The 49,452-nt window shown below is 70.9% G+C and carries 36 protein-coding genes; 7 read left to right on the plus strand and 29 right to left on the minus strand.

Annotated features, from left to right (window positions below):
* The first annotated feature begins 50 nt into the window (after positions 1 to 50).
* Both VP06_RS23375 and VP06_RS37340 read left to right on the plus strand, forming a co-directional pair.
* A complete protein-coding gene (locus tag VP06_RS23375; protein WP_048466200.1) occupies positions 51 to 2,312 on the plus strand; it encodes an ATP-binding cassette domain-containing protein in 2,262 nt (753 codons plus the stop codon).
* Positions 2,313 to 2,670: 358 nt separating this feature from the next.
* Positions 2,671 to 3,894 carry a hypothetical protein gene (locus VP06_RS37340; RefSeq protein ID WP_048466201.1) on the plus strand — a complete coding sequence of 408 codons (1,224 nt, stop codon included), beginning with the start codon at positions 2,671 to 2,673 and terminating at the stop codon, positions 3,892 to 3,894.
* 35 nt (positions 3,895 to 3,929) lie between these two features.
* Here VP06_RS37340 and VP06_RS23385 read toward each other — a convergent pair whose 3' ends face one another.
* The 4 genes from VP06_RS23385 to VP06_RS23405 form a co-directional block, all read right to left on the minus strand.
* Positions 3,930 to 5,468, minus strand: a complete 1,539-nt coding sequence (locus tag VP06_RS23385; protein ID WP_048466202.1) for an FAD-binding oxidoreductase — start codon at positions 5,466 to 5,468, stop codon at positions 3,930 to 3,932.
* Positions 5,469 to 6,053: 585 nt separating this feature from the next.
* Positions 6,054 to 9,068, minus strand: a complete 3,015-nt coding sequence (locus VP06_RS33870) for a DNA/RNA non-specific endonuclease (protein ID WP_053082003.1) — start codon at positions 9,066 to 9,068, stop codon at positions 6,054 to 6,056.
* A 24-nt stretch (positions 9,069 to 9,092) separates the two neighbouring features.
* Complete coding sequence (locus VP06_RS36580; protein ID WP_156295734.1) at positions 9,093 to 10,310, minus strand: hypothetical protein; 1,218 nt, start codon at positions 10,308 to 10,310, stop codon at positions 9,093 to 9,095.
* Positions 10,307 to 11,374, minus strand: coding sequence for a trypsin-like serine peptidase (locus tag VP06_RS23405; protein WP_048466205.1), 1,068 nt, complete (start codon positions 11,372 to 11,374; stop codon positions 10,307 to 10,309). The genes VP06_RS36580 and VP06_RS23405 overlap by 4 nt, the downstream gene beginning before the upstream one ends.
* A 371-nt stretch (positions 11,375 to 11,745) precedes the next feature.
* On the opposite strand from VP06_RS23405, the gene VP06_RS23410 reads away from it, so the two are divergent.
* Both VP06_RS23410 and VP06_RS23415 read left to right on the plus strand, forming a co-directional pair.
* Positions 11,746 to 13,662 carry a caspase family protein gene (locus tag VP06_RS23410; RefSeq protein WP_048466206.1) on the plus strand — a complete coding sequence of 639 codons (1,917 nt, stop codon included), beginning with the start codon at positions 11,746 to 11,748 and terminating at the stop codon, positions 13,660 to 13,662.
* A gap of 1 nt (position 13,663) precedes the next feature.
* Complete coding sequence (locus VP06_RS23415; protein WP_048466207.1) at positions 13,664 to 14,530, plus strand: hypothetical protein; 867 nt, start codon at positions 13,664 to 13,666, stop codon at positions 14,528 to 14,530.
* 63 nt (positions 14,531 to 14,593) lie between these two features.
* On the opposite strand, the gene VP06_RS23420 is transcribed toward VP06_RS23415, so the two are convergent.
* The 11 genes from VP06_RS23420 to VP06_RS23465 form a co-directional block, all read right to left on the minus strand.
* A complete protein-coding gene (locus tag VP06_RS23420; RefSeq protein ID WP_048466208.1) occupies positions 14,594 to 17,179 on the minus strand; it encodes a DNA/RNA non-specific endonuclease in 2,586 nt (861 codons plus the stop codon).
* Between the two features lie 53 nt (positions 17,180 to 17,232).
* A complete protein-coding gene (locus tag VP06_RS33875) occupies positions 17,233 to 19,758 on the minus strand; it encodes a trypsin-like serine peptidase (protein WP_053082004.1) in 2,526 nt (841 codons plus the stop codon).
* Between the two features lie 24 nt (positions 19,759 to 19,782).
* Complete coding sequence (locus tag VP06_RS23430) at positions 19,783 to 20,868, minus strand: hypothetical protein (RefSeq protein WP_197093270.1); 1,086 nt, start codon at positions 20,866 to 20,868, stop codon at positions 19,783 to 19,785.
* 293 nt (positions 20,869 to 21,161) lie between these two features.
* Complete coding sequence (locus VP06_RS36585) at positions 21,162 to 21,338, minus strand: hypothetical protein (protein ID WP_156295737.1); 177 nt, start codon at positions 21,336 to 21,338, stop codon at positions 21,162 to 21,164.
* Positions 21,339 to 21,865: 527 nt separating this feature from the next.
* Entirely contained in the window at positions 21,866 to 22,678 is an 813-nt protein-coding gene (locus tag VP06_RS23435; protein WP_048466210.1) for a universal stress protein, read from the minus strand.
* 120 nt (positions 22,679 to 22,798) lie between these two features.
* A complete protein-coding gene (locus tag VP06_RS23440) occupies positions 22,799 to 23,461 on the minus strand; it encodes a glutathione S-transferase family protein (RefSeq protein ID WP_048466211.1) in 663 nt (220 codons plus the stop codon).
* 241 nt (positions 23,462 to 23,702) lie between these two features.
* Positions 23,703 to 24,149: a hypothetical protein gene (locus tag VP06_RS38230; RefSeq protein ID WP_048466212.1), complete on the minus strand. Its 447-nt coding sequence runs from the start codon at positions 24,147 to 24,149 to the stop codon at positions 23,703 to 23,705.
* Positions 24,150 to 24,305: 156 nt separating this feature from the next.
* Positions 24,306 to 24,659: a hypothetical protein gene (locus tag VP06_RS23450; protein ID WP_245291285.1), complete on the minus strand. Its 354-nt coding sequence runs from the start codon at positions 24,657 to 24,659 to the stop codon at positions 24,306 to 24,308.
* 92 nt (positions 24,660 to 24,751) lie between these two features.
* A complete protein-coding gene (locus VP06_RS23455) occupies positions 24,752 to 24,967 on the minus strand; it encodes a hypothetical protein (protein ID WP_048466214.1) in 216 nt (71 codons plus the stop codon).
* Positions 24,968 to 25,103: 136 nt separating this feature from the next.
* The gene (locus tag VP06_RS23460; protein WP_048466215.1) at positions 25,104 to 26,324 is read right to left on the minus strand and encodes an LL-diaminopimelate aminotransferase; all 1,221 of its coding nucleotides are present in this window, start codon (positions 26,322 to 26,324) and stop codon (positions 25,104 to 25,106) included.
* 112 nt (positions 26,325 to 26,436) lie between these two features.
* Positions 26,437 to 26,808, minus strand: a complete 372-nt coding sequence (locus VP06_RS23465) for a hypothetical protein (protein ID WP_048466216.1) — start codon at positions 26,806 to 26,808, stop codon at positions 26,437 to 26,439.
* 146 nt (positions 26,809 to 26,954) lie between these two features.
* Here VP06_RS23465 and phaC point away from each other — a divergent pair, with 146 nt between their 5' ends.
* A complete protein-coding gene (phaC, locus tag VP06_RS23470) occupies positions 26,955 to 28,763 on the plus strand; it encodes a class I poly(R)-hydroxyalkanoic acid synthase (protein ID WP_048466217.1) in 1,809 nt (602 codons plus the stop codon).
* A 358-nt stretch (positions 28,764 to 29,121) separates the two neighbouring features.
* On the opposite strand, the gene addB is transcribed toward phaC, so the two are convergent.
* From addB to ahcY, 6 genes are all read right to left on the minus strand, one after another.
* Complete coding sequence (gene addB / locus VP06_RS23475) at positions 29,122 to 32,253, minus strand: double-strand break repair protein AddB (protein WP_048466218.1); 3,132 nt, start codon at positions 32,251 to 32,253, stop codon at positions 29,122 to 29,124.
* Entirely contained in the window at positions 32,250 to 32,747 is a 498-nt protein-coding gene (locus VP06_RS38235; protein ID WP_048466219.1) for a GNAT family N-acetyltransferase, read from the minus strand. Before VP06_RS38235 ends, addB begins: the two co-directional genes overlap by 4 nt.
* Before the next feature lie 505 nt (positions 32,748 to 33,252).
* Positions 33,253 to 33,996, minus strand: a complete 744-nt coding sequence (locus VP06_RS23485; RefSeq protein ID WP_048466220.1) for a nucleotidyltransferase family protein — start codon at positions 33,994 to 33,996, stop codon at positions 33,253 to 33,255.
* Positions 33,997 to 34,025: 29 nt separating this feature from the next.
* A complete protein-coding gene (tsaE, locus tag VP06_RS23490) occupies positions 34,026 to 35,555 on the minus strand; it encodes a tRNA (adenosine(37)-N6)-threonylcarbamoyltransferase complex ATPase subunit type 1 TsaE (RefSeq protein WP_197093272.1) in 1,530 nt (509 codons plus the stop codon).
* A 205-nt stretch (positions 35,556 to 35,760) separates the two neighbouring features.
* Positions 35,761 to 38,232, minus strand: a complete 2,472-nt coding sequence (locus VP06_RS23495; protein WP_048466222.1) for a sensor histidine kinase — start codon at positions 38,230 to 38,232, stop codon at positions 35,761 to 35,763.
* A gap of 382 nt (positions 38,233 to 38,614) precedes the next feature.
* Positions 38,615 to 40,021 carry an adenosylhomocysteinase gene (gene ahcY / locus VP06_RS23500; RefSeq protein WP_048466223.1) on the minus strand — a complete coding sequence of 469 codons (1,407 nt, stop codon included), beginning with the start codon at positions 40,019 to 40,021 and terminating at the stop codon, positions 38,615 to 38,617.
* 228 nt (positions 40,022 to 40,249) lie between these two features.
* Here ahcY and VP06_RS23505 point away from each other — a divergent pair, with 228 nt between their 5' ends.
* On the plus strand, positions 40,250 to 41,893 hold the full coding sequence (locus VP06_RS23505; RefSeq protein ID WP_048466224.1) for an ABC transporter substrate-binding protein: 1,644 nt from the start codon (positions 40,250 to 40,252) through the stop codon (positions 41,891 to 41,893).
* 131 nt (positions 41,894 to 42,024) lie between these two features.
* Here VP06_RS23505 and VP06_RS23510 read toward each other — a convergent pair whose 3' ends face one another.
* The 8 genes from VP06_RS23510 to VP06_RS23545 form a co-directional block, all read right to left on the minus strand.
* Positions 42,025 to 43,155, minus strand: coding sequence for an adenylate/guanylate cyclase domain-containing protein (locus tag VP06_RS23510; protein ID WP_048466225.1), 1,131 nt, complete (start codon positions 43,153 to 43,155; stop codon positions 42,025 to 42,027).
* Between the two features lie 226 nt (positions 43,156 to 43,381).
* The gene (locus VP06_RS23515; RefSeq protein ID WP_048466233.1) at positions 43,382 to 44,113 is read right to left on the minus strand and encodes a pseudouridine synthase; all 732 of its coding nucleotides are present in this window, start codon (positions 44,111 to 44,113) and stop codon (positions 43,382 to 43,384) included.
* A gap of 26 nt (positions 44,114 to 44,139) precedes the next feature.
* Positions 44,140 to 45,069: a class I SAM-dependent methyltransferase gene (locus VP06_RS23520; RefSeq protein WP_048466234.1), complete on the minus strand. Its 930-nt coding sequence runs from the start codon at positions 45,067 to 45,069 to the stop codon at positions 44,140 to 44,142.
* Complete coding sequence (gene era, locus VP06_RS23525; RefSeq protein ID WP_048466226.1) at positions 45,069 to 46,010, minus strand: GTPase Era; 942 nt, start codon at positions 46,008 to 46,010, stop codon at positions 45,069 to 45,071. Before era ends, VP06_RS23520 begins: the two co-directional genes overlap by 1 nt.
* The gene (gene rnc / locus VP06_RS23530; RefSeq protein WP_048466235.1) at positions 46,007 to 46,717 is read right to left on the minus strand and encodes a ribonuclease III; all 711 of its coding nucleotides are present in this window, start codon (positions 46,715 to 46,717) and stop codon (positions 46,007 to 46,009) included. The genes era and rnc overlap by 4 nt, the downstream gene beginning before the upstream one ends.
* A 98-nt stretch (positions 46,718 to 46,815) precedes the next feature.
* Entirely contained in the window at positions 46,816 to 47,607 is a 792-nt protein-coding gene (gene lepB, locus VP06_RS23535; protein WP_048466227.1) for a signal peptidase I, read from the minus strand.
* A 171-nt stretch (positions 47,608 to 47,778) separates the two neighbouring features.
* Positions 47,779 to 48,180, minus strand: coding sequence for a holo-ACP synthase (acpS, locus tag VP06_RS23540; RefSeq protein ID WP_048466228.1), 402 nt, complete (start codon positions 48,178 to 48,180; stop codon positions 47,779 to 47,781).
* Complete coding sequence (locus VP06_RS23545) at positions 48,177 to 48,935, minus strand: pyridoxine 5'-phosphate synthase (protein ID WP_048466229.1); 759 nt, start codon at positions 48,933 to 48,935, stop codon at positions 48,177 to 48,179. The genes acpS and VP06_RS23545 overlap by 4 nt, the downstream gene beginning before the upstream one ends.
* A gap of 266 nt (positions 48,936 to 49,201) precedes the next feature.
* Here VP06_RS23545 and VP06_RS23550 point away from each other — a divergent pair.
* Positions 49,202 to 49,452: pyridoxine 5'-phosphate synthase (locus VP06_RS23550; RefSeq protein ID WP_197093273.1), on the plus strand; the 251-nt coding region annotated here is incomplete at its 3' end.

Raw genomic sequence — 49,452 nt, forward strand, 5'->3', positions numbered from 1 at the left:
GGAGCGGGCGCCGGGAGCCCGGCGCCCGCTCCCCTGCTGGATGTCGCCTGATGTCGCGCGCTGCCACCGCCGCCGAACGCGAACCCGCCTCCCCGCAGGCCGATCCCGACAATGCCGCGATCGAGGCGGTGCTGGGCCGGGTCGAGACGATGCTCGATCCCGCCATCGGCGGCGGGTTCGCGGCCTCCGAGGCGCCGCTCAACGCCGCGATCCGCGCCGTGGCGGCGGTGTTCGGCATCAAGCCCGATGCCGGCGCGGCCCGCGGCCCCGACGAGAGCCTGGAGGAGGCGGTGCCCCGCGTCGCCCGCGCCACGGGCCTCATCGCCCGCGCGGTGGTGCTCGAACCCGGCTGGCCGCGCCGGCACGCCCTGCCGCTGATCGCCGAGCGCCCGGAGGACGGGGCGCCGCTCGCCCTGATCCCGTCCGGCTCGGCCTGGCGGATCGTCGACGGGCTGAGCCCCGGCCGGCCCCGGCGCGCGCCCGCCGGGGACATGGGCTTGCGCCGCGGCTGGGTGCTGAGCCCGGCCCTGCCCGATCGGCGGATCACCGCCCGCGACCTCCTCGCCTACGGGCTGCGCACCAAGACCCGCGACCTCGCCGCCTTCGCGGCGATGACGTTCCTGTCCGGGCTGATCCTGTCGCTGCTGCCGCTCGCCAATTTCGCCGTCACCGACATCGTGATCCCGGGCCGCGATTTCGGCCTGCTCAACCATGTCGCCATGATGCTGCTCGGGCTGGTCCTCGCCACGATGGTGACGCGGCTCGCTGCCGGGGTGAGCCAGCTGCGCCTCGACGGCCGCACCGGCCTGATGCTGCGCACCGCGGCGATCGACCGGATCATCCGCTACGCCCGCATCCAGCCTCCCGGCAAGGTGCCGCCCCCCGCTGCCGCGACGCTGATCACCCATTGCGTCGAGACCTGGCACCGCAGCACCTGGAAGATCGGCCTGACCGTGGCGGGGGGCTTCCTGGTCGCCCTGCCGAGCCTCGGCCTGCTGATGCGGACGGCGCCACTGGCCGGCGCCCTCTGCCTGACCTGCATGGTCGCGGCGGTGGCCCTCGCGAGCTGGATCGCGCGCCGGCAGGTCGCCACGCTGTTCTCCGGTCCGTGCTCGCCGACGAGCTGGATCTCGCTCTCCCACGAGGCCCTGTCCCAGGTCGAGACCGTGCGGGCAATGGGCGCGGAATTGCGCTTCCTGCGCCTCTTCGCCGAGAGCTTCCTCGGCCTCAAGGAGCGCTTCCTCGCCTCCGACCGCCTCGGCAGCACCCTGCACGCCCTCGAATCGGGCCTCGAAGCCCTGCTGATCACCATTGGCGTCGCCGCGACCCTGCTGCTGCACAAGGACCTGCCGGCCCAGGACGGGGTGGTCTTCGCCACCGCCCTGATGACCGTGACCGGCGTCGCCGTCAGCCTGGTCCACGCCCTGTTGCAGGCGAGCATGCTCGGCCTCCAGAAGCGGATGATCCAGGCGCTCCTCGACGGCGTGCCGGCGCCCGAGCGGACCGGCGCCCGGCCCGAGCGCATCACCGGCACCGTCGAGATCGCCGATGCGGTGGTGCGCCGCGCCCCCGGGGCCCGGCCGATCCTGAACGGCGTGTCGCTGCGGATCGCGCCGGGGGAGCATGTCGGCATCGTCGGCGCCTCGGGCTCGGGCAAGACCACCCTGCTCAAGGTGCTGCTCGGCCTCGAAACCCTCGAATCCGGGACCGTGAAGTATGACGGTGTCGACCTGTCGCTCCTCGATGCGGCGGCGATCCGGCGCCAGATCGGCATCGTCGGCCAGTCGGGCCGGCTCCTGCCCGGCACCCTGTTCGAGAATGTCAGCGCCGGCCTGCCCCTGACCGAGGACGAGGCGTGGGACGCCCTGCGCGCCGCCGCCCTGGAGGAGGATGTCCGCGCCCTGCCGCTCGGCCTCTCGACGCCGATCGGCGATGCCGAGCCGGTCCTGTCCGGCGGCCAGATCCAGCGGGTGCTGGTGGCCCGCGCCATCGCCCACCGGCCCCGCCTCGTGGTGCTGGACGAGGCGACGAGCGCGCTGGATCCCGCCGCCGAGGCCCATGTGGCGGCCTCGATCGACCGCCTCGCGGCGGCGGTCGTCACCGTCGCGCACCGCCTCGACACGGTGCGGGCCTGCGACCGGATCTACGTGCTGCACGACGGCCGGGTGGCGGCCTGCGGCACCTTCGCGGAACTGGCCGAAGCGGACGGCGTGCTGAGCGACTTCCTGGCCGCCGAAGGCCGGGCGGGGCGAGCGGGCAACCCCGTCCGCGACCATCTCCGGCGGCTCCAGCGTGACCTGATCGAGGGGTGACGGATTCTGGCGGACAGGACGCGGCCGGACATCCCAGGCCGCAACCCAGATGATCCGTTGCGACTCCGACTTCTTGCACAAGTCGCGGACAGGTTCACCATCACCACCGACCTTTGGAGGCCCGGGTACTCCCCAAGAGTGATGGTCGAGCGAGAGAGGCGCCGCCGAACGGATCCGTTCGGCGGCGCTGTTGCATTGGATGTCGATTTCAGCCCTGGCTGGACCGCGCGGTCAGCGGCAAGATTTCATCAATCTCGATCTTTTCTTTAAGCGCTCGGTAACTGGTTGCCTTAGGGTATGAATAATCTCCGTGCCGTAATGTCTCCTCATCAGGAACGCAGGGGGCGGGGACAAGGACATGGCTCGGAATCAGGCGCGGAAGCTGGCTCAGTTCGACGATGCGATCAACGGCGACGTGCTGAGGCGCGTGGCCGGCGGCGCGGCACAGGCCAAGGCCGAACAGGGCAGCGGCTCGGTCATGGCCATGGCGGCGGTGGCCGACAGTGCCGAAGGCTCGGCCCAGGTCTCGGTCGGCGGCCAGGCCATCAAGGTCAGCGGCGGCGCCTCCGGCGGGGCCTCGGCCGAGGCCGGGGCCGGTGTCACGTCTGGCGGCGGCCAGTACGGCGTCAATGCCGGCTACTCCGCGAGCGCCGGCGGCGAGGTCCATGGTTCGGCCGGCCCGGCCAGCGGATCGGTCGGCGGATCGGTCACCGTGACGGCGGGGGGCAGCGCCGAGGTCCATCACACCGCGAACGACACCGGCGCCTCGGCGAGCGTCGGCGCCAGCATGGAGGCCACCGCCACCGCCTCCGGCTCCTTGAGCGCGGGTGGTGCCTCCTACACGGTCGGCGCCGAGGTGACCGTGAAGGCCGGAACGACCGCCTCCGGCAGCGTCGAGATCCAGCACGGCAACGGCGCCTACGGCGCCGCGGCGGGCGGCGACGCCTATACGGGCTACGGGATCGACGCCAGCGTCAGCGAGGGCGCAAGCATCAAGAACGTCGGCTCGGCCCAGGCCGGCGTGGGCGGCACGGTGGGCGAGATCGCCGGAGCGGGCGGCGCCGCCAATGCGGGCTACGACCACGGCCAGATCTCGGTCGGCGTGAGCGGCGACGTGGCGGCGCTGGTCGGCGTCAAGTTCGACGTGGGCGGCAGCGTCGACCTCAACCCGGAGATCAAGCTCGGCGGGCAGGCGGTGAAGGCGGCGGCTCCGGGCGTGACGGATGCGACCGTGAAGGTCGCGGATGCCGGCACGAAGGTCGCCGGGGAGGTCAACACCACGGCCGACAAGGCCGCTGCTGACACCAAGGCCGCTGCCGACAAGGCCGCCGCTGACACCAAAGCCGCCGCCGACAAGGCCGCCGCCGAGGCGAAGGTCGCCGCCGACAAGGCCGCTGCCGACGCGAAGGCCGCTGCCGACAAGGCCGCCGCCGAGGCGAAGGCCGCCGCCGACAAGGCCGCCGCCGACGCGAAGGCCGCCGCCGACAAGGCTGCCTCCGCCGCGAAAGCCGCCGCCGACAAGGCCGCCTCCGAGGCGAACAAGGCCGTGAAGTCGGTGAAGAAGGCGTTCAAGAAGTGGTAGGGCACTGAGACCAGACCGGCCCGGAGCGGGCCGGCTCAACCGTCCGCATCGCCTTCCGGACGAGCCACCCGGCCCGGCCCGAGGACGAGGCCGGGATCGAGCGCACGGCGTAGCCGCTCCACCACCGCCCCCCAATCGCCGCGCGTGTGCCCGTGGGCGGCGATGCCAGGATGGGCGAGCCGGTAGCCGTGGAACCCCTCCGCGGCAAAGGCCGCCGCGAGGGCATCGCGGCCCCGCATTGCCCGCTCGTCCGCCCCCGGCTCGTCCCGGTCCCAGGCCAGGGAGACGTAGCCGAACAGGGCCCGGACACTCACCGCCTCGGCCCCGCTCATCACGAAGGTGCCGAATCGGTCCGCGACCTCTCCCGTGATGGCCGCCAGGCGTTGAAGGGCCCCGCCCTCGAAGGGCAGGACCGGGCAGAGCCAAACGAAGCCACACCGGTCCCGGTCGGGATCGAGGGCGCCGGCGGGGAGCGAGGGCTTGGCCCAGTAGCAGCTCGTCAGGTTCGCCCCGTCGCTGTGGCCGTACAGGCCCGAGTGATGGCGCGGCGTCGCCGCGTCGGGATCGTCGAGGCCGACCGAATCCGAGACCGGCAGCAGGGCCTGGATCGCGATCGCCCGCTTGGCGTCGGAGAGCATCTCGTGCGCCGCCCGCACCGTGAGCGTCGCCGCCCAGGCGCCGAGGGCCTGGGGGCTCGTAGCCTCCGGCGGGGCCTCCCGGGCGATCGTCACCGAGGCGACCTGCTTGGCGCCGTCCCACAGGAAGGCGTCGTGGCTGTCGATCACCTGGTCCCGCACCAGCCCGCGCAGAACCTCCACGAAGGCGGGCAGCCGCTCGGGCGGGCCGATCTCGCAGGTGATGTAGCCGGCATGCGGGGTGTTCGGCGCCAGCCCGAGCCGCCCCGACAGCACGCAGCCGAACGAGGACTGGCTGAACAGCCCCTCGATCAACGGGCCGGCCGGCCGGCCATGGATCGCCGCGACGCGGTCGGCCTCGAAGCGGCCGAAGCCGGTGCGCAGGCGCTCGCCGGTGGTCAGCGCCACGTCGAGGTCCCAGAGCTGCCCGAACCGGTCGCCGAACAGGCCCGTCCCCTCCCCCCGGTCGAGGGCATTGGCCAGCACGCTGGCATCCGGCGGTCCGCCGAAGGCCGGAACGTGCCAGCCGGCCTCCCGCGCCCGGAGGGCGGCGTGGAGCTGCCGAAAGGTGACCCCCGGCTCGACGCGGACCGAGCCATGCAGGAGATCGATGTCGAGGATGCGGTCGAGGCGCGACAGGTCGAGCATCACCGCATCGCTGACCGGCGCGCGCGAGCCGAGCCCCCAGGCCCGTCCCCGGCTCACCGGATGCAGCGGGCAGCCGAACGCGCCCGCCAGGCTGAGGCAGGCCAATGCCTCCTCGGCGCTGCCCGGGCGCAGGACCGCCAGGGCCCGCCCCGGCCACGGGAAGGTCAGCCGACGCCAGTCGGCGGATTGCGCCGCCGACCTGACATGGTCGCGCCCGATGACCCCCATGCAGGCGTCCAGGAAGTCGCGCGCGCGCGCATCGTCGGGCGCAGCGCCGTGGTGTTCGGTCATGACTGTCGAGGCTCGGACGTCCAGGCGGGGCAAGGCTCACGCGCGGCGGACGGTAACCGCGACGGTCCGGGCCGGCGAGTGAAAATCGCCGTGTCGCGCCCTTCGATCGTTGGCGGTCCGGCATGGGGCGCCCGTGGCGCGCCCGCGCGGGCTCGTGAGACGGTGTCGGCACCATCCGGCCTTTTCACCGGTTGTCGATCCCGGACTTCGATGGTGTGGGTGATTCCCGCGCCGCCCGGGTGGACGACGCCATGGCAGAGCTGTCGTACCAACGGTCGTTTCGACGACCGTTGGTCTCAGGCCGTGCCGCGTGAGCCGGCGCGCGAAGGCGCCGAGCGAGGTCTTGCTCCCACGCCGGGGAGACGCCCCCTCACCTCGGCCAGGGTCGGGTCGGGCGTCGGCGCGACCTGGTCGAGACGAATCGAGGCGTGGTCTTCGAGGTTGGCCGAGCGACGGTCTCCGCCCATCGGGTCTGCGGCGTGGCTAAGCAGACCTGCGTTGGCAGGCCAACGCTTCGTCCGCTTAGATTCTTGTTTTGACGCGGATTTTCGTCGCAAAACCGGCAACCACTTTTGCGAAGTCTGCTTAGAAGACGTCCCAGCCGAGGACTGCGTCGAGCGCGGGGCTCCAGATTCCATCGGAGCGCCGCTTGGGCGGGAGGGTGCGCTGGAAACCGTGCAGCGCCTCCGCGGTCATCGCGCCGAGCGTCCCATCGGGGGATGGAAGTCCGAGCCGAGCCTGGAGCCGGCGAACCGCCTCGCCGCTCGAGCCGAAGCGGAGCCGGCGCAGCTTGTCCCGCGCGGCCGGCTCCGCCAACCGGCCGGTTCGGCGCAGCTCGGACGCGATCGCCGCCTCGGCGCCGGTCAGCAGCATGTATTGGAAGCGCTGGCCTGGGGTCCCGCCGGCGCCCGACTGGCCTGCGGCCGTCCGGAAGGCCGCCCACGGACCCTTGTGGTTGCCGCCGGAATCTGTGCTGCCCACCACGACCTGGCAGCCGAGGGAGGAGAAGTCCGTCTGCGTGGTAAAGAAGGTCGGATGGATGTTGTCGCCCGGGGCCGTCCGGTCGACCATGTCCGTGAGCTGGTATTGCAGGTCGTCGCTGCTGCGTCGGACCACGACGACCCGCTTTCTGGAGGCGGTCTCCCGAAGCAGGAAGCAGCCGGGTCGGGCGTTCAGCGTGCCGTCCCTGCGCAGGGTCGCATGGGCGCCGACGACGTAGCCGTAAAGGCCGGTCGCAAGCAGGTTCCCAGCCTTGCGACTCGTCTTCCAGAGTCGAACGGCCCGACGGTCCGGAACGGTGGAACCCGGGAAGACGGCGACGGTGCCGGCGGCCCGGTCCCAGGCGCCAAGGACGCAGCGCGGGGTGTGGTGATCGGGCCTCTGGTCCCGCAGGACCGGCCGGCCACCGGCTGCGGCATGGTCCTTTACGAGACCGCAGCCCCTGAGCCCGAACAGGACCGGCCGGGCCTTGGCGGGATCGAGGGGAAATGCGTTGAGTTCGGCAAGCAGTTCGAGGTCCGCCGCCTCCAATGTGAAGGTCGCCCCCTCGGCGCGTTCGTCGAGATGGGCATAATCGGGCGAGAGAGCGTCCGGTGCCCAGCGCGGCCGGTCTTCCGCCACGGCCCGCTCCAGGCTGGCCTCCGTGGACGCCGCATCGTCGGCGGCATCGTCCTCGGTGACGTCGACGAAGACGTCCTCGTCGCCAGCCCCCTCCCAGGTCTCTGCGCCGGCCGGGACAGCCCGTCGGACGGCCGGCGCGGCCGTGCCGCCCGGCTCCCGCCCCATGTCTTCGAAACCGGGCGCCATCCCGACGACCTGCGGCGAGACGAGCTCCTCGACACCGCCCTGTGGCAGGCCGGCCTTGAACAGGGCGGCCTCGTTCGCGCGGCGGCGGTCCATCTCCGCCTGAATCGCCGTCCCCTTCCAGATCCGCCGCATCGCCAGGATCAGGCCGGGGATGCGCTCGAAGCGGCGAGCCGTCATGGCCTCGCGAATGCGGTTCATTTCGGTGTAACGGTCCCCGGCCTTGGCGTAGCTCGCGCCGCGGTTGAAGGTCAGAGAGACCAGGGCGCCGAAGGAATCGCCGCCGAGCAGGTCGCAATTGTCGAGCCGGCGGTCGGTGAGGCCGGCGAATTTCGGCAGGGTCGCCGCGCGAAACACCGCCTCCGACACCGCCCAGCCGACCACGACATGCTGAACGGCAGCGAGGAGCGCCTGCATGGCGGCCGGGCTCGCATTGCCGCCGTGGCGGCCGATCGTGACGGCAAGCGCCGCCCGGTCGGCGGCGGGCAAAGCCGCCCAGTCACGGTCGAACTCGGCCTTCCCGACATAGCCGAGGTCGTAGCCGAACCCGATGGTGATGCCGGATTGCCCTTTGGGCCAGACCGGCCGGCTCTTGTACTTCTTCTCGTAGTAGGCCCGACCGCCCGTCTCGTGCTGCACGATCAGGTCGTAGGCCGGCTGCGAGACGTGGTCCGCGGCGCCGCTGCCCAGGCTCTCGAGGAAAGCCGCGACCTCCGGGTCGTCCGCGAGGCTCTCCTCGGCCTCCCGGTCCGCGAGGGCCGCGGCGAGGCCACCATCGTCATCGGACGCTGGCTCGTCCTCCCGCGCGACCTCGACGGTCTCCTCCACGGCGGCGGGCGGCTCCGCCGCGCCGATCAGCAGCAGGTCGGAGGCGCGGGTCGGGAGCATGAGCGCGGGAACGACGCCGTCCATCGACTCCTGCATGCCCCTGCGTTGCCGGTAGGTGTCGGCGGCGGCATAAACGCCGAGATCGAGGCCGGAGAGTTCCGCGATCTCGTCGACGGGCACGAGCCAGGCCGTCCCCGCCTTGCCGTCGAAGGGCACCTGCGCGGATTCGAGGTCGGCCGGCATCACTCCGGCGGGCTGCGTCTGGCGCCAGGCCACCGTCGACAGCCGCCCGCCCGGCCCCTTCCAGGCGACCAGCTTCCAGTATTCTGCCGGGATCGGGAACACGCCGTGGAGGAGCGGATCGTCCTCGCGGAAGACCGGCCCGGTGAGCACCACCGCACGGATCTTCAGCGTGGTCTTCAGGTCGTCGAGAACGATGTCTTCCAGCACGTTCCAGGGGCCGGTATTCAGGGTCTCGGCCTGCGGCGAGGCATTGGTGATGAAGAACGTCTCGAGTTCCGAGCGCTCGGCCGCGCCGGGATCGTCGTCGTCGTGCCAGTTCGGGTCCTGGCGCCGCACCATGTGCCCGAAGGCGAAGTGGTTCTTCCGCGGGTCGAATTGGGGGTCGGGCTTGTCGAAGAAGCGCCTCTCGGGCTGCTGCTCGGGCGCGAGCCGCGGATCGCGGGACCAGACGTCGGGCCTGCGGCGTTTGACGTGGACCCATCGGGCCCCATCGATGTCCACGATCGTCAGGCGGGGCTGCCGGCGCGCCGGATCCATCAGGATGGAGAAGTGGGTGTAGTTCAGCCAGACCTCCCCGGCCCCGGCCTCGGGAAGAGGCAGGGCGACGTCGGCGTCCAGGAAGTCCGGCGCGTGCCCCTTGCGGCGCCGGAGTTCGTCGATCGTGAAGGGAGCGTCCTTCCTGACCGTCGCGCCCTCGAGCGCGCCCTCGAAAACGTCTTCGCCCATCGCTGCCTCCCCGTCGGTGCCACGCTACGCCGCCGTGCCGATGCCCTTCACGAGCCGCCAGTTCGCCTTGTCCCACCGCGCGAAGGCCGGCCCGACATCCATGCCATCGGGATGGGTGCGCAGCACGCCGTCGAGCCCGGCGATCAGGCGTCCGAGCGCGCCGCAGCGGTCGGCATACTCGACCGCCTTGGCGATCGTTTCGCGCCGCCGACGGCGAAGGCCCATCGCCAGATCGGGATCCTCCAGGTCGCCAGGCCGCCACGCGACGGCACCGGCAAGAGCCGGACCGAGCGCCTCGTCCAGTGCTTGGCCGTCGCAGGCGAGCAGGATCGATCGCAGGGCGATGCTCAACTCGGGATTCTCGCCGCGCAGGATCGCGACGCCCTTGCGCGCGGCGAGGCGGTTGGGATCGAGCACGAGCGAGGGGCCGAGCAGCTTCGCAAAAGCCGCCGACCAGTGATCAGGATCGCCGAGGTGTCGGTCCGGCCCGCGAGCGAGCCTTTCCGGACATCCGGGCCCGGCATTCCGGACGAGGAGGGCCGAGGGCCATCGGGATTGAGCCGGGCTTGCGCCAGCGCCGCGACGTCTTCGACGAATGTGTCGAACCGGACCTGCGGGACGCCGACCCGCCTCGGCGTAGCCGCCGGCCAGGACGGCGCTGACGGACTGGAACGCATTGTTCTTGTCGCGGTGCAGCTTGGCGTCGCCTCGACGGGCCGGGATGCGGTCCAAGAAGGCTCGGTCCGCCAAGGCTCGGTCCGCCAAGGCTCGGTCCGCCAAGGCTCGGTCCGCCAAGGCTCGGCGGGCCATATAGCGCGCGACGGCCCTGTCGAATCCGGGAGCCACGAGATCCTTCTTGATCAACTCGAGAGCGAAGCGGCGCAGCCGATTAAACCGCTCGGCGACGGCCATGGCCTCGAAGAGGAAGCCGATCTGATCGTTCGCGCCTGTGTCGGCGCGCAGGTGGATGGGGTGATGCGCGCGCAGCTCGTCCCATACGGCAATCAACACGGGCCATGGGCCGGTCACGCGCCCCGCGAGGGTCTCCAGCCTGCGGTCGCGCTGCCCCTCGGCGGCGTCCGGCCGATCCTCGCCTAAGCAGGCTTGCGTGGACAGGCCACCACTTCGCCCGCTTAGATTCTTGTTTTGTCGCAGATTTTTATCGCCGAACCGGTGACCACTTCGGCGAAATCTGCCTAGGGCCGGATGGGTGCCGGCGGTCAATGCCGGGCTGACGGTCATCCCGGGCTCCGGGCGCGGCCGGCCAGGATCTCGTCGACCTGAGGGCCGATGGTCAGGAAGGAATGGGCCCAGTTGCGCCGCTCGTGATAGCCCGCGAAATGCAGGCCGAGCGTCGTGCGCCCGTCGGAGTCGAGATTGACCACGGCGGAGCCGGAATTGCCGCCCAGGGTGCTGCAATCGTGCGTGAGGATCCAACGGCGGGGATCGCTGCCTGCCGGCAGACCGCCGGGTCCCTCCATGATCTCGCCGGGCGCCAGGCGCTTGAACCCCTTCACCCCGGCGAACAGTTTCGAGAACAGATCGGGCGTCGTCGACTGCGCGTTGCCCGGGAAACCGACGAGGTGAACGCTCTGGCCCTGCGACGACAGGGCGGCCAGGGGAACCCCCGCCCGCGGCGTCGACCCGAGCGGCTCCGGCATCCTCTGCCCCGGCACCGGGCCGAGCTGGAGCAGGGCCATGTCGAGGGTGTCGAAGTTCAGCCCGTCGGCATTGCGGTAGCGGAGAGCGCCGGCCGCGCCCTCGAACAGCACCCGGGCGACCGGGAAGCGCCGGTCGGTCCGCGCCGGGCCGACCTCCTGATGGAAATCGACCGCAATCCCGTCCTTGAGCACCGGCACGCCGCGCTCGTCCCGGACGACCAGGCCGTCGCGCTTGCGCGAGACGGCGTGGAGGACGTGCCGGTTGGTCATCACCACGTCCTGACCGACCATGAAGCCGGTGCCCTGGTAGCCGAGAGGGCGGGCGCTGGGGTCGTCGACCCGCCCGACCGCGGCGCAGACCGCCTGGATCCCCTCCTTCTGGACCGAGAGACGCGGCCCGAAATCCCCGACCGACGGCTGGTTCAGGTCGATGAAGCCGTCGATCACGAACAGGACGGGCCGCGATCCGTCCGTCTTGATGACCGCCTCGAAGCCGGACACCTGACCGGGGCTGAGGATAGCGGCGTCGCCGTCATTCTCGACCCGCGCCAGAGCCGAATCGGCCTGCTTGATCAGGCGCTCGGCGGCGTCGCGATCGACCGGCCGCTTCGTGATCTGCTCCGCATAGTCCAGTTCAGCCCGCAATCTCTCGATGGACTCACGGCGTGACACCAAGTCCCCGAGTGCCGCCCCCGCTGTGTTTAGGGCCGCTTTCGTCGATTCATGACCGGGCTTCGATTTTGCACCTGACATGACACGGGTGTATGTGTGCGCTTGCACCATCACAAAATCCCCGCATGACGACCAGGATCACAACCATATCGAGGGATATTCCACAGAATGATTGTGACGATCTACGACTTTTTGATTGAATTCCGCTGGTATGAATGAAAAAAGCCGATACGTCAAGCGATTCGGATCGCCTCGACATCCATCCATCATGCCCGGCAATCCAAATCCCACTGGCCATGACTTCGGTCGTGCTATAGACTGCGCTCATGCCCGACATGCGATGCTTGGCTATTGGGGTCTCCGACGCACCGCCGCTGGAATTCCTGCGCGGGGCGGCGAACGGCGCCCGGGCGTTCGGGACGTGGGCGCAGTCCCTCGGCACCCGCACGGAGGTGCTGACCGACGAGGAAAAGCCGGTCGGATGCACCGAACTGCGCGCGGCGTTCGAGCGATTGCTGTCGGGGCGCCAGGGCGTCGACTGGCTTCTCGTCTATTTCGGCGGCCACGGGCTCTCGCGCGGCGCGGGCGAGGACCTCTGGCTGCCCTCGGCCTGGCATGCGGACCAGCGCGCCATCTCGATCAACGCGCTGCGCCGCCGCCTGAGCCGCTACGCGGTCCGCCGCCTCACCATCGTCGGCGATGCCTGCCGGTCCCTCCCGGCCGATGCCGACAGCGCCGACCTCGTCGCCGACGCGGTGCTGGGACGCGGCCCGTTCGATCCGACCGAGCCGCGCCTCGACCTGCTGCAAGCCTCCTCGCCGTACCACGCCTCGTACATGGTGCTCGGCGCGCGTCCCGAGGACGACCGCTGCATCTTCAGCGGGGTGCTGGAGGAGGCGCTGTCGGGCGCCCGCGAGGAGGCTTTCGACGCCCGGCGGGGCTGCATCACCAGCGTCAGCCTTGCCGGGTTCCTCGAGCGCGAGGTGCCGCTGCGGGCGGTGCAGTATCTGGTCAAGCTCGAGCCGCACGTCGTCAGCGGTTTCCGCGAGCCGGACGACGTCTATCTCGCGGCGCGACCGGTGCCGCCGCCGTCCCTGCGACCCTGGCCGACCGCGGCCGCGGTCGGCGCGATGGGAAGCGAGCGCGCCGCGCGGGGCGCCGAACGCGGCTGGTCGACGAGGGACGCCACCGGCCGCCATGACAGGGCGGCCAGCCGGGATGTGGCGGACCTCCTCCGCGGCCTTGAAGGGATGGACGAGGCGATCTCCGGCGGGCGGCCGCCCCGGGATCGCGGGCCCGGGCCGATCCGGGACGGCATTGGCGGCGCGGACCGGACCGCCCGCTCCCGCAGCGCTGCGCGCATCAGGTCGTTCAGGATGGCCTACCGGCACGAATCCGCGCGTCCGACCGGCTTCGAGACCGGCAGCGGCTTCTCCCTCGACGGCGCGGCGGCGCAGGGGGCGGTGCTCGGGCGGCATGGATCCGCGGCGGACCAGGGCGGGCGGCGCTGGTGGCGCGCCGAACCCGGGGACGCTGGCATGGACGGGAATCCCTGGTGGCGCCTGGGGCGCCTGATGGCGCCGCTGCCGCTGCTGATCGAACTCGACGACGGGACCTGGTGCGGTGCGGCGGCCCTCCCCGGCTTCATCGGCGCCTTCACGGTCGCCGACGGTGGCGTCGCGAGCCTGATCTATCGTCCGGTGCATCGGCCCGACGCCGCGCGCGAGACCGAGACGGCGGTGGCATGGCTGCGCGCCGGCGCGCTGACCGCCCCGGCCGCCTACGGTCTCGCGGCGCGGCTGCGCGACGACAAGGAGAGCGATCCCGTGCGGAGCGTGCTGGCTGCCTACCTGTATGACACGCAGGGCGACGCCGAGAGCGTGCACCGCACGGCCTGGTCCATGGCCCGCCACGGTCTCCCGATCCCGTTCGACATCGCCGTCCTCGGTCGGATGCCGGCGGCCCGGGATGCGGACGGCTTGCTGTCCGTGACGATCCCCGCCACCCGCTCACGGGCCCCCCGCTCCGCAGCGGAGCGCATCCGACCCTGGACGCATGGCGAGACCGGCGAGATGTCGGCGCCGGTGGCGGGCGCGTTCCCCTGGCTGCGGCAGGGCTGGACCCTGCTGGAGGACGAAGCCCCCTCACCGCTCGTTCCGGACGCCCTCGTCCGCGTGGCGGAGCACGTCCGGCCGTTTCCGTTCACCACCCTGTCGGCCGAAGGCGGCAGGCAGCTCAGGGCGATCGTCGGGAGACTGTGACATGCGGCTGATTCTCGTCCATGGCATCAACCAGCAGGGCGCCGGCGAGGCGGTGCTCAAGGATGCGTGGCTCGGCCATCTCGCCGCCGGGCTCGGACGGCCGCTCGGGCAGGCCGAGGTGCTCGTCCCGTTCTACGGCGACCGGCTCGCCGCTCTCAGCGACGGCCATGCGGGCGGGGCCGTTGCGCAGGGCCCCGGCGGCCAGACGGATACCGGCGAGGCCGGCTTCCTCGCCGCGGCCCTGACCGAGCAGGCGCAGGCCGCCGGCGCCACCGCGGCCATGATCGCCGCGGAGGAACGGCGGGTGCCCGGCGAGGCCGTCGAGGAAGGCTTTCCCATGAACCGGCGCATCAACGCCCTCGTGCGCGTGCTGGAGAGGGCTTCGCCGCTCCACGGCTCGGTGGTCATGCGGCTCCTGCCCCAGGCTTATGCCTATTTGAAGCGGCCGGCCGCCGGCGCGGCCGTCGACGCGATCGTCCGCCCGATCCTCGATGCCGGCCCCGCTATCGTCGTCGGCCACTCCCTGGGCACCGTCGTGACCTTCAAGCTCCTGCGGCAGCTCGCTCTCGAGAACCGGGCGCTCGACGTTCCCCTCTACGTCACGCTCGGCTCGCCGCTGCCGCTGATGGCGGTGCAGGCGGCGCTCGGCCCGGCCTTCGCGGTGCCGCGCGGCGTCGGCCGCTGGCTGAACGCCGTCGACCCGGACGACTTCATCGCACTCGGCCGTGGGCTCGACGGCCTCAATTTCGCGGAAGGAATCGACAACATCCTCGACATTGAGAACGTCCCGGGCGACGCACACGCGATCGAAGGGTATCTGCGCGACCCGCGGGTTGCGGCCGCCATCGCCCAGGCTTGCGGGATCTGACGCCGAAGGAGTCATGCCGAGGCTGCTGCTGCTGCGCGAGGCTCGCTCCCGGCTCCACGCCGCCTACTGACTGATCCAGATCTCCAGGATGTGGGTCTTGATGCCGGGATGGCGCTTGACCGCGGTGACCTGGGCGAGCCCCTCTGCGCGCAGATCCGCGGCGAGCAGCCGGGCCGCATCCGCGTCGGCCGGATCGCCGTAGCGGATCTCGTTGCGCCGCGCCGCCGCCGAAGTCCGCTCCTCGCCGGGCACCGCCCAGCCGAGCGACCTGAGACCTTGGCCGACGGCGACGGCCGCCTCGCGGGTCATCCCGGCGAACTGGAGGTAGACGGTGATGCCCTGCGCGGCCCGCCAATCCAGCCGCGCCTTCAGCGTATCGAGAAACTCCCTCATGTCGGGTCCGAGGTCGAGCGTTCCCGCCTGCACCCGCGCCTCCAGGGCGGCGACGGCGTGCCTTGCCTGCGCCTTGAGGTCCAGCCAGTCGGGCCGGTTCCACAGGGCGGCCGGAATCTCCGAGAGGGCGAACAGCAGGTTGTAGCGCCCGTTCCGCGCCAGGCGCGGCATCACGTCGTCGCCGGCCATCGAGACGAGAGACGCCGCCACGACGCGCTGGTCGGGGGCCGGCAGCGCGCCGTCGCGAAGGGCAGAGACCAGTTCCTGCGTCACGGCGGTGCGCTGGCCCTTCGTCGTCGCGTCGATTTGGCCGATCTTCGCCACGAGGCGGTCGCCCGCATCGGTCGCCGGGGCAGCCCGCGGCGTGTCCTTCGGGCCGGCAGCCCGGATCTCGTCGCCGAAATCCAGCCCCGTCGCCGCCTCCAGCCGCGCGACCGGGGCGCGATAACGGTCCGGGTCGAACGCGCCTCCCTGGACCGGTGCATCGCTGCCATCGACAAATTGCGGCAGCAGGAACGCATCGACCACGAGGGTGCCGTCGAGATCCCGACCCGCGACGACCTTCCAGTAGGCACGGGGCACCGCGACGCCGTCCACGCGCGGGTCGTCGCCGCGCAGCACGGGGCCGCCGAACACCGTGACCCGCGTGGAATCCGGCGCGAACCGGGTCAGGAGCCAGCCGGTCAGTCCGGACCATGGGCCGTTGCGGAACGGCGCGAGCTGCACCGCCGCGTTCGGCAGCGCCTCCACCATGCCGGTCACGTGGCTGGCGGCCATGTCGGCTTGGCCTTCCGCCACCGGTCCCCAGGCGATCTCCGCACCGGAGACGAGGCGTCCGATGGCCACGCGCCCGGCCCCGTCGAACCAGGCGGGGTCCGGCTGCTGCGCGGCGGGCACGCGCGGGTCGGTCACGAGCGCCCTCGCGCCCGCATCGGGCAGGACCCGCAGGCCCTGCCGGTCGATGTTGACCGCCGCAATCCTCCCGACGCGGCGGGCCGCGTCGAGCACGACGGTGAAGTTCGCGTAGGGGAGCACCGGCCCCGAAGCGGCTGCGGCGGGAATCGGGACGGTGGTGCCCAGGAAATCGGCACGATAGCCGGACAGGAGCCGGCTCTCGGAGTGAGGAAGCCCGGCGCTCGACGGCTTGGGCCCGGCCTCGACGAGGGGGACGAGCGACGGCGGCACGGCCGCGGCGTCGAGCCGGCCGGCCGCCCTCTCGCGGCGGATCAGGGCGATGGCCGCGTCGAGCTGAACTTGGCGACTCTCGAGCTGACGCAGGCGATCGAGGGCGCTGGCCCTGGCGCTCTCGGCGGCCTGGCGGGCCGCCGCCTCCGCGGCGGCATTCGTTTCTGCCAGGCTCCCTCGGCGTTCCGCGAGGCTCTTCTGAGCCTCCAGGTCCGTCAAGGCACGGTCGCGCTGCTCCAGCGCCACGTCCTTCGCCCGGTTCTGGACGATCAGGACCACCACCGCGCCGACCAGAGCCGCCCCGGCGGTTCCGACGAGCCAGCGCCGGAGACGGTCGCGCCGCTCGACGGCGCGGCGGCTCGCGCGCACCAGGGCCCCGATGTCCGGGTCGTCGGCGAAGCGCTCGGCGTCGGCGAGGGCCCGTCCGTTGAGGAGGTAGCCCTCGGCTCCCGTCCCGCGCCACTGCCGGGCCACGGCCGCGAGACGGATGCGCTCGCGGGCGGCGGAGGTCGGGGTGGCCGCAGCGTCGTCGGCGGCGGCGGAGGGATTCGCCCTCGCGTCTTGCAGAATGCCGCCGGCCACGCCCAGGACCGTGCCGAGCCATCCTGGCACGCTGCTGACCGCGAGCGCGCCGTTCACCAGCGGCGGCAGGGGCCAGCGCACCGCTTCGCGAGACGCCCGGGCGGCCGAGGGGGCATCCTGGGATGCGGCCCCGGCGGGCGGCTCGGGCGGAGGCGCGATCGCCGCGGGCGTTTCCGACTCGTCGAACGGGGCGAGCGGTTCGGAGACCCAGGCCCGCATATCGACGCCGCCCCGGCCGATCAGCTCGGCCACCCAGAAGTCGAGGATTCCCTGGGCGCGCGCCCGCTCGTCCGGATCCGCAAGCCGCGCCCCGGTGCCGCGCACCGCGGACACGAAGGCGTCCACGGCCGCGTCGTCCATCGCCCGGCACTGGCCGAGGCGCTCCCGGTGCGCGCGAGCGAGGTCCTCGTAGCGTGCGAAGCCGGCGGTCGGAGCCGCGGGGGAGAGCGTGCCGGAGGAGGCGACGACCGAGGGAAGCGCCTCGGCCACCGTTAGGACGTCTCCTGTTGAGCCGCTGGCCCGCGGGGGTACGGGAGCACTGCTCATCCGACCGTCTCCTCGGAAGGGGCGGTCTCCGCGAAGAGATCCTGCATCGGCGCTCCCATCTTCACGATCTCGGCGCAGTCCATCTTGAGCTGGTGGTCGACGAGGTAGAACTGCACGCGGACCTTGCCCATCAGCTCCCGGAAGAGACGGCGCAGATCGGCGGTCGTGCTCGGAGCGCCGGCGGCGACGCCGTCGAGACGGGCGAGTTCGTCGTCGATGCGGTCGCTCAGCGCGCGGAGCGAGACCGCCCAGCGTGCGCCGGAGGAACCGTCGGAAAGCAGCCGGATCGGGGCTTTCGCGGCGGGCCAGGAGACGGCAAACGCCTCGGCGAGCTCTGGGTCGGAGAGCAAGAGGCCGCGCTCGAGGAGTTGAAGTCCGTCATCCGCCGCCTGCCAGAGATTGTGCTCGTTGACGCTGGCACGGATGCGGGCGCGCAAGGTGGCGAGCGAGGTGGAGGCTGCCACCAGCGCCGCCGGCCGTGAGGCGCCGTTCTCCGCCCCCGATCCGGCCTCGAACGCGCTGACGAGCGCATCGAGGGGGAGTTCTGCCACGACGGAGAGGATGAGCCCGTTGAGCCGCGACGGCTCCCGCTCGAACACCGTCTTGATGAGCGCGCGTGCGGTCCAGGCGTCGGCGGCGGCCCTGGGATCCGAATCCCGGGCGTCGATCGCCCGCTCCAGGCGTTGCGCCGCCTCATTGAGCTTCTCCGCCCAACGCAGTTCGGTCGCGCCGGCGGCGTGACCGGGTGGAAACTTGCGCACCTCTTCGAGAGCGTCGAGGACCGAGGTCTGGAGCGCCATCTGGATGTCGCGTAGCTGCTCCCAGTCTGCCTCACCCATCTGTCGCGGCGAAGGCGTCGCTTGGAGCCCCGACAGGTAGCGCACCTGGATCTGGTGCAGGATGTCGTGGAGGGTCTTGTAGATCGAGAGGTGCGCGACGCCGTCGGCACAGCCCTCCAGCGCCTCGCGGACCGCCTCCACAACCTGCCGAACCCTCGGATCGCGGAGCGTGCGTCGCGTCGTCCTGAGATCGGAGACCACACGGTCGACGACGTCCTTCGTCTGCGTGGGCGCAGAGACCAGGGTCGGATCGAGCCGCCCCACCAGGTTGCGCAGGACGTCGTTGCGGGGTCGCTCGTCGAGCACCAGGCGAAGGAACTCCCGCGTGCTGCCGCGCCGCTCCTCCTCCTCCAGGACGGCCCGCGCCACCGCGACCGGCGGATCGTCGGGACCCACGCCGGTCGGCATGACCCGCCGCCCTTCGCCCTTCGCGAGGATCAGCGTGAGTTGCCCGTAGTCGAAGGTCTCGCCGACGGCTTGCGCCAGAGGCTGGCGCAGGTCTGCCGGAATCAGCCCCCGGCCGGGCTCGCCTCGCCCATCGGGTCGGCGCAGGCGGTGGCCATGGCCTCGCGCCTCGATGCTGGCCCGGATCAGGTCGGCCGGCACGCCCTGGTTGAATACCGGCTTGACCCAGGCCGGATCGCCGAAATGATGCAGCGCCGCGAGATCCCAATCCATGCTGAAGCAGGGGGAGCCGGACGAGCCCGGATCGGTGTTGGTGCGGTACCGGATGCGGGTTCCATTGGCGTTCGCGCCGATCACGGACTCGGTGTCGAGCGCGAGCTTCAAGGGGGCACCGTCGGGATGCTGGAGGATCAGGAGCGGAGCCTGAGGGTCGAGCGGCACCGGTGCCGCGGGCAGCGCGATCCAGCCCCGGCCGGGGCCGGTCGCCGTCGGCGCCCCCACCGGCCGCGCGAGCCGGATGAGGGCATAGTCGAGTTCGTCCGCCGCCGGAGGCGGCGAGGCCGGGTCGGCGGTCACCTCAGCCGGGGCGTAGGGTCGATCGTCGACGCACCCGTCCGCATGCAGACCGACCCGCTCGCCGCCCCGGGCGCCGCTCTCCAGCAGCGCGTAATCGAACAGGCAGGTGACCCGCGTCGGAATCGCCGCCCGTTTGACTTTGGCGACCACGTGCCAGTTGGTGAGCACGACGTCCGGACCGACGAGGAAGCCGGTGCCGGCGGCATTGCCGTCGATATCGACCCGGCAGACCTGGCCCTCCAGCGCCAGGAGGCGTTCGACCCAGAGCCGGGCGTCGAGCTTCGCGAGGTTGGGGCGGATGTTGCGTTGCAACCCCGGGATGAGGGTGCTGGCGGGGGAGGACGGGACGGCGCCGCCCGCGAGCTGAAGCGACAATGCCGGCCCTGCCTGATCCGCCATCGCGGCGACGCCGGGGTAGACGCGGGCGATTTCGGCCCTGACGTCGTGCCGGTCGGGGCGCTCTCGATAGACGCCGGCGAGGAAGAGGAAGGTGAGGCCCTCCCGCTCCAGCGCGACGAGGAGATCGACGATCGTCTCTTGCAGCGGCTTGGCAGATTCGGTGAATGCGGTGCGGAGCCGATCGCCCGTCGATGCATAGACGATCTGCTTGACCTCCTTCTCACTCAGGACGCTCGCCAGGAGGCCGCCGAGGCGCCCCATGTCCGAGCCGCTGAGCGGCGGGGGCGGCAGCGGCGGACTCATGACGACGCGCTCACAGTGGACGACTCAGGGGCGCAGCTCCGGCTGCTGGATGTTCTTCGTGACGGCGGCGAGTTCGTCAACGATCTTCTTCTTGCGGGCCGCATCGTCCCCGACCGCCGCCATCTGCTTCTTCAGTTCGTCCGCACGGGCACGGTACTTCAGGTCGGAGACGAGACGCAGGCCCTCGACCACGGCGTCCACCGCCGCCTGCTGGCCGTCCTTGACCTGGAAGAACCGCTGGAGCACCGCGGCGCTCGCCACCGTCGGGGCGAAGTCCTTCAATTCCGGCCTCTCGCGTCCGTCGAGGCTGAGCACGATGTAGGGCTCGTTGCCGGCGTAGGGCCGATGCGTCTCCTTGTCGAAGAGGCCGCGGCCGGACGGCGCGTCGCGGTACTCGTAGCGCTCGGCGCGCAGCGTGGCGGGCGCCAGGATGCGGAAATCGGCCCTCGGCCTGCGCGCGCCGGCGATCTCGAATTCCAGCCGGTCGGTCAGGCCGAAGACGGGCCCATCGAACAGAGCATGCCCGATATCGCCAGCAATCCGCATGACCTGCCCAGCCCCGAGCAGGTAGCCTGCATAGGGCATCAGGATGGGAAGCCCGGCGAGGCTGCCGAACGCCGCCGACAGCGACGACAGGAAGCTCTGCGGGAAGGTGGACACCGCCAGTTCCACCGAGACGGTGACCGAACTCGTCAGCACCGCGGGCGAGTAGGTCACGAGCGCTGTGCCCTGCGAGAACGCATCCGGACCGTCGAGGTGGGCGTGCGGCGCGGTCTCCGTCGCGATAAAGTTCAGCGCCCGAGCGGACGCAGCAAAAATATCGTAGTCCTTGACGCCGGAGACCACGGCAATGTCACGCCCTGTCGAGGAAAAGAACCCCGTCTCGGGAAACCGCCCGGTATAGACATGCCGAATCATGACGGTCAACGGCAAGCCACGCCCGACCGGCACCCATTCCGTCATGTCGTCATCCATGCCCTCCGGACCATTATCCAGGGAGTCGATCGTCTCCAAGATCGAGGCTCCGGCCACTCTAAACTCGTCCTCCGGCAGCACAAGCTGGTTCAGCACCCGATAGACCGCCATCCAAACCTCCCCCGCATCGGCCACATGTCGGACCTTGATCGCGCTCCTCGCGGCATTGATCTGTTAGTTTGCGAGTCCTTGGAGCGAACTCAAGCTGAAATTCGTTCGCAGTCGCGCGACTCATGCGACACGCGTTGGTGTTCGGCTGCGCCACATTGCGCGACGAGGGCGCCTCCGAGGACGATGAGCAAGCCGCGGGAAGCGGTTGTGATCTGGACGGCCTTCACGGCCTTCATGGTCGTGTCGTGATGGTGGGGTGATGGAGACGGCCAACCCGGCCGGCATAGGCGAACGTCCCAGGGATCCCGGGAGTTTGATCAGGCTGCGGTGGGTTTGCCGCAGGTCGGACACGTCGTCCACGCCGCGGACACGACCGGCTCGGCAGCCATCGCCAGCACCTCCTCGACCCGCCGGGCCGTGCCCTTCCCGAACCGCGGCCAGGCCGGCAGCGGCCGCAGCAACGCCAGCCGCCCGTCGCCGAGCGCATCGATCATGTCAACGGCCCAAGATGCCGACGCACGATTGATACCAACGACCGTCGATGACGGCCTCCGGTTCCGCTCTCGGAGTTTCGCAAGCCTCTGGCTTAGAGCATTTTCCGACCAAGTGGATACCGGTTGGTCGCAGAAAATGCGGCACAATCAAAGAGCTAGAGAAGCTTCGCGATTGCAGCGCAATCGTGAAGCGCTCTAAGCAGATGTCGCCGAAGTGGTCACCGGTTAGGCGGCAAAAATCTGCGATCAAATAAGAAAATAAGCGGACGAAGCGTTGACCTGCCAACGCAAGTCTGCTTAGCATCGCACATTCGAGACGGGTCTACCGCCTGATGCGTCAGCGTCCTGAGCCGTTGATATGACCCATCTCGAATGGCAGGTCGTCCGATCACCCGCCCTCATGCGTCATACGATGTCCGACTGATCGCTTCGCGATGCGGAAATCGGCTTCGCTCAGACGTGTGGAGCCTCCGGCTTCACCGGGCGGGCGTGTGAGACGATGTCCGGACGACCATCCGCACATCGTCTCAGTGGCACATCAGGCAGCAAAGCGGCGCGTCATCCAGAATGTCCCGGGTCACGCCACCCAGCAGCCATTCGCGCAGCCGCGAATGGCCGTATCCGCCCATCACCACGAGGTCGGCGTCCTGCTGCGCGGCAAAGCGCAGGATCTCGCCAGCGACGTCGCGGGTGGGCCCGGTGAGCGGGTGCGCCGTGACATGCGCGCCGTGGCGGGCCAGATGGTCTGCGACCTCCCCGGCGCCCTCGAGCCGGGCCTCGCTGCCCACGCTGACGACGAAAACCTGATCCGCACGGGTGATGAACGGCAAAGCGGCCGTCACGGCGCGGCGCGCTTCGGGAGCGTCCTTCCAGGCGACGACGATGCGGGCGGCCGCAAGGCGGTCGGTCCGAGGCGGCACCGCCAGGACCGGACGGCCGACCTCCATCAGCACGGGCCCGGGCGCGGCGCCGAGAGCCCCCGCGCCATCGCCCTGCGGGTCGCGCCCGACCACCACGAGATCCGCAGCCAGCGCCTGCCGGACCAGGAACGCCTCGGCCCCGGCCTCGCCCTGGCGCCAATCCGTCCGCAAGGCGGTGCCGGCATTCCGCGCAAACACCACCCGGGCCTGCGCCAGTTCGTCGATGAGGGCGCGCCGGTCCCAGGCATAGACGTCCTGCGCCGCCACGATGTCGCCGACCGGCGCCGGCGCGTCGATCGTCCGGGCGGCGAGGCCGGTGAGGCCGGCCTCGAACCGGAAGGCCAAATCGGCCGCGAGGCGGACACGGTCGGCGGCACTCCGTCCGAGGTCGAGAGACACCATGATGCTGGCGATGGACATCTGAAATCCCGGGATCAAGGCGTGATCGCCGGTAAGACCTTCCAGATCGCCGCCCGGCCGACCTTGCGCTGGATCAAGGATCGCCCCCGCCTGCCGGCAGCCCTCGATTGACCGTGGCCGTCAGCCGCCCAGCGGGGCGGGCACCGGCGATATGCCCTGCGCCTCGGCCGCCGCCCGCTCGGCGGCCAGCGCCCGGGCATAGGACGGCTCGGCCTTCAGGCCGTCCCAATAGGTCCTGGCGAAGTCCGGCCACTGGTCGGCGAGCCCGGCGAACTCGGCCAGCATCAGGGCGTAGCCGATGCTGATGTCGGCGGCGGTGAAACGTCCGGCGCAGACGAAGCGACGATCCCCCAGGACCGCGCCGAACCCCTTGAGCCGGGACAGGAACCAGCGCGCGTAATCCGCGACGAGGCCGGGATTGCGCCGCTCCGGCGGCTCGAACCGGCCATAGCGCAGCACCAGGGTCTGCGGGAAGGTCAGGGTCGCCTCGCCGAAATGCAGCGCGTTGAGGTAGCGCCCGTACTCCGCCTCGTCGGGCCGCACGCCGAGCCCCCCGGCGCCGTGGCGCGCCGCCAGGTACTCGCAGATCGCCGCCGATTCGGTCATCCGCGTCTCGCCGTCCTCGAAAAGCGGGATCGTGCCGAGGGGATTGAGGGCGAGGTACTCCTTGGCCTGGACCCGCGGCGGAAATGGCAGCATCGCCAGTTCGTAGGATAGGCCGAGCGCTTCGAGGGCCCAGAGCGGCCGGAACGAGCGGGCGCCGACGCAGTGATGGAGCTTCATGGTGTCACCAGGGGCCGGCGCGGGTCTGACGGCGAGCGACGGTTCGATGGCGCCTCCGGGGCGAACCGGCCATCGCACCATCCTGTCCAATTGCTGCTCCCGCAAGGCCCGCCGGAGGATCGACCGGACGATCTTGCCCGTCGCGGGCATCGGCCGCGAGTCCCCGACGCCGACGTGGCATGGCGGATCTCGCGCGCCAAGATCTCCTCACCGCATCACGCGCGCTCAACGCGAGTTGCACTCACCGCATCACTTGCCGGTACGCCCGATGCATCTTGGCCTTGGCGTGATGCCGAGGCTTGGCCACGGGCCTGCTGCGCACCGTCCGCATCCGCGGGGCATAGGCCGGCTCGCCGTCATATCCGGCTGGTGCGCCGCCATAGCCCGGCGACCGGTCTTGGTCGGCGCGGACCGGCCGCATCGGAGCCTGGATCCCGTCATAGGGGCCGTGCCCGGTCCGCGCCCGATAGGCGGCGCCCGCGAAGTCGCCGGGCGTCGGCGGGGTGCCGGGCTGCGAGAACGTGGTCTCGGGCCGGTAGGCCGGCCCCCAGCCGATCTCATCGTCACCGGCCGGATCCTTGCCCGGGAAGCCAGTGACGTAGCCGACGCTCTGGGCCGCTGCCGGCAACGCCGTGGCGAGGGGGACGAAACCGGCAAGAAGGCCCGCCGCGAGGAGGCGCGCGCGCATGGACGTGTCCTTCGTCGAAGGGTGGAGGGGTCATACCAACGGTCGTTAGAAAACGACCTTTGGTCCGTTCTCGAATTTTTGCTAAGCCTCTGGCTTGACATCAAAAATTCGAGATGGATCAACGGCCCGATGCGTCAGCATCCTGGGCCGTTGGTATCAGTCGCCCCGGCTGCCGAGGATGTAATCAGCCCTGCGGTGCGGGCGGTTGAGCGGCCCTTCGCTCATGCTGTCATCGTAATAGCCGAAGCCGGTCGGCCCGAAGGCGCCCCCATTGATGACGGCGGCGACCGGCACGGCGCGGATCGGCACGAGACCGGTCGGCCCGAGCGGCATCGGCCCCACGACGACGTGGGGGGAGACGTGCAGCACGATGGGTCCCGGCGCCGCGGCGCGGTCATAGATGTCGGGCGCGACCGGCGGGCGCACCCGCATGGCGAGGGGCGATTGGGCGAGCGCCGGGGCCGAGAGGCAGGCCAGGGCGGCGAGCGGCAGGACGAAACGACGGACCACGCGGGGCATCCTCCGGGAGCGGATGCCCGTCAACGCATGACGCGCGGCGCCCGGTTCCGAGGGCGCGGCGACCTGTCCGCTATGGCTGCGTGTCAGCCCTTTGTGCGGACCACGACATCGCGCTCGCGGCGCACACGGTCGCATTCGGCCCAGTAGCCGTTGAGGAGCGCCGGGGTCGAGGAGCAGCGATAGGCGGCGTCGGGGCTCGGGGCCGGGACCGGATCGCGGGCGATGATCGGGTTCGGCGCACAGGCGGCCGGCAGAGCGGCCGCGGCGGCGAGAACGACGAGCTTCAGCGAGCGACGCATCGGATACCCAGGGTGGAGCGAAACCGTGGCCGCACCCTGACGCCGCGGGTCGCCCGGATCAACCCGGGGCCGGGCCGGGGGGCGGCCGGACGCGCGATTGCGCCACTCCTGTCGCCCCCCGGCCACAAAGGCGTGGTCAGCCGACCTTCTGCATCGGCACGACGTTGTGCAGCGTGCGGTCGGCGGTGTCGAAGAAGCGGCGGATGTTGCGGGCCGCCTGGCGGATGCGCTGCTCGTTCTCGACCAGCGCGATTCGCACGTAGTCGTCACCATGCTCGCCAAAGCCGATCCCCGGCGCCACCGCCACGTCGGCCTTCTCGACGAGCAGCTTCGAGAATTCGAGGCTGCCGAGGCCACGGAACCGCTCCGGGATCGGCACCCAGGCGAACATCGAGGCGGAGGGTACCGGGATGTCCCAGCCGGTCTTCTGGAAGGCATCGACCATCGCGTCGCGGCGGCGGCGATAGGTGGCGCGCATCTCGTGGATGCAGTCCTCGGGACCGTTCAGGGCCGCGGTGGCGGCGACCTGGATCGGCGTGAAGGCGCCGTAATCGAGATAGGACTTCACGCGCGTCAGCGCCGCCAGCAGCCGCTCGTTGCCGACCGCGAAGCCCATCCGCCAGCCGGCCATCGAAAAGGTCTTGGACAGGGAGGTGAATTCCGCCGCGACATCGATCGCGCCCGGGACCTGGAGCACGGAGGGCGGCGGGTTGGCATCGTCGAAATAGACCTCCGCATAGGCGAGGTCGGAGAGCAGGATCAGATCGTGCTTCTTCGCGAAGGCAACGAGGTCGCGGTAGAAGTCGAGGGAGGCGACGTAGGCAGTGGGGTTCGAGGGATAGCAGACCACCAACGCCACGGGCTTGGGAATCGAATGCTGCATCGCCCGCTCGGCGGCGGGAAAGAAGGCCGGGGTCGGCTCGGCCGGGACCGAACGGATCACGCCGCCGGCCATCAGGAAGCCGAAGGCGTGGATCGGGTAGCTCGGATTGGGCACCAGCACCACGTCGCCCGGTGCCGTGATGGCCTGCGCCATGTTGGCGAAGCCCTCCTTGGAGCCGAGCGTCGCCACCACCTGGGTGTCGGGGTTGAGCGAGACGCCGAAGCGGCGCTGGTAGTAGCTCGCCTGGGCGCGGCGCAGGCCCGCGATGCCCTTCGAGGCCGAGTAGCGGTCGGTGCGCGGCTTGCCGGCGGTCTCCACCAGCTTCTCGATCACGTGGCGGGGCGCATCCAGGTCGGGATTGCCCATGCCGAGGTCGATGATGTCGGCGCCATTGGCGCGGGCGGCGGCCTTGATCCGGTTGACCTGCTCGAAGACGTAAGGGGGCAGTCGCTTGATGCGATGAAAATCGGTCATGGCCGGGTCCTGGATCGGCGCCGCCGCTGCGACGCGCGTGTCACACACGCTGTCTAGAGGGGTTTTGGAGCGAGAGGAAGTTCAGGGATCCGGGACGTTAGGCGGATGGGCGTCACTCGGCCGGCGGCAATGTCGGCGGAGCCGGCGGCTTGACGGCACCGCCGACCCGGGCGGCGTCGCGGCCCCGCGCCTCGTTGCGCTGGCGGCTGGCATCGAGCTCGGCCTCCAGCGCCTTCACCCCGGCGGCCGACTTGGCCCGGGTCTCGCGGGGCGGGGCCGATTCGCCGACCGGCAGGAAGTCCTTGGCGCCGCGGCGGGACTGGGTCACGAAGTCGGGCGCCGCGACCTCGGTGGGGCCGAACCCGGCCGACTTGGCGGCGTCGCGCACGGAGGCCCCGTCGACGACGCAGCCGCCGGTTGCGAGGCTGACCAGGAGGATTGCGGCGCCGGTGAGCCTGGGCGAAAGAGCGGGGAACGCGGGCATGACGTTTGGGGAACCTTGCGCAGGGGCACCGTGGCGGTGACGAAACCCGGTCCGGTCATCTGGCGGAACCGGCAGTTTGCGCCGATATTTTGTCCGAAAGGCGGCTTGCCACGGCGGTCCGCCGACAATGAGGGAGGAGAACGCGCGTGACATCGGAGAGGAGTACGGCGCCGGTTGCGCAAGTACCAATGGCGGATGTGGAGGCCCTGTCGCGCAATGCGGGCCTGATGACCGAGCAGTTCAGCCGCGCGCTCGCCGCTTACGCCAAGCCCCTCGAGGAGGGCAAGCCGAACACCGCGCTCGCCGACTCGGTGACCGAGGTCGTCCGCACGCTGGGCAGCGTGGCCGAGAAGTGGTTCACCGACCCCCAGAAGGCGATGGAGGCCCAGAGCCTGATCGGCGGGCAGTTCCTGGCCCTGTGGGGCTCGACCCTGCAACGGATGCAGGGCGAGACGGTGGCCCCCGTCGCCCTGCCGGATCCCAAGGACAAGCGCTTCGCCGCCCCCGAATGGACCTCGAACCCGGTCTTCGACTTTCTGAAGCAGGGCTACCTGATCACCACCCGCTGGGCCGAGATCCTGGTCGACGAGGCCGAGGGGCTCGACGATCACACCCGCGCCAAGGCGCAGTTCTACGTCCGGCAGATTTCCGGCGCGATGTCGCCGTCGAACTTCGTGGCGACCAACCCGGAGCTGCTCCGCGAGACCGTCCGGGAGAACGGCGCCAACCTCGTGCGCGGCATGATGATGCTGGCCGAGGATGTCGAGGCCGGCGGCGGCGAGCTGCGCGTCCGGCAGACCGATCCGGGCCAGTTCCGCGTCGGCGTCAACATGGCGAACACCCCGGGCGAGGTGGTGTTCCGCAACGACCTGATCGAGCTGATCCAGTACGCGCCGCAGACCGACACGGTGCTCAAGCGTCCGCTCCTGATCGTGCCACCGTGGATCAACAAGTTCTACATTCTCGATCTCAACAAGGACAAGAGCTATATCGGCTGGGCGGTGCGTCAGGGCCTGACGGTGTTCGTGATCTCCTGGGTCAACCCGGATGCGCGCCACGCCGACAAGGACTTCGAGAGCTACATGCGCGAAGGCATCTTCGCGGCTCTGGAGGCGATCGAGCGGGCGACGGGCGAGCGCCAAGTCTCGGCGGCGGGCTATTGCGTCGGCGGCACGCTGCTCGCCGTGAGCCTCGCCTACATGGCGGCGGTGGGGGACGACCGCATCGCGAGCGCGACCTTCCTGACCACGCAGGTCGACTTCACGCATGCCGGCGACCTGAAGGTCTTCGTCGACGAGGAGCAGATCCGCTCGATCGAAGCCGGCATGAAGGAGCGCGGCTACCTCGAAGGCGCCAAGATGGCCAATGCCTTCAACATGCTGCGTCCGAACGACCTGATCTGGCCTTACGTGGTCAACAACTACCTGAAGGGCAAGGCGCCGATGCCCTTCGACCTCCTGTACTGGAATTCCGACGCGACGCGGATGCCGGCCGCCAACCATTCGTTCTACCTGCGCAACTGCTACCTCGACAACAAGCTCTCACGCGGCGAGATGGTGCTGGGCAACGTGCGCCTCGACCTCGGCAAGGTGACGATTCCGGTCTTCAACCTCGCCACGCGGGAGGACCACATCGCCCCGGCCCTCTCGGTCTTCGAAGGCTGCCGGGCCTTCGGCGGCACCGTCGATTACGTGCTGGCGGGCTCCGGCCACATCGCCGGCGTGGTCAACCCGCCGACCAAGCCCAAATACCAGTACTGGACCGGGGGGCCCGCCCACGGCACGCTCCAGGACTGGCTCTCGGCCGCGACCGAGCATCCGGGCTCGTGGTGGCCCTACTGGTTCAACTGGCTCGAATACCAGAATTCCGAGCGGGTCCCGGCGCGGCAGCCGGGCGGCGGGGTGCTGCCCTCGCTCGGGCCGGCACCCGGGACCTACGTGCTCGCGAAGGCGTGACGATGAAAAAAGCCCCCGGGCGATCGTCCCGGGGGCCCTCATCCGAAGCGGATCCCAGGACCAAACATCTAAGCAGGCTTGCGTTGGCAGGCCAACGCTTCGCCCGCTTAGGTTCTTGTTTTGTTGCAGATTTTTATCGCCGAACCGGTGACCACTTCGGCGAAATCTGCTTAGAGCATTGTCCGACGAAGTGGATACCGGTTCGTCGTAGAAAATGCGTCAAAATCAAACAGCGAGAGAAGCTTCGCGATTGCAACGCGATCGTGAAGCGCTCTAGCCGAGGACGGCTGAAAGTGCCGGTACTGATTTCGTGCTGGTCGATCCGTGCGGAACCAGCCGGACCTGCCCGGAATGCGTCTCACTCCTCCCCCTCGACCAGAGACCATTCCCTGACCCGTGCCAAGTGGTCGTAATCCGAGTAAGCCTTGGCGTATTTCGGGTAGGGCCGGGACAGGTAGGCGGCCTCCCCGGCCATGAACGCCCCGACGAGCCGGCGCAGGCCCGCCACGTGAGCGTCGACCAGGTCGGGGAGCGTGCGCCCATCGCCCCGTGGAGCCTTGAGCGGCGCGGGGTCGAGGGGCGTCTTGCCGCCGCCGGCGCGGATGTAGAGCAGGTCCGGGGTCTCGGCGGTGGGCTTGAGCCCCTTGAAGGCGCCGGCACGCAGCATCGCCGCCTCCAGCGTGAGCTGGGGCGAGAAGCCGGCGAAGACCTCGCGGGCACTCGGGGGCTGGCCCGTCTTGAAGTCGATGATGGTGTGGCCGCCGTCACGGCGGGTCTCGATCCGGTCGGCCCGGGCGCGCAGGGTCAGAACGTGGCCGCCGGGAATGTCCAGCGCCCAGCGCCCGCCCGCCTCCGGGTGGACGCGCCGGATTCCGGGGCGACGCTCCGTCTCCCAGGCCAGGAAGGCTTCGGCCAGGCGCACGAACCGCGGCCACCACTCGGCATAGAGTTCCGGGTAGGCGTCGGAGATCGGCGCGAAGGCGTCGGCGGCCAGCCCATAGAGCACCTGGGCGGCTTCGTCGGGGGCCGGCAGGCGGTCCGGGAAGCGCTCGGCGAAGCCGCCCAGCACCGCATGCACGAGAGTGCCGCGGTCACTGGCGCTCGGCTGCACCGCCACCGGCTCCAGCGCGTCGAGGCCGAGCACGTGGCGGGCGAAGATCCCGTAGGGATCGCGCACCAGGGTCTCGATCTCGGTGACGCTCAGTGAGCGCGGGAACAGGGCAGGGTCGGGCCGGGGCGCGGGGCGGCGCGGGCGCGGCGGCACCGGACCGGGGCCCGCCTCGATCGCCGCGGCGAGCCCTCGGAAGCGCTGCCCCCCGGCGACGAGGGTTGTCCACGCCTCCTCCCCCGCGAAGGCGCGCAGACGCTGGAGGAAGCGTGACGGCACGGTCGGCGCGCCCTCGCGCTTGTGTGCCCGGGTGATGACCGCGTCGGGGCAACCCAGCGCCTGGACGAAGTCGTGCGCGGTCTGGCCCAGGCGCCGCTCCGGCGGTGGCAGGCCGACCCGGTTGCGCATCGGCCGGTTGAGGAAAGCGTCGGTCTCGGCCTTGGGCGGCCACACACCCTCGTCGAGGCCGCCGAGCACCACCCGATCGACCGAGAGGAGGCGGGCTTCCAGGAGGCCGAGGATGCGCAGCCGCGGATGCGGGCTGGCCTGGCGTCGCGACACCACCCGCTCGCGGGCGAGCGCGGTGAAGAAGGCCGGGTAGTCGGAGAAGCGGCCGGCAAGGAGACCCGGCTGCGCCAGCTCCATGTCGTCGAACAGGGCGTCGAGCACCGCCACCGAGGTATCGGGCTCCGCCTCATCCTCCTCGGGTCCCGCCATCAGGAGGTCGCAGGCAGCGCGGTGGCCGCGCGCGATGGTCATCAGGTCGTCGGGGGCATCGTCCTCATCGGCGGCGAAGTCCCGGAAGGCGACGGAGAGGCGCAGCAGCAGATCCTCCGCCGCCTCCCACTCCTCGGCGGTGAGGCGCCGGCGCGGGCGGGGATCGTGCAGACGCTCCTCGGTCCGGGCGAGGCGCAAAGCCTCCTCGATGCCCGAAAACCCCTTGGCGGGGGCGGGCCCGCGCAAGCATCCGATCTCCAGCGCGCTCGCCGCCCGCTCCACCTCGGCCCGGCTCAGGCCGAGACGCACCAGCGGGTGGGCGAGCAGCGCCAGGACCCGCTCGGGCTTGGCGTCCAGGGCGGCCACGTCGGCGGCGAGCCGCGCGAGACGTCCGGCCGGGCTGCGTGCCAGGGGCTCGCCGGCGGAATCGTCGGCGACGATGCGCCAGCGCCCGAGCTCGGCGGCGACCCGGAGCGCCAGGGCGCGATCCGGCGTGATCAGGGCGGCGGTGCGGCCCGGCTGCTCCAGGGCCTCGCGCAGGGCCACCGCGATGGCGAGCGCCTCCTCGCGCTCGTCGGCGGCCTCGACGACCCGGATGCCGGCGGCCCCCTCGCGGGCGAGCCGATCGCGGAAGGCCGGGTCGAGATCCGCCCAGGCGTCCGTGGTCTCGGCCGGGCGCAGGGCCTGGGACAACAGTCCGGCCCGGGCCGCGGCGGCCGGATTCGGGGTGCCCAGCGGGATCACCGTCGCCCGGTCGAGGGCGAGGACATCCTTGCCGACGAGGCGGTGGAGGACCGCCTGCGGATGGGCATGGGCCGCCGCCTCGCCGTCACCCGCGGGGTCGATTGCGGTCCAGCCGGCGGCATCGAGGTCGCGGTCGAGGCCAGGCAGCACCACGGCGCCGCGGGGCAGGCCGGCGATGGCGGCGATGAGCCGGGCGGTGGCCGGCACCGACCCGGTCGAGCCGGCGACCACCACCGGGTCGGCCGGGCGCTCGCGGGTGAGCCGCGCGGCTTCCGCCAGAACCAGGGCGCGGCTGCGCTGGACCGGATCGGCGACCCCGCGATCGGCCAGGATCCGGGGCCAATGCTCGGCAGCGATCCGCACGAAATCGAGGGTGAGGGAGAAGTAGCGCGAATGCTCCGCCTCGACGGCTCCCGCGATGTCGTCCCAGGGCAGGCCCTCGACGGTGAGGGAGTCCATCAGCCCTTCGAGGTCGGCGGCCAGCCCGACCGCGTCCGCCGGCGAGGACGGCACCCGGAACGGCACCTCGTCGCCGAGGGGCAGGAGCTGGCGGTCGATCGTGCCGGCCCAGGCCTGAACGAGGCGCGCCAGGATCAGCCGCCGCTCCAGCGACGGGATCGGCGGGCGCAGGATCTCGTCGCGGCGCTCGCCCGGGGGCGCAGCCAGGAGGTCGAGCTCGGCCGCGTCGGCCTCGCCGAGCGGCACCATCCGCGGCAGCAGCGCCGCCGGGCCGCATTCCTGGGCCAGGATCGCGGCGAGCGCCCGGGCGGCGCGGCGGGTCGGCAGGTACAGGGTGACGGCCGCGAGCCCGAACGGCCCGCCGGCCAGGTCGCCGACGAGGCGGCCTGAGAGGAGCGACTCGGCCAGGGTGTCGAGGAAACGCGACCCCGGCGCGATGGTGAAGACGTGCCCCTCGCTCACCGGCCGGTCTCGCGCAGGAGGTAGCGCACGGTCTTCGCTCCGCCAAGGATCTCGGCGCTCCCGACTTCCGTGAAGCCGAGGGCGGCGTGGAACGCATCGGAGGCGGGATTGGGCGGCCGGCGGTTCACCTCGCAGGCGACCCGGTCGTGCCCGGACGCTTGGGCTTGTGCGAACAGCGCCTCGTAGAGCGCGCGGGCAAGGCCGCGGCCGCGCTGGGCCGGGGCCGTCACGATCCGGTCGACATAGACGAAGCGCGGGTAGCGGGCCTGGAACCAGCGGAAGTTCGGGCTGGCATAGGCGGCAGCCTGGTCGAGGGCGAGCAGGAAGGCGGCGAGGCCCTCCGGGCCGGTGACGGCGGCGGCCAGGACGGACTGGTCGATCAGCGCCCGCAGGCCGGCCTCGTCGAGGTGCGAGGTCTCGGCGGCATGGGCGGCGTTGAGCGCCAGCACGGCGGCGATGTCGTCGAGGGGGCCGATCGCGTAGCCGGGGGGCATGTGAATCCGTGTGCTCCATTTGCACGAGACGACGGTGAGACCCCGCACCTGTCATAGGCTTGCCGCCTCGACCATCATGCGGAGGAGGCACGGGTCTCCCCTCTCCCCGCGAGCGGGGAAAGACCTGAGGTCCGACGGGACCCAGGGAGCTGCAAACCGCGGGTTCGCCGCGAAGGGAATACCAACGGTCGAAAGAAAACGACCTTTGGTGCCGTTCTCGAACTGTCGCCAAGCCCACAATCCCGGACATCTGGGCTTAGCATCGACAATTCGCGATGGAGTCAACGGCCGCGTCGATCTCGGGCCTGCCCGAGATCGAATCGATGCGTCAGCATCTTCGGCCGTTGGTGTAAGGGGGGTGTTTGCGGAAGAGACGTCTCCGGCCCCCCTCGCTCCTGCGACGCCTCCGCGTGTCACGACCCCGACAAGGAAGTCGCGCCCCTCTCCCCGCCCGCGGCGAGAGGAGAGGCCAGCGCTCTCTCGTCGGCCGGACGCATCCGGCCTCTCACGGCTGCGTCGCGCTCGCCTTCACCCGCTCCTCAGCCTCGCGCAGGGCCTCCGGCGTGCCGACATGGAGCCACTGCCCGTCGAGGCGCAGGCCGAAGAGGCGCTCGGCCGCGATGGCACGGTCAAACAGCAGGTTGAGCGAGAACGAACCCTCCGGCGTATCGGCGAACAGGTCGGGCTTCAGGATCGCGACGCCCGCATAGACGAAGGGCGAGACCTCGCGCTCGGCCCGGCGGGTCAGGCGGCCCTCCTTGTCCATGTGGAAGTCGCCCGGCCCGTCATAGCCGAGACTCGTGGCGGCGGAGGCGAGCAGCAGCAGCATGTCCATCCGCTCCGCGTCCCAGGCGGCGATCATGCGGCGGAGGTTCGGCTGCGGCCCTTCGAGCCAGAAGGAATCGGAGTTGAGCACCATGAACGGCGCCGTCCCGAGACGCGGCAGCGCCTTCTTCACCCCGCCGCCGGTCTCCAGCAGCCGCTCGCGCTCGTCCGAGATCGCGATCAGCGGCGGGCGGCGGCGGCGCACCAGATGCGCCTCCATCAGGTCGGCGAGGTAATGCACGTTCACCACCGCCTCCGGGATACCGGCCTCGGCCACCCGGTCGAGGGCGTAATCGACCAGCGCCTTGCCGGCGACATCGACCAGGGGTTTCGGCGTGGTGGCGGTGATCGGGCGCATGCGCTTGCCGAGGCCCGCGGCCAGCACGAAGGCGCGCGTTACGGCGGGGCTTTGGGGATCGGTCATCGCGAGCGGGGTTTCGTGAAGCGGAGCGGTCAGAAGTCGGGACAGAGGCGCGGCAGATGCGTGGCGTACCAGGCCCGGACGCCGGCAAGCGCCGGGTGGGCCAGGTTGCGGGCCAGGTAGCCCTCGATGCGCGGCAGGTGGGCGAGATAGCCCGGCTTGCCGTCGCGCCGGTCGAGGCGGGCGAAGATGCCCAGGATCTTGGTGGCGCGCTGGGCCCCCAGCACCGCATAGGCGCGGGCGAAGCCCTGCATGTCGAACTCGGCGTCGCGCAACTTCCGCTCGCGGGCATAGAGGCCGAGCAGGCGCAGCTCGAACTCGGCGCTGGCATCGACCCGGGCGTCCTGGAGCAGGGAGGCGACGTCGTAGGCCGGGTGGCCCAGCACCGCGTCCTGGAAGTCGATCAGGCCGATGCGCTCGATCCCGTCGCGCTCGGGCAGCCAGATCAGGTTGGGCGAGTGGTAGTCGCGCAGGGTCCAGGTCCGGGCCTCGCCTTCGAGCCCGTCCAGTGCCTCGTCCCATGCGGCGACGAAGCTCGCCCGGGCCGCCGGCGGCAGCGGGCTGTGGGCGACGAAGGGCGCGTACCAGTCGGGCAGCAGTTCCGCCTCGAACAGCAGCGCCTCGCGGTCGTAGGGAGGCAGCACATGGTCGCGGCCCTCGGCCACCGGCAGCACGGAGGGCAGGCTCGTGCCGTGCAGGCGGGCCAGCACCTTCACGGCCTCGGCGTAGCGCTCGGGGCGCGGGCCGTTCTGATCGGCCACCGGCTCGGTGCCGAGGTCTTCCAGGATCAGCAGCCCGGCATCCAGGTCCTCGCCGAGGATCTTGGGGGCGGAGAGGCCCAGCGCCCGCAGGCCGCGATCCACCGCCACGAAGGCGTGGACGCTCTCGGCAAGGTGGACGATGGCGCTGTAGGGCTTGCCGTCCCGCACCGGCGGGCCATCGGGCTTCGGCGGCGAGATCATCAGCACCGCCCTGGTGCCGTCCGGATTGGTGAGTCGCTCGTAGGACCGGCTCGACGCATCGCCCTGCATGTGGGTCCGCTCGGCCTCGCCCCAGCCGGACCGGTCGAGGAGAACACGGAGCGCGCGCGCGCGCATCAGACGGCCACCGAGACCGCCGCCGCCGATGAGGCGGGCGAGCCGGGCGTCGTCGCCGAATTCGGGCTTGAGCGAGAGGTCGATGGCCAGCGTCGGGCCGTGGCGCGGCGGCAGCCGGTCAGGCCACTCGACGAGGGCGATCGCCCGCTCGGTCATCTCGTCGAAGCCGAGTTCCACCAGTTCGTCGGGCCCGCGCAGGCGGTAGAGGTCGGCATGGACCACGGCCTGGCCGCTCCGCCCCTCGTAGGGCTGTACCAGGGTGAAGGTCGGGCTTGGGACTTCGAGATCCGGATCGCCAACGATCTCGCGGATGATCGCCCGGGCCAGCGTCGTCTTGCCGCCGCCGAGTCCGCCGGAGAGCGCCACCAGGTCGCCGGGCCGCAGGATCTCGGCGAGGAAACGGCCGAGATCCTCGGTCGCCGTCTCGTCCGGCAGCACGATCTCCCAGGGTATGCGCTCGGCCATGCCCTCCTGGTCCACTCCGCCATCCTCGCTCACGGGCCCGTCGGGGGCTGACTGTCCCCGTCATAGCCCATGAACCTTAAGCTTTTTCGGCCATTCCCGGGATCCCGCGACATGGCGTCCGGCACGGCGCCCACAGGGTGCCGGATTTTTCCGGCCCCGTCATCCACCGGCATGCTTCCGGTTCCCGCGGCGGCCGCCCTGCCGGCTATTCGGCCGCCGCCAGACGCGCCTGCCCGTCACCGACCGGGAAGGTGCAGGTGACCCGGGTGCCGGCCCCGGGGGACGACGCGATGTCGATGCGCCCGCCATGCAGCTCCACGAAGGAGCGCACGATCGACAGCCCCAAGCCCACGCCGCGGTGGCGGGTGCCGAGCGTGTGGCTCTCGAAGCGCTCGAACACCCGCGCCATCACCTCGGGCGGCATGCCGCGGCCCTGGTCGATCACCTCCAGCACCAGGCTCTCGCCGTCCTTGCGGGTACAGACCCGGACCTGCTGGCCCGGGGCCGAGAAGCCGACCGCGTTGGAGAGCAGGTTGAACAGGATCTGGCGGATGCGCTTGCCGTCGGCGACGAAGCTGCCGATGTCCGGCGGCACGTCGAGGACGAGGGCGATGTCGGCCTCGGCCAGCCGGTCGCCGATGCCCCGCACCGCCGCCGCGATGGTGGCCTGAACGTCGACCCGCTCCCGCGTCAGCTCCATCGAGCCGGCATCGATCGAGGCGAGGTCGAGGATGTCGTTGATGATGACGAGGAGCGCCGCCGAGGAGCGCATGATGTGGTCGGCATATTCGCGCTGGCGCGGGTTGAGGGCGCCGACGGTCTCATCGCCGAGAAGCTCGGTGAAGCCGATGATGTTGGTGAGCGGCGAGCGCAGCTCGTAGGAGACGTGGTGAACGAACTCGTCGCGCAGGCGCGTCGTGCGCTCCAGGGCCTCGTTCTTGTCGGTCAGCGCCCGCTCGACATTGACGCTCGCGGTCACGTCGATGTGGGTCAGGAGCGTCGCACCGTCCGGCAGCGGCTCGGCGGCGCAGTCGAGCATGGTGCCGTCGGCGAGGGCCAGCCGGCAGGCGAGGCCGCGGCGGGCATCGACGAGGCCGGTCACCGCCTCGCGGATCTGCGCCCACGGCTCCTCGGCCGGGCTTAAGGTCCGGCAGACCGCGATGACCTGGTCGATATGGGGCTGGACCTCGACCATCTCAGGGCCGATGCGCCAGACCTGAGAGAAAGCCCTGTTGGCGAATTTCAGCCGCCCGTCGGTGCCGAACACCGCCACCGGCTCCCGCAGGGTGTCGAGCGTCTCGCTCTGCACCTGCATCAGCACGTTGTAGCGCGATTCGAGATGGACCCGCTCGGACACGTCCTCGAACAGGTAGGTCAGCCCCCCTTGCGGGTTCGGATCGGCGAGGACGCGCAGCGTCCGCCCATCGGGCAGGTGCCACCAATTCTCCTGCGCCTCCGCGGCCCGGTAGGCGGCGAGCACGCCGGACTTCCAGCTGCGGAAATCCGCCTGCTCGGGCAGCTTGCGGGCGTTGCGAAGGGTGTCGAGGATCTCGCCGTCGAGGGGCTTGCCCTCCAGGAAGGCGGGATCGAGGTCCCAGAGATGGCGGTAGGCGGCGTTGTGGAAGATCAGCCGCTGGCGCGCGTCGAACATCGCAACGGCGGTGGGCAACTGGTCGAGAGTGCGGACATTGGCGTCCATCTGGCGCTGGAGGTCGGCGCGCACGCTCTCCAGTTCCGAGACGTCGACCGCGATGCCGACCGTGCCGCCCTCGGTCGCCACCTCGGTGACGTCGAGGGTGCGGCGCGCCCCCGCCACCACGGCCGAGACCCGCAACGGGCCGGCCCCGCCCCGGGACCGGCGGCGCTCCGCCTCCTCGCGGGCGGTGCGCTCGAGGAGTTCCGCCCCCTCGCGCACCGCCCGGGCGGCGTCGCCCGCCTCCGCGGCGGCGGCATAGGCGGCGTTGGCCCAGGTGAGGCGCCCGTCGCGGCCGCGGCGCCAGACCGGCTGCGGGATCGTGTCGAGGAGGCCCGACAAGGCGTCGAGCCCGTGGCGGGTCTCCTCCAGGGTGGCGCGCAGCGCGACCAGCTCGCGGCGCTCGCCGGTCAGCTCGCGCAGGCGCAGCAGCGCCTGGCCGCCCACCGCCTGGCCCTGCGCCTCGACGGTGCGGCCCTGGAGGGTATGGACCGTGCGGCGGAAGCGCTCGCCGCGCCCACGGAGGGTCTCGACCGCGGCATCGAGAGCGGCGGCATCGGCGGGCACGAGCCAGGCTCCGAAGGCCAGGACCCGGCGCACCGAGCCCGGGCGGTGCCCTTCGGCGGTGATGCCGACATCGCCCTCGATCAGCGGCTCGCCGCGGGCATCCCAGGTCACGACGATCTGCGGCTCGGAGCCGAGGAGCAGATCGGCCCGGTCGTGGGCGCCACGCAGGTCGGCGAGTTCCGCGTTCAGGGTGTGCTCGCGCCGGGCCCAGCGGGCCCGCTCGCGCAGGTAGAGCAGCGACAGGATCGTGGCGAAGATCGTCAGGCCGATCAGCACCGCGACGCCCACCGCGTTGTGCGCGTGCAGGCCCGGAGCGGTTTCCGCCGCCTGGGCGGCGGCCGCGAGGCCAAGTGCGCCGCCCAAGATGCCGGCGCCCGCGCGGCCGCCGAGCCGTCGCGGCCTACGTCCAACCCCCATCACCCGTCCGTCTCCACGCGAACCGGCGCGCCGGCCCTCGACCGGACCGGCACGCCTCACGACCTCAACGCCACGCCTCGGAGAACGCCGGCAAGCCGCCCGCAACCGCGGGACGGCTCCCTCCTCAGAGATTCGACCGGAGTTTAGCGCGGCGCGGATTCGGGCCGGAAGGGGTGAATCAGGGGGAGGCCGGCGATGCTCGCACGGAGCATCGTCAAGGGCACAGAAATGCCACACCCAACACAGAACATAAATAGAACATTGGCTTGGAGTGCGATTGTACAACCGCCACGACTTAGCCCACACGCAAAAAGAAGAGCCCGGCTTTCCGGCCGGGCTCCCCATGGATTACTGCATGATCACCGTGCGATCCCAGCGGCGATCAGTACCGGTAGTGGTCGGGCTTGAACGGGCCGGCCTGGTTGACGCCGATATAGGCGGCCTGGTCCTCGCGCAGCTTGGTCAGCTTGACGCCGATCTTCTCGAGGTGCAGCGCCGCAACCTTCTCGTCGAGGGCCTTGGGCAGGGTGTAGACCGCCTTCTCGTACTTGCCCGGGTTGGTCCACAGCTCAATCTGGGCCAGGGTCTGGTTGGTGAAGGAGGCCGACATCACGAAGGACGGGTGGCCCATGGCGTTGCCGAGATTCACCAGGCGCCCCTCCGACAGGAGGATGATGCGGTGGCCGTCGGCGAACTCGATCTCGTCGACCTGCGGCTTGATGTTCTGCCACTTCAGGTTCTTGAGACCCGCGACCTGGATCTCGTTGTCGAAGTGGCCGATGTTGCAGACGATGGCCCGGTCCTTCATCGCCCGCATGTGGTCGAGGGTGATGACGTCCTTGTTGCCGGTCGCGGTCACGAAGATGTCGGCGCGGGGCGCGGCATCTTCCATGGTGGTGACCTCGTAGCCCTCCATCGCGGCCTGGAGCGCGCAGATCGGATCGACCTCGGAGACCAGCACGCGGCAGCCGGCGTTGCGGAGCGAGGCGGCCGAGCCCTTGCCGACATCGCCGAAGCCCGCGACCATCGCGACCTTGCCGGCCATCATCACGTCGGTGCCGCGGCGGATGCCGTCGACCAGCGACTCGCGGCAGCCATAGAGGTTGTCGAACTTCGACTTGGTGACCGCGTCGTTGACGTTGATCGCCGGGAAGAGGAGCTTGCCCTCCTTGGCGAGCAGGTAGAGGCGGTGCACGCCGGTGGTGGTCTCCTCCGAGACGCCCTTGATCGACTCGGCGAGGCCCGCGAACCAGCCCTTCGGCTTCTCGGCCAGCATGCGCTTGAGGAGCGCGAAGAAGATCTCCTCCTCCTCCGAGCCCGGCGTGTCGAGGAAGGCGGTGTCGCCGTTCTCGGCGCGCAGGCCGAGATGCACGAACATCGTGGCGTCGCCGCCGTCGTCGAGGATCATGTTCGGCATGCCGCCGTCATGCCACTCGAACAGCTTGGCGGTATAGTCCCAGTAATCCTTCAGGGTCTCGCCCTTGATGGCGAAGACCGGGATGCCGGCGGCGGCGATCGCGGCGGCGGCGTGGTCCTGGGTCGAGTAGATGTTGCACGACACCCAGCGGATGTCGGCGCCGAGAGCCTTGAGGGTCTCGATCAGCACCGCGGTCTGGATGGTCATGTGCAGGGAGCCGGCGATCTTGGCGCCCTTCAGCGGCTGGCTCGCGGCGTATTCCTCGCGCACGGCCATCAGGCCGGGCATCTCGGTCTCGGCGATCGCGATCTCCTTGCGGCCGAAATCGGCCAGGGCGATGTCCTTCACGATGTAGTCGTGCGTGCTCGGCATTGGTCGGTCTCCCGTGTCGGCCGGTTCGGCTGCGCCTATAGCAGCCCCCCGCCGGAGAGGCAATCAAGATATAAACATGTCTTTATGCGACCGGTGCGACGGCTCCGGCCGGCGCCGTGCCCGGTGCGGCGCTCACGTTCAAGCCCTCACAGTCTTGCACGCCTCTTGCAGAGGGCAGCCGCGTCAACGCGGCGGCCGGATGGGCCGCGCAGCAGCCGAGGTCCATCGATGAGCCCATTCTCCCTGTCGCGCCGCCAGTTGCTCGCCGGAGCCTCCGCCCTCGCGGCGCTCGGGCCGACCGGCACCGCGCTCGCGCAAGGGGCGGACGCGGCGAGCGCCGGTGGCAAGGCCGCGGGCAGCCTGACCTACGGGATCTCGCTGTTCGACCTGCCGCTCACCACCGGCCAGCCCGACCGGGGCGCGGGCGGCTACCAGTTCACCGGGCTCACGCTCTACGATCCTCTGGTGGCCTGGGAACTCGACGTCGCCGACCGGCCCGGCAAGCTGGTGCCGGGGCTCGCGACCTCCTGGGAGAGCGATCCGGCCGATCGCCGCAACTGGATTTTCCGCCTGCGGCAGGGCGTCACGTTCCACGACGGCTCGGCCTTCGACGCCGACGCGGTGATCTGGAACTTCGACAAGGTGCTCGACGCGAAGGCACCGCATTACGACCAGCGGCAAGCCTCGCAGGTGCGCCCGCGCCTGCCATCGGTGGCCGCCTACAAGAAGCTCGACGCCATGACGGTGCAGGTCACCACCAAGGCGGTCGACGCGCTGTTTCCCTACCAGATGCTGTGGTTCCTGATCTCGTCCCCGGCGCAATACGAGGCGGTGGGGCGCGACTGGACCCAATTCGCCTTCAAGCCCTCGGGCACCGGCCCCTATCGGCTGGCCGCCCTGGTGCCGAGGGTGCGCCTGGAGCTGGTCCCGAACGAGACCTACTGGAACCCCAAGCGGAGGCCGCGGCTGGCCAAGCTGACCCTCGCCTGCATCCCGGAGGACCTGGCGCGGGCCAATGCCCTGCTCTCGGGCAATGCCGACCTGATCGAGCTGCCCGCCCCCGATGCCGTGCCGCGGCTCAAGGGCGCCGGGATGCGGGTGACCGGCAACGACACGCCGCATGTCTGGAACTACCACCTGTCGATGCTGGAGGGCAGCCCGTGGCGCGACCTGCGCCTGCGCAAGGCCGCCAACCTCGCCATTGACCGCGACGGCGTCGCCGCCTTGATGGGCGGGCTGGCGACCCCGGCGGTCGGCCAGGTGCAGCCGTCGAGCCCGTGGTTCGGCAAGCCGGGCTTCACGATCGGGTATGACGTCGACCAGGCCCGCAAGCTGGTGAAGGACGCCGGCTACTCGGTGCAGAACCCGCTGCGGACGACCTTCATCATCCCGACCGGCGGCTCGGGGCAGATGCTGTCGCTGCCGATCAACGAATTCGTGCAGCAGGCTTGGGCCGAGGTCGGCATCGCCGTCGAGTTCCGGGCGGTCGAGCTGGAAGTGGCCTACACCGCCTGGCGCCAGGGCGCCGCCGACCCGTCGCTGAAGGGCGTCACCGGCAGCAACATCGCCTACGTCACCTCGGACCCGCTCTACGCCATCCTGCGCTTCTACGATTCGAAGCAGGTCGCGCCGACCGGGGTGAATTGGAGCCACTACCGCAACCCGGAGGTGGACAAGCTCTGCGACGCGGTGCGGGCGAGCTTCGATCCGGCCGAGCAGGACACGATGCTGGCGCGCATCCACGAGATCGTGGTGGACGATGCGGTGCAGGTCTGGGTCGTGCACGACACCAACCCGCATGCGCTCTCGGCCAAGGTCAAGGCGTACAGCCAGGCGCAGCACTGGTTTCAGGATCTGACGACGCTCGGGTAGCGGCGATTCGCGGCGCCTCGGTCAAACCCTGAGCCGATGTCGCCGACGCGGTCACCGGTTCGGCGGCAAACATCTGCGATCAAACAAGAACCTACGCGGACGAAGCGTTGGCCCGCCAATGCACGTCTGGCTTAGTGGCCGAGGCCGACCGATCGGGGAGCGGCGGTCCTCGGCCGCGCGAAACCGCGGAGGCCCACCACCCGACGGGCCGCGTCGACCGCCGCAGGCGCACCGACGATCCGCGGCTTGCGCCCGTCCGCGAGCGCATGCACGATCATCGTCTCGCTCCGCCCTCGCAGTTGATAGGCGCCGAGCGCCTCGACCACGATCCCCTCGGGCAGGAGCGGCAGCCGGGCGAGAACCGCCTCCGAGATCAGCACGTCCCTCCGGGTCTCCCGGCACAACCCTTCGAGCCGGGCGGTCGCGTTCATGACGTCGCCGAAATACGCGATCTTGTGCCGGTCGACGCCGACCTCCGCCGTCACCACGCTGCCGCCGTGCAGCGCCGCGCGCAGCTCCGGCACGAGACCGAAGCGGGCGAGCCAGCGCTCCCGGTCGGCGTCGAGGGCGCGGCGGATCGCGAAGACGCAGGCGACGCACCGGGCCCGTTCGACGCCGCGCGCGAGCGGCCAGGAGACGATCACCTGATCGCCGATGTAATCGTCGACCTGGCCGCGATGCCGGCGCACCGGCTCGGCGATCGCGGCGAACACCGCCGTCAGCAATTCCTGCGCGGCGAGATCGCCGTAGCGTTCCGCATACGCCGTCGAGCCGGCGAGATCGAGGAACAGGAAGACGCGCTCCTCCCGGACCGGACGGTGGTAGCGCCCGAGGATGAGGCTAACGAACGTCTCGCCGCCGATCAGGTCGCGCACGCGCAGGACCGCGACGATGATCGCCGACATCGCCATCGCGAAGGGGATGGTGGAGAGCTTCGGCGTGACCGCGCTCAGCAGGGGCTTGTCCACGATGCCGAGCGTCCACAGGACAAGGCCGGTCAGCGCCATGCCGGCGACGATGACGAGCACCAGACTGATCTCGGCGGCCGCGAAATAGGCCAGCGTGGGCAGCCGGCGCAGGCGCTCGCTGTAGCCGCCGAGAAAGACGCCGCGCTCATACGCGATGGCGAGGACGCCGATGCAGGTCCCGTAGAGGATGCCCGCGAGAGTCGGCCCGTCATTGAACAGGAGGCCGTGCAGAGCACCGAACGAGGCACTCACGGCCGCGATGATGATCCAGAAGGTCGCGGTGCCGTTCGCCATCGTCTTCCTCGGCTCGGGAGCGATGTCGTATGGATGACCGGTCAATAGTGGCGACACAATGATGACCGGAGACTTGGCGGCACCGGGTATTTCGGCCTCGTGCGGCAGCGCACGGACCGACAAAGCGAAAGGTTGAACCGCGACGCTGCGCAGATCAGCATCCGCTTGCCGGCCGCGCCGTCACCCTGAGGGACAACAGTGAACGGTCGAGCCGAAGGCAGCGCCGTCAGCGTGACGCAAACACCCGCGCCACATCCCCCTCCCCCATCACCCGGTACTGCCCGGGCTCCAGGTCCGAAGGCAGATCCAGCGCCCCGACCCGATCCCGATGCAACGCCGTGACGTGGTTGCCGACCGCGGCGAACATCCGCCGGACCTGATGGTAGCGCCCTTCGGTCAGCGTCACCGCCGCGCTCGTCGGGCCGTGGACGTCCATGGCGACCGGCAGCAGCGGCTTCTCCTCGCCCTCGAGCATCAGCGTACCGGAGGAAAAGATCGCGTCCTCGTCGCCGCGGAGCGGCCGGTCCAGGGTCACCTGGTAGCGCTTGGACACGCTCGCCTTCGGCGAGATGATCCGGTGCAGCAGCGCGCCGTCATCCGTGAGGAGCAGAAGGCCGGAGGTCTCCTTGTCGAGGCGGCCGACGGTGGAGAGCGGCGGCTCGCGGCGGCGCCAGCGCGGCGGCAGCAGGCCGTAGACCAGCGGACCCGCCTCCTTGTGCGAGCAGGTGACGCCGAGCGGCTTGTGCAGCATCAGCGCCACCCCGGGGAGCGGGTCGAGGGGCTTGCCGCTCACGGTGAGGCGGGCCGGCAGGTCCGGGTCGAGGGCGATGCGCTGGTCGGCATCGCGCAAGGGGGCGCCGTCGAGGACGATCGTGCCGGCCCGGGCCAGCATCTGGATCTCGCGGCGCGAGCCGTAGCCGAGATTGGCGAGCAGCCGGTCGAGCCGGACCGACGCCACCTTCGCCTTGCCGCTTCCTGGCGCACTCACTTGCGCGCCTCGTGGATCTTGTAGCCGTGCGCGGCGGCCCGTTGCGTCACCTCGCGGAACACCTCACCAAGGGTCGCCTCATAGGGCAGATGGGTGTTGGCGGTGAGCCACAGCGTCCCGCCCGGCCGCAGGGCGGCGGCGGCGCGGCGGATGAAAGCCTGGCCGAGGGCCCGGTCCTCGGCGCCGCCATCATGGAAGGGCGGGTTCATCACCACGAAGTCGAGGCGACCGGGGACCGAGCCGGCGTCGCGGGCATCGGCCCAGGCGATGGTGGCGCGGGGATCCGCGACGTTGCGCCGCGCCGCCGCCACTGCCCTCCGGTCGATGTCGACGAGCGCCAAGGCCGTCACCTGGGGCGAGGCGAGCACGGCCCGCGCGAGAATGCCGAGGCCGCAGCCGAGATCGGCGCCGCGGCCCGACAGGACCGGCAAGGTCTCGATCAGCAGGGCGGTCCCGGGATCGATCCGGCTCCACGAGAACAGGCCCGGCTGCGTCCACAGGGCGAGATCGGCGAGGTGCTGCGGTGCTCCCTCGGCGATGGCCTCGTCGAGCCCGGCCGGCGCCTCCGGCCGCGCCGTCCGCACGATGCGGTGGTGCCGCTTCGCGCTCTCGTCGAGGCGGCAGCCGAAATCCGAGAGTTCACGGGCCAACCGCGAGCCGCCCCGGTCCTTCGGGGCGAGCACGGTGAGGGGGGCGCCGGGCGCGAGCGCCCGCAACGCCAAAGCCAGGGCGTGGCGACGCTCCAGGGTGCCGGGCGGGGCCAGCATGGTCAGGCCGGGACATGCAGCCGGGGCGAGGTCCTCCAGGGCGGTGCCGCCGGGCACCACGGGCGAGAGCTGCACGGCGTCGCCCGGGATGGCCACGAGGTCGGCGGGCGGATGGCCATAGACGCCCGGACGGGCGGAGATCGGATCGGTCACAGGGATCAGCCGCGGGGGAATTCCAGACCCATCTCGCGGTAGCGCTCCGGGTCGTCGGCCCAGTTCTCCCGCACCTTCACGAACAGGAACAGGTGGACCGTCGCCTCCGCCGCCTCGGCGATCTCGATCCGGGCGGCCTGGCCGATGGCCTTGATGGTCTGTCCACCCTTGCCGAGGACGATCTTCCGCTGGCTCTCGCGCTCGACGAAGATGGTCTGCTCGATGCGAACCGAGCCGTCGGGCCGGACCTGCCACTGGTCGGTCTCGACGGTCGAGGAATAGGGCAGTTCCTCGTGCAGCCGGTCGTAGATCTTCTCCCGGGTGATCTCGGCGGCGAGCATCCGCAGCGGCGCGTCGGAGACCTGGTCCTCGGGGTAGAGCCAGGGGCTCAGGGGCATCCGGGTCGCCAGCTCGCGGCGCAGGTCGTCGACCCCGTCGCCGGTCAGCGCCGAGATCATGAAGGTGCGCTCGAACCGCACCCGCTCGTTGAGCGAGGCGGCGAGCGCCAGCAGGCGCTCGCGGGCGATCACGTCGATCTTGTTGAGCACCAGGTATTTCGGGCGCTTCAGCTCGGGCATCCGGGTGAGGATCGCCTCGACCTCCTCGTCCACGCCCTTTCGGGCATCGATCAGCAGGCAGACCGCGTCGGCATCGGCGGCGCCGCTCCAGGCCGAGGTCACCATCGCCCGGTCGAGCCGGCGCTTGGGCGCGAAGATGCCGGGGGTATCGACGAGGACGATCTGCGCCGCACCCTCCATGGCGATGCCGCGCACGAGGGCCCGGGTGGTCTGCACCTTGCGCGAGACGATCGACACCTTGGTGCCGACGAGGCTGTTGAGCAGGGTCGACTTGCCGGCATTCGGCACCCCGATCAGGGCGACGAAGCCCGCCCGGGTCTCCTCCGGCGGGCCGGTCTCTTCGGTGTCGGGGGTGGTGTCGTCGGTCATTCTGCCTGCTCTCCGGGCTCGTCCCCGGTCCACAGCCCCTCGCGCACCAGCAGCGCGCGCGCGGCCGTCTGCTCGGCCAGGCGCTTCGAGCCGCCGATGCCGATGCCGGGCGCGGCGCCGGTGACCCGGGCCTCGATGCGAAATTGCGGGGCGTGGTCGGGCCCGGCCCGCTCCACCACCACGTAGGTCGGTGTCGGCCAGCCTTGCGCCTGCGCCCATTCCTGCAACGCCGATTTCGGGTCGCGGCTGCGCGTCCCTTCGGTCTGACGGTCGGCCTCGAAGGCGCGATCGATCACCGCCTTGGCGGCCGCGTAGCCGGCATCAAGGAAGATCGCGCCCAGGATCGCCTCGCAGACATCGGCGAGGATCGCCGCATTGCGGCGCCCGCCGCCATGGACCTCGCCGCCGCCGAGATTGAGATGGGGCCCGACCTCCCAGGCCGTCGCCACCAACGCGCAGCTCTCGCGCCGCACCAGGCTCGACAGGCGCCGCGACAGGTCGCCCTCGTCGGCTCCCGGCAGGGCATTGTAGAGGCCGTCCGCCACCGCGAGCCCGAGCACCCGGTCGCCGAGGAATTCGAGGCGCTGATAGCTGCCCTTCCCGTTGGTCGCGCTGACATGGGTGAGCGCCCGCACCAGCAGGTCCCGGTCGGCGAAGCGGTGGCCGATGCGCTCCTCCAGCACCGAGAGATCAGGCCGCCGCCGCATCCCGCGCTTGCGCCGCGGCGGGGCATCGCCCGCCCCGGCCTCCGGGACGGGCGGTTCGGCCTGCGGCGTTGCGGCGTCGCTCACGCTCCGGTCTCCCGTCAGTGGATCGGCTTGAAGATCCGGTTCCAGCGCACCGTCCAGGGCCAGTCCCAGATCTGCCAGGCGGCGGCGCCGTCGTCGACCGAGAAGAAGATCACCTCGGCCCGGCCGATCAAATTCTCGTAAGGCACGTAACCGACATTGCCGAGGTCGCGCGAATCGGTGGAATTGTCGCGATTGTCGCCCATCATGAAGAAGTGATTGGGCGGCACGGTGTAGACCTGGGTGTTGTCCCACAGGCCGCGGTCGCCGTCGCGCTCGATGATCTCGTGGCTGACGCCGTTGGGCAAGGTCTCGCGGTATTGCGGAACCAGGGTCGGCTGGCCGAAGGCGTCCGTGGTCGCGTAATCGGCGATGCGCTCGCGCTTCACCGGCCGGCCGTTGATGGTGAGCACGCCCTCGACCACCTGGATCCGGTCGCCCGGCAGGCCGATCACCCGCTTGATGTAGTCGGTGGCGTTGTCCTTGGGCAGCTTGAACACCACGATGTCGCCCTGCTTGGGGTAAGCGCCCCAGATCCGGCCCTTGGCCTCGAACGGCAGGTACTCGCTCAACGGCAGGGAGTACTTGGAGTAGCCGAGGGAATACTTTGAAACGAAGAGATAGTCACCGATCAGCAGGGTCGGGATCAGCGAGCCGGACGGGATGTTGAACGGCTGGAACAGCAGGGTGCGGACCACGAGGGCGATCAGCAGCGCCTGGAGGCCGACCTTGACGGTTTCCTTGATCGACTCCCAGAGGCCGGCATCCTTGCCGCGTTTCAGGTCCTGATCCGTGCGTGCGCGATCCATGCTCGTTCTCTCCGGCGGTCCGTGCAGCTATCGCCTGGCACCCGCCGAGGGCACGCGGCCGGCTTATTGCGCGGTGCGGGGGGTCTAGACCAACGCTTGCCCGCCCGCAACGCGGTGCGGCAGGCGCCGGCGAATCACCTCCCGCGCCATTTCCGGCCGACAGCGATGCGGTCAGCCCTCGGGCAGCGCCTCGATGATCACGAAAGCCTGGGCCAGGGGCGGATCGTCCGTCAGCGTCACATGCACCACGGGCCGGTGGCCCGGCGGGATCAGGGCGGCGAGGCGCTCGGCCGCGCCGTTGGTGAGATGCAAGGTCGGGCGGCCGCCGGGCAGGTTCACCACCTCCATGTCGCGCCAGAACACGCCATCGCTCATGCCGGTGCCGAGCGCCTTGGAGCAGGCTTCCTTGGCGGCGAAGCGCCGCGCATAGGACGGCGCGCGGGCGGCGCGCCGGTCACTGCGGGCGCGCTCGCCCTCGGTGAACAACCGGTGGGTGAAGCGGTCGCCGAAGCGCTCCAGCGAGCGCTCGATGCGGCGGATGTCGCAGAGATCGGAGCCGATGCCGACGATCATGCGGCGGCCCCGCGACGGCCGGCCTCCATCGCGGCCCGCATCGCGCGGATCGCGGCGGGGAGGCCGTCGAAGATCGCCTCCGCCATCAGCGCATGGCCGATATTCAGCTCGCGCACCTGCGGCAAGGCCGCCACCGGGCCGACGCTCTCGACGGTGAGGCCGTGGCCGGCATGGATCTCGAGCCCGAGCGCTCCCCCGTGCTCGGCCGCGCGGGCGAGCCGGGCAAGCTCGGCCCGGATCCTGTCAGGATCGCCGGCGATCACCGCCTCGCAATAGGTGCCGGTATGCAGCTCGACCACCGGGGCGGCCAGCGCGCGGGCGGCCTCCATGACGTGGATCTCGGGCTCGACGAAGAGCGAGACCCGCACCCCCGCCTCGTTGAGGCGCGCGATGAACGGCGCCAGGTGCTCGCGGCCGCCGACGATGTCGAGCCCGCCCTCGGTGGTGCGCTCCTCGCGCTTCTCCGGCACCAGGCAGGCGGCGTGGGGCTTCAGGCGCAACGCGATGCCCAGCATCTCCCCGGTCGCCGCCATCTCGAGGTTCAGCGGCCGGTCGATCTCGCGCATCAGCCGCTCGATATCGGCGTCGCGGATGTGGCGCCGGTCCTCGCGCAGATGGGCGGTGATGCCGTCGGCCCCGGCCGCGATCGCCGCATGGGCCGCACGCACCGGGTCGGGCATCGTGCCGCCGCGGGCGTTGCGCAGGGTGGCGACGTGGTCGACGTTGACGCCGAGGCGGAGGGGGGAGGCGGGCATCGGGCGGCTTCTCGGGCGCGGCTTTTCAGGACTGCCTGCGATGTAGCGTCGCCCGCCCGGCCCCGCCAGCCGCCCGTATGGCGGAACCACACTCCCCGAGAAAGCGCGGGCCGGCCGGGCATCCGCCTGGACAAGCTCGCCCGCTGCGCCGCACTGTGCGCCCGCCCGCGGCACGGGCCCGGAGGCCCGCCCGGCGCAAGGCCCCGCCGCGACACCCCGACGACCGATGCTCGGGCGGGCCGCCGAGCCTGCCCCGGAGGCCCACGATGTCTGCTCGACGGCTCGACCGCGGCGGCACGATGCCCGACCCGGTGCGTGCGGCCCATGCGGCGATCGCGGCCGGGGCCGACGGCATCACCGCCCATCTGCGCGAGGACCGGCGCCACATCCGCGACGCCGATATCGAGCGGCTGATGCGCGAGATCGACCGGCCGCTGAACCTCGAGATGGCGGCGACCGGGGAGATGCTGGGCATCGCGTTGCGCCTGAAGCCCCACGCCGCCTGCCTGGTGCCGGA

The organism is Methylobacterium aquaticum, from assembly GCF_001043915.1.
GTDB lineage: Bacteria > Pseudomonadota > Alphaproteobacteria > Rhizobiales > Beijerinckiaceae > Methylobacterium > Methylobacterium aquaticum.

Excerpts from the sequence above, each read along its gene's own strand:
- VP06_RS23375 (WP_048466200.1), top strand. The coding sequence starts at position 51 with ATGTCGCGCGCTGCCACCGCCGCCGAACGCGAACCCGCCTCCCCGCAG.
- VP06_RS37340 (WP_048466201.1), top strand. The coding sequence starts at position 2,671 with ATGGCTCGGAATCAGGCGCGGAAGCTGGCTCAGTTCGACGATGCGATC.
- VP06_RS23385 (WP_048466202.1), bottom strand. The coding sequence starts at position 5,468 with ATGACCGAACACCACGGCGCTGCGCCCGACGATGCGCGCGCGCGCGAC.
- VP06_RS33870 (WP_053082003.1), bottom strand. The coding sequence starts at position 9,068 with ATGGGCGAAGACGTTTTCGAGGGCGCGCTCGAGGGCGCGACGGTCAGG.
- VP06_RS36580 (WP_156295734.1), bottom strand. The coding sequence starts at position 10,310 with ATGACCGTCAGCCCGGCATTGACCGCCGGCACCCATCCGGCCCTAGGC.
- VP06_RS23415 (WP_048466207.1), top strand. The coding sequence starts at position 13,664 with ATGCGGCTGATTCTCGTCCATGGCATCAACCAGCAGGGCGCCGGCGAG.
- VP06_RS33875 (WP_053082004.1), bottom strand. The coding sequence starts at position 19,758 with ATGAGTCCGCCGCTGCCGCCCCCGCCGCTCAGCGGCTCGGACATGGGG.
- VP06_RS36585 (WP_156295737.1), bottom strand. The coding sequence starts at position 21,338 with ATGATCGATGCGCTCGGCGACGGGCGGCTGGCGTTGCTGCGGCCGCTG.
- VP06_RS23435 (WP_048466210.1), bottom strand. The coding sequence starts at position 22,678 with ATGTCCATCGCCAGCATCATGGTGTCTCTCGACCTCGGACGGAGTGCC.
- VP06_RS23440 (WP_048466211.1), bottom strand. The coding sequence starts at position 23,461 with ATGAAGCTCCATCACTGCGTCGGCGCCCGCTCGTTCCGGCCGCTCTGG.
- VP06_RS38230 (WP_048466212.1), bottom strand. The coding sequence starts at position 24,149 with ATGCGCGCGCGCCTCCTCGCGGCGGGCCTTCTTGCCGGTTTCGTCCCC.
- VP06_RS23455 (WP_048466214.1), bottom strand. The coding sequence starts at position 24,967 with ATGCGTCGCTCGCTGAAGCTCGTCGTTCTCGCCGCCGCGGCCGCTCTG.
- VP06_RS23460 (WP_048466215.1), bottom strand. The coding sequence starts at position 26,324 with ATGACCGATTTTCATCGCATCAAGCGACTGCCCCCTTACGTCTTCGAG.
- VP06_RS23465 (WP_048466216.1), bottom strand. The coding sequence starts at position 26,808 with ATGCCCGCGTTCCCCGCTCTTTCGCCCAGGCTCACCGGCGCCGCAATC.
- VP06_RS38235 (WP_048466219.1), bottom strand. The coding sequence starts at position 32,747 with ATGCCCCCCGGCTACGCGATCGGCCCCCTCGACGACATCGCCGCCGTG.
- VP06_RS23485 (WP_048466220.1), bottom strand. The coding sequence starts at position 33,996 with ATGACCGATCCCCAAAGCCCCGCCGTAACGCGCGCCTTCGTGCTGGCC.
- tsaE (WP_197093272.1), bottom strand. The coding sequence starts at position 35,555 with ATGGCCGAGCGCATACCCTGGGAGATCGTGCTGCCGGACGAGACGGCG.
- VP06_RS23495 (WP_048466222.1), bottom strand. The coding sequence starts at position 38,232 with ATGGGGGTTGGACGTAGGCCGCGACGGCTCGGCGGCCGCGCGGGCGCC.
- ahcY (WP_048466223.1), bottom strand. The coding sequence starts at position 40,021 with ATGCCGAGCACGCACGACTACATCGTGAAGGACATCGCCCTGGCCGAT.
- VP06_RS23505 (WP_048466224.1), top strand. The coding sequence starts at position 40,250 with ATGAGCCCATTCTCCCTGTCGCGCCGCCAGTTGCTCGCCGGAGCCTCC.
- VP06_RS23510 (WP_048466225.1), bottom strand. The coding sequence starts at position 43,155 with ATGGCGAACGGCACCGCGACCTTCTGGATCATCATCGCGGCCGTGAGT.
- era (WP_048466226.1), bottom strand. The coding sequence starts at position 46,010 with ATGACCGACGACACCACCCCCGACACCGAAGAGACCGGCCCGCCGGAG.
- rnc (WP_048466235.1), bottom strand. The coding sequence starts at position 46,717 with ATGCGGCGGCGGCCTGATCTCTCGGTGCTGGAGGAGCGCATCGGCCAC.
- lepB (WP_048466227.1), bottom strand. The coding sequence starts at position 47,607 with ATGGATCGCGCACGCACGGATCAGGACCTGAAACGCGGCAAGGATGCC.
- acpS (WP_048466228.1), bottom strand. The coding sequence starts at position 48,180 with ATGATCGTCGGCATCGGCTCCGATCTCTGCGACATCCGCCGCATCGAG.
- VP06_RS23545 (WP_048466229.1), bottom strand. The coding sequence starts at position 48,935 with ATGCCCGCCTCCCCCCTCCGCCTCGGCGTCAACGTCGACCACGTCGCC.